Source organism: Pseudomonas sp. F01002, from assembly GCF_004402115.1.
Lineage (GTDB): Bacteria > Pseudomonadota > Gammaproteobacteria > Pseudomonadales > Pseudomonadaceae > Aquipseudomonas > Aquipseudomonas frigoris.
In genome coordinates this window covers 210,111-264,656 of record NZ_SOPU01000018.1, presented here as the reverse complement: position 1 = coordinate 264,656, position 54,546 = coordinate 210,111, and the positions used below count along the sequence as shown (strand labels likewise).

Here is a 54,546-nt window from a genome sequence, read left to right as displayed (position 1 = left end):
GCCGGCCAACTATCTGGAAGACCACCGGTACGACCCGGCCCGTCAACTGGAAGATGCTGACTGGAGCGACAACTCGAACCACAACCTGCACGAAGCGCTTGAAGTGCTGGACGACCGCAGTCGTGACATCCTCTACCAGCGCTGGCTGGCAGAAGAAAAAGCCACGCTGCACGACCTGGCGCAGAAGTACAACGTGTCGGCCGAGCGTATTCGTCAGCTCGAGAAGAGCGCGATGAACAAGCTCAAGTTGTCGATTGCCGCCTAACCGCAGCTCCGGCATAAAAAAACGCCCCGATCATTGATCGGGGCGTTTTTGTTTGTACCCAACATATAACCCATGTGGGAGCGGGCTTGCTCGCGAAAGGGGTGTGTCATCCAGCAATGATGTTGACTGACACGACGCCTTCGCGAGCAAGCCCGCTCCCACAGGGGATTTGCGGCGTTACTGTGCCCAAGGCGCCCGCCGCGAATCATTGAGCCCTGCAAGGTAGCTGTCGCCACCGAGCTGACTCATCTGCTGTCGAATCCATCCCGCTCGCCGTGCGACGTAGTTAGTTGGATGACTGGCACTCCACACTCGCGGGTTAGGCAACACCGCCGCCAGCAAACTGGCCTGCTGCCGGGACAGCGAGCGAGCGCCGACGCCAAAGTGATGCCTGGCTGCTGCTTCCGCGCCAAACACCCCGTCATCCCACTCGACGCTGTTCAGATACACCTCAAGAATTCGCTGCTTGGGCCAGAACACTTCGATCAGCCCGGTAAACCAGGCTTCCAGGCCTTTGCGTAGCCAGCTGCGGCCGGACCACAGAAACAGATTCTTCGAGACCTGCTGACTCAGGGTGCTGGCGCCGCGAATCGTTCCGCCGAGTTCGTTGTGGGTCAGTGCGGCCTGGATCGCGCCAAAGTCAAAACCCCAATGCTCCGGGAATTTCTGATCCTCGCCGGCAATCACCGCGACTTTCAGGTCGTCAGAGATTTCATCCCAGGGTTTCCAGGTGCGTTGCAGGTCGATGGGCTCGCCGTCGAACCAGGATTCGACCTTGCGCTCGACCATCAACGCGGTTCCCGGTGGCGGTACCACGCGAAAGATCAGCACCAGCAATACGCTGCCACCCGCGAACCAGAGCAGGGCCTTCGTGAATCGTCGCAAAAATAAACGCAGCATAGAGATGGCTTGGCCGAACCCGTTGAGCGGGCCATTATACAGACCCTGTGGATCGAGTCTGACTGGAGTTCTTCATGCTGCGTGGCTTTCTGATGCTGGTCGCTTTCTTCGGCTTCACCGGCGTTGCCCTTGGCGCGTTTGCCGCCCATGGCTTGAAAAGCCGCCTGACGCCCGAGTACCTGGCGATTTTCCACACCGGCGTGACCTACCAATTGGTGCACACGTTGGCCTTGCTGGGCGTTGCACTGCTGGCCACGCAGATTCCCGGTCGCCTGATCACGTGGGCGGGTGCATCATTTGTCATCGGCATACTGCTGTTTTCCGGCAGTCTGTACCTGTTGACCATAACCGGCGTCAGCAAGCTCGGGATCATCACCCCCTTCGGCGGCCTGGCGTTTCTGGTCGGCTGGTTCTGCCTGGGGCTTGCCGCCTGGCGGTTGAGCTGACCCTGTAGGAGCTGCCGCAGGCTGCGATCTTTTGATCTTGCTCTTTTAAATATCGAAAGATCGCAGCCTTCGGCAGCTCCTACAGAATCTAGTTACAAGACGAATGGCTTGGGTCGCCAAGACTGATCGGGCTAGAATGCCAGCCCCTAAAAATGATGGCGGCTTCCGGCATGCGCATTCAGTTGAACGGCGAATCCCTTGAACTGCCCGACGGTGAAACCGTTGCGGCCCTGCTGACCCGTCTGGAGCTGACCGGACGCCGGGTGGCGGTCGAACTCAATCTGGATATCGTCCCGCGCAGCCAGCACGCAGAAACCACGCTGAACGACGGCGATTCCGTCGAAGTGGTGCACGCTATCGGCGGCGGCTAGTCGTCCGGCCCTTATGGGCACAGAATTCTGCAAGAACCTCACCCCTACAGAGGATTTCCCATGAGCATCGTTCGTAGCGACAAGCCCTTCGTCCTGGCCGGTCGTACTTACCAGTCACGTTTGCTGGTAGGTACCGGCAAGTACCGCGACATGGAAGAAACCCGCCTGGCCATCGAAGCCTCGGGTGCCGAGATCGTCACCTTCGCCGTGCGCCGCACCAACCTCGGCCAGAACCCGGGCGAACCGAACCTGCTCGAAGTCCTGTCGCCGGATCGCTACACCTTTCTGCCTAACACCGCCGGTTGCTTCGACGCTACCGAGGCTGTGCGCACCTGCCGCCTGGCCCGTGAGCTGCTCGGTGGCCACAACCTGGTGAAGCTGGAAGTGCTGGCGGACCAGAAAACCCTGTTCCCCAACGTGATCGAAACCCTCAAGGCCGCCGAAGTGCTGGTCAAGGAAGGTTTTGACGTGATGGTCTACACCAGCGATGACCCGATCATTGCCCGTCAACTGGCGGAAATCGGCTGCATCGCGGTGATGCCGCTGGCCGGCCTGATCGGCACGGGCCTGGGGATCTGCAACCCGTACAACCTGCAGATCATCCTCGAAGAAGCCAAGATCCCGGTGTTGGTGGATGCCGGTGTCGGTACCGCCTCCGATGCAACCATCGCCATGGAACTGGGTTGCGAAGCGGTGCTGATGAACTCGGCTATCGCCCATGCCCAGCAGCCGATCATGATGGCTGAAGCCATGAAACACGCCATCGTGGCAGGTCGCTTGGCCTACCTCGCCGGCCGCATGCCGAAAAAACTCTATGCCAGCGCCTCCTCGCCGCTGGATGGTCTGATCAAGTAAGAGCCATTGATGACTGAATCAAACGAAACGCCTATCCAGCCGGAAGAAGGCGAAGAGCGCCAACACCGCCGCATCAAGAGTTTTGTGATGCGCGCCGGGCGCATGACCGAAGGCCAGCAAAAAGGTCTGGAACAGGGCACGCCGCTGTTCGTGTTGCCTCTGGCCGATGCGCCGGTGGACTTCGATCAGGTGTTCGGTCGTTCGGCACCGCGCTCGCTGGAAATCGGTTTCGGCATGGGCCATTCGCTGCTGGAAATGGCCGCAGCCTCTCCAGAGCAGGATTTCATCGGCGTGGAAGTGCACCGTCCGGGTGTGGGAGCGCTGCTCAATGGCGTGCTGACTCAGGGCCTGACCAACCTGCGGGTCTACGATTGCGATGCGATTGAAGTGCTCAACCGCTGCGTGGCCGACAACAGCCTCGATCGCCTGATGCTGTTTTTCCCGGACCCATGGCACAAGAGCCGCCACCACAAGCGCCGTATCGTTCAGGCGTCGTTCGCTGAACTGGTGCGCAGCAAGTTGAAGGTCGGCGGTGTGCTGCACATGGCCACCGATTGGGAACCGTACGCCGAGTACATGCTGGAAGTGATGAACGTTGCGCCGGGTTATCGCAACCTGGCCGAAGACGGCAAATGCGTCCCGCGCCCGACCGAGCGCCCGATCACCAAGTTCGAACGCCGCGGCGAACGTCTTGGGCATGGCGTGTGGGATCTGAAGTTCGAGAAACAGTCCTAAACCGTACGCAATACCCAATGTGGGAGCGGGCTTGCTCGCGAAGGCGTCGTGTCAGTCGACATTTAAGTTGAATGACACACCGCTTTCGCGAGCAAGTCGAATCGTCGCACCGCCGCTCCCACATTTGTTTTGTGTTGTGCCAGGGGGTTAGCGGCGGTCTGCGACGACGCCAATCAACACCAGCACCACCAACAACACCGGCGCCAGGCTGTAGTTGTTGAACTGGCTCAGGCCTTTGATGATCCACGGCGTGGCGTAGATCAGCGCGACGCCGCTGCCGATCATGCACAGCAGGGCCATCAGCGGGACGCGCAAGGCGCCGGCGATGCTGCCCAGGCGTTGGTCGACCCAGCCTTTGATATCGGCGCCAAACAACACCAGCAGGCAGCCCACCAGTGCCAGAGCGATTTCAGACAGGTTGCTACGGCTCCAGCGGGACGCGGTGGCGAGCAGGTCGAGTATCAAATCCATTCGTTTTCCCTTAAGGCTGAAATCAGCTCAGAAATGTCTGCAGCAAGTCATTGAGAAACAGTTGTCCGCGCTCGGTGGCCGCCAGACGTGACGGTTCGACCTGCAACAAGCCACTTTGTTCGGCGACCCGGCGGCCTTCGGCGAGGCTTTCCAGGCTCATCCCGGTGCGTTCCGGGTACAGTCGCGATTCCACACCCTCGGTCAGACGCAAGGCGTTCATCAGGAACTCGAACGGCAGTTCTTCATTGGTCAGGGTTTTCTCCCCAGCCTTGAAGCTTTTGGCCGGGTTGAGGTAGTCCTTCGGCAGGCGGGTCTTCCAGGTACGGACGATGCGCCCGTCCGGGTGGCTGAGCTTGCCGTGAGCCCCGGCACCTATACCGATGAAGTCGCCGAAACTCCAGTAATTGAGGTTATGCCGCGCCGGACGGCCGGGCTGGGCATACGCCGAGACTTCGTATTGCGCGTAACCGTGCTCGGCCAACAGCGCCTGACCGGCCTCCTGAATGTCCCACAACATGTCGTCTTCCGGCAGCGTTGGCGGCTGGTTCCAGAACACCGTGTTCGGTTCCAGGGTCAGCTGATACCAGGACAAGTGGGTCGGCTTCAGGGCGATGGCCTGGCGCAGATCGCTCAGGGCGTCGTCCAGGGACTGATCGGGCAAACCGTGCATCAGGTCCAGATTGAAGTTATCGAACCCGGCCTGACGGGCCATGCCGGCGGCACGTACCGCTTCGTCACCGTTGTGAATCCGCCCCAGGGCCTTGAGCTTCTCTTCCTGAAAGCTCTGGATGCCGATCGACAGGCGATTGATGCCCAGCGCCCGGTAGGCGACGAACTTCTCTTGCTCGAACGTCCCAGGATTGGCTTCCAGGGTAATTTCGATGTCGCTGGCGAACGGAATGCGCTGCTCGACGCCTTTGAGCAAACGGCCCAACGCCTCGGCGCTGAACAGGCTCGGCGTGCCGCCACCAAAGAAGATCGAACTCAGCTCACGGCCGTAAACCGCATGCAGGTCCTGATCGAGGTCGGCCAGCAGCGCGTCCACATATTCTTCTTCCGGCAACACCGGGCTGGCGGTGTGGGAATTGAAGTCGCAATAAGGACATTTGCGCACACACCACGGGATGTGGATGTACAGCGCCAGGGGCGGCAGCACAGGCAGGGCGGCCCGAGGCGATTGGGCGTCGCCGCCGAAGATCAGCGGCGACGCGGATGAGTCATGGATCATTTCAGGCCCAGACGCTGGCGCAGCAGATCCATTGCACGGGCGCGGTGGCTGATGAGGTTCTTGTCGCTCGGGCTCAGTTCGGCGCTGGAGCAGTCGCGTTCCGGCACCCAGAACAGCGGATCGTAACCAAAACCGTGTTCGCCGCTGGCTTGCGGCAGGATGCGGCCGTGCCACAGGCCTTCGCAAAGGATCGGCAACGGATCGTCGGCATGACGCACCAGCGCCAGCACACAGACGAACTGTGCACCGCGCTCGGCTTGCGGCACGTCCTTCAATACGTCGAGCAGTTTGGCGTTGTTCGCCGCATCGCCCTGACCATCGGCGTAACGCGCCGAGTAGATTCCCGGCGCACCGCCGAGGAAATCCACGGCCAACCCCGAATCGTCGGCCAGCGCTGGCAGGCCGGAGATGCGCGCGGCATTGCGGGCCTTGAGGATGGCGTTTTCGACGAACGACAAGCCGGTTTCTTCAGGTTCGACGCTGCTGAACTCGCCGATCGAGCGCAGTTGCACCGATTCGCCGAGCATGGCCTGAAGTTCCTTGAGTTTGCCGGCGTTGTGGCTGGCCAGTACGAGTTGCGTGAAGTTGATCATTCGCCGGGGAAGAGCTCTTGGTTGAAATTGATGGTGTTGATTTTATCGCCGTTCTGCACCTTGATGTCGAAGGTGCGGACTTCCTGTTGATCGACCGGGAACTGGGCGATGTAGTAGATCGCGCCTTGTTCAGTGATCTGTTTGAACTTCAACGGTACGGTCTGGCTGGTCAGGTCTTTCACCGATCCGCTGACTTCAGCGGTCAGTGGTTTGCCATCCTTGAGCACGGAGACGTTTATCACGCCCTGGTTCTTGCTTCGCGTCAGCCCGGCCGCTTTGGCAATGTCCGGTGTCAGAAAAGTGGAGTTGAAGGTGTTGTAGTGCACCGTTACATCGCCAAAGGTTTCTTTGCGCTCGCCTTTGATGACGTCGGCGGCCATGGCGGTGACGCTCAGGCAGGCAGTAAGTACAAACAGCGCTAGACGACCCATGTTCATTCTCCTCGAAGTGTCGTGACTCAGACCGCGACCTTGTGGTCTTGCAGCCCGGGGCTGCTGACGCGGTAAATACCGATTTCACCTAATAGATTAGGCCATAGCTTACTGGCCCACCCGTGGCGGTGCTGTTGATCCACGGCAAGCCGATCAATGACCCTGGCTTCACGTTCGCGACACAACGCTTCAAAGTCTTCGAAAGTGCAAAAGTGGATGTTCGGCGTGTTGTACCAGGTGTACGGCAGAAAATCGGACACCGGCATCCGGCCCTTGCTCGCCAGGTACCAGCGGCAGCGCCAGTGACCGAAATTGGGGAAGGTGATGATGCACTGGCGACCGACGCGCAGCATTTCGTCGAGGATCTTGTCCGGGTAGTGCACGGCCTGCAGCGCCTGGGTCATGACCACGACGTCGAAGCTGTTGCTGGCAAAGTTGCCCAGGCCCTTGTCCAGGTCCTGCTCAATCACGTTGATGCCCTTGGCCACGCATTCGGCGATGTTGTCCGGGTCGTTTTCCAGGCCATAGCCGGTCACTTGCTTGTTATCGCGCAACCAGGTCAGCAGCTCACCGTCGCCGCAGCCGAGGTCGAGTACGCGGCTACCGGCGGGGATCCATTCCTGGATGATTTCCAGATCAGCTCTCATGGCTTTCTCACAACGTAATGCGGTTCATGTAATTGCTGAATGCCTGCAAGTAGCGCGGGATCGGAATCAGGAAGGCGTCGTGGCCTTGCGGAGCGTCGATCTCGAGGTAGCAGACGTCTTTCTTGGCCGCCATCAGCGCGTCCACCAGTTCCCGCGAGCGGGCAGGGGAGAAGCGCCAGTCGGTGGTGAAAGACATTACGCAGAACTTGGACTGGGCGTTGGCGAAGGTTTTCGCCAGGTCATCGTCGAAGTTCGCCGCCGGATCGAAGTAGTCCAGTGCCTTGGTCATCAGCAGGTACGTGTTGGCGTCGAAACGTCCGGAGAACTCTTCGCCTTGATAACGCAGGTAGCTTTCGACCTGGAACTCGACGCTGTGGAAGTCGTAGTTGAGCTTTTCGCTCTTCAGGCCACGACCGAATTTCTCACCCATCGAGTCATCGGACAGGTACGTGATGTGCCCGACCATCCGCGCCAGCATCAAGCCACGCTTGGGGATCACGCCCGCTTCCTGGAACGAACCGCCGTGGAATTCGGGGTCGGTGAGGATCGCCTGACGTGCCACTTCGTTGAAGGCAATGTTCTGTGCCGACAGCTTGGGGGCCGAAGCGATGGCCAAGCAGTGACGAATGCGATCCGGGTAGGTGATGCTCCACTGCATCGCCTGCATGCCACCGAGACTGCCGCCAATCACGGCGGCCCATTGGCCGATGCCGATGCGGTCTGCCAGGCGCGCCTGGCTGTGAACCCAATCTTCCACGGTCAGCACCGGGAAGTCGGCGCCGAATGGCTTGCCGGTTTCCGGATTGATGCTGCTCGGGCCGGTAGAGCCGTTGCAACCGCCGAGGTTGTTGAGGCTGACTACGAAGAATTTGTTGGTGTCGATCGGCTTGCCGGGGCCGATGCAGCTATCCCACCAACCGGGTTTGCGGTCGTCGGGGCTGTGGAAGCCGGCAGCGTGATGATGACCGGACAAGGCGTGGCAGATCAGCACGGCGTTGCTCGCCGCGGCATTCAGCGTGCCGTAGGTTTCGTAGATCAGGTCATAAGCTGGGAGCGAACGGCCGCAGGCCAAGGCCAGGGGTTCGCTGAAGTGCGCCACTTGCGGCGTCACCAGACCAACAGAATCGGGGGGGAAGGCAGCTGGCATCGACCCTGCTCTCGTTGAAATGAGGCGTAAGTCTAAAGACCGCTGCCCCTAGCAGCAAGCAAAGGCCGGGGCTGATTTCATTCAGCTGGACCGAGGCGCGCCATTCGCGAGCAAGCCCGCTCCCACATTGGAATGCGTTCCCTTGTGGGAGCGGGCTTGCTTGCGAATGCAGCGCCTCGGTCTATCAGCTCTGTCGCACCAACCCCGGCAAATCCGGCAGCTTCTTCGGCGAGCAAATCCGCACCCGCTTCTGCCGATTCAACTCCCCGCTAATCAAACTCACCTGGCTCTTGGAAACCCCAAACGCCTTGGCCAAAAACGCCATCAAATACGCGTTGGCCTTGCCTTCAACCGGCGGCGCCGTCAGGCGAATCTTCAATCGATCCCCATGCAGCCCGCAGAAATCATCGCTGCGGGCCGCCGGTTGCAGGTGACATTCCAGAATCAGGTCGTCACCGTCCCAGCGAAAGTAGCTCACCGGGTCAGATCAGTAGACGCAGGATTTCCGGCATCATCGTCATGGCGGCGAGGTTGTTGATCACCAGCATGTCGATCAGCTTGAGCACCATGAACGCCAGGATCGGCGAAATATCCAGGCCGCCGAGGTTCGGCAGGATCTTGCGGAACGGTGCCAGGGCTGGCTCGCAGATCTGGTTCACCAGCTCGGCGCCAGGGTTATGGCTGCCCGGCGCGACCCAGGACAGGATCACGCTGATGATCAGGGCAAAGAAGAAAATCTTCAGGAACAGCGCGGTCACGCCGATCAGCGACCAGAGCAGCAATTGCAGCGGGTTACCGGTGGTGCCGTAAGTCAGCAGCAGAGTCAGGGCCATCAGTGCCAGCTGCACGAGGATCGCCAGCACCAGCGAGGACATGTCCAGGCCGAACATGCTCGGGATGATCCGGCGCAACGGCTTGAGCAGCGGCTGAGTGGCTTTCACGGCGAACTGGCAGAGCGGGTTGTAGAAGTTTGCGCGTACCAGTTGCAGCACAAAGCGCAGAAGCACGATCAGCAGGTACAGGCTGCCGAGGGTTTGCAGCACGTAGACCGCAGCAGTGTTCAATCCAATCATGTAAGGCTCCTTATTGACCCAATTGTTCGGCCATCTCGGCCGAGCGGTGCGCAGCGGCGCCAAGTGCTTTTTCTACCAGGGCTTCGAAGCCGCCGGCCTGGAACGACTTGATCGCCGCTTCCGTCGTGCCCGCAGGTGACGTCACGCGACGACGCAGTTCCGCAGCGTCGACGTCACTGGCCACGGCCATGTGAGCAGCGCCCAAAGCGGTTTGCAGGGTCAGTTGTGCAGCGATGTCTGCTGGCAGGCCGAGCTTCACGCCGGCGGCGGTCATGGCCTCGATGAGCAGGAAGAAGTACGCAGGGCCCGAGCCGGAAACGGCGGTGACCGCGTCCAGTTGCTGCTCTTCATCCAGCCACAGTGCGATGCCGACGGCGGACAGCAGTTCTTGCGCCTGTTGGCGTTGCTCGGTGTTCACTTCAGCCGTGGCGAACAAACCGCTCACGCCCTGGCGCAGCAGCGCCGGGGTGTTGGGCATGCAACGCACGATCGGTTGGGCGCCGAGCCAGTTGTTCATGCTGGCGCAGGTGATGCCGGCCGCAATCGAGACCACCAGTTGATTCGGCTGGAGGCTTGGGCGAAGTGCTTCGCAGACGGCTTTCATCGCTTGAGGTTTGACCGCCAGTACGACGACTTCGGCGCCCTGGATGGCTTCGGCGTTGTCGGCGAACACGTCGATACCGTGTTCAGCGTTCACGCGAGCGCGGCTTTCAGCGCCCGGATCGCTGGCGCGGATCTGCGCGGCGTCCAGACCTTTGGCGCGCAGGCCGCCGATCAGGCTGGCGGCCATGTTGCCGGCACCGATAAAGGCAATACGAGTCTTGCTCATGTCAGGTCCTTATAAAGAGAGGAGTCAGCCATATTTCAAGGCTGACCGTAGTCGCGGGCACCAAACAGGGCCGTACCGATACGGACCCAGGTGGCGCCCATGGCGATGGCCGACTCGAGGTCGTGGCTCATGCCCATGGAAAGTGTGTCGAGCGGCAGGTTTAGGCTGGCTTGCAGAAGCTGCACGGCAGCAAAAGCGGCATCCTGGGCGGCGCGATCTTCAGTCGGCTCGGGGATTGCCATCAACCCGCGCAGCTTGATGCGCGGCAGTTCGCTGATGGCATTGGCCAGGGCCGGCAGGTCGGCCGGGGTGCAGCCGGATTTGCTGGCTTCACCACTGACGTTGACCTGGATGCAGATGTTCAGAGGCGGCAAATCGGCAGGACGTTGTTCGGACAGGCGTTGTGCGATTTTCAAACGATCCACGGAATGCACCCAGGCGAAGTGCTCGGCGATAGCGCGAGTCTTGTTCGATTGAATGGGGCCAATGAAGTGCCAGATCAAGGGCAGGTCGGCCAATTCGAGCTGTTTGCTCAGGGCTTCCTGCAGGTAGTTCTCGCCAAAATCGCGTAGCCCCGCGGCATACGCTTCGCGCAGGGCTTCGGCGGGCTTGGTCTTGCTCACGGCCAGCAGCTGGACGCTGTCTTCGTCGCGCTTTGCGGCGACGGCAGCGGCGTGGATACGTGAACTAACCTGAGCGATGTTGTCTGCTATCGTGGACATCAAGAGGCGCCGGCGGTCTGAAGGTTCGCGGCATTCTACTGGAATTGAGGAACGCTATGGATATCACTGAGCTGCTGGCTTTCAGCGCGAAACAGGGCGCGTCCGACTTGCATCTGTCTGCCGGCCTGCCACCGATGATTCGGGTCGACGGCGATGTGCGGCGCATCAACCTGCCAGCCCTGGACCACAAGCAGGTGCAGGCGCTGATCTACGACATCATGAACGACACTCAGCGGGTGGACTTCGAGAAGCACCTGGAGACCGACTTTTCCTTTGACGTGCCCAGCGTGGCGCGTTTTCGGGTTAACGCGTTCAACCACAATCGTGGTGCTGGCGCGGTGTTCCGGACCATTCCGTCCAAAGTCCTGAGCATGGACGACCTCGGTATGGGGGAAGTGTTTCGCAAGATTACCGAAGCACCGCGGGGGCTGGTGCTGGTGACCGGGCCGACCGGTTCCGGCAAATCCACCACCCTGGCGGCGATGATCGATCACCTGAACACCCATCGTCACCACCACATCCTCACCATCGAAGACCCGATCGAGTTCGTCCACGAGTCGCGCAAATGTTTGATCAATCAGCGTGAAGTCCATCGCGATACACGCAGCTTCGCCACGGCTCTGCGCTCGGCCCTGCGGGAGGACCCGGACGTGATTCTGGTGGGGGAGATGCGGGATCTGGAGACCATTCGCCTGGCGTTGACCGCCGCCGAAACCGGTCATCTGGTGTTTGGCACGCTGCACACGACATCGGCGGCAAAAACCATCGACCGGGTGGTGGACGTGTTTCCGGGGGACGAGAAGTCGATGGTCCGTTCGATGCTGTCCGAGTCGTTACTGGCGGTGGTGTCGCAGACGTTGGTCAAGAAGATCGGCGGCGGGCGGATCGCGGCCCACGAAATCATGCTCGGCACGTCAGCGATCCGTAACCTGATCCGCGAAGACAAGGTGGCGCAGATGTACTCGTCGATTCAGACCGGGGGAAACCTGGGGATGCAGACGCTGGATATGTGCTTGAAGGAGCTGGTGACCAAGGGCTTGATCAGCCGCGAGCATGCGCGGGAGAAGGCGCGCACGCCGGATGGTTTTTGAGGCTTAAAGCAAAAGATCGTCCGAACGCGGCCCGAACCTGCGGCAGCTCCTACAGGGAAATGCATAGTCCCGTGTAGGAGCTGCCGCAGGTTCGGGCCGCGTTCGGACGATCTTTTGATCTTGCTTCAAATCAGCGTTGAACAACCTGTAGGGTGTTCTTCTCTTTCGGCGTAACCCGCTTGGCAACCACATAGTGGCTTTCCCAGAAGGGTTTTTTCAGCGTGTCGATGGTCACCGACTTGCCACGACGTGGTGCGTGGATGAAGCGGTCGTTGCCCAGGTAGATGGCAACGTGATTGACCTGACGGCTCTTGATGTTGAAGAAAATCAGGTCGCCAGGCTTCAGATCCTTGCGATCGACTTTCTCCCCATGACCGCTGGCCATGGCGTTGGAAGTGCGTGGCAGGTCAAACGTGGCGTCGTTGAACGCGTATTTCACCAGGCCACTGCAGTCGAACCCTTTACTTGGGCTGCTGCCGCCCCAACGGTAGGGTGTACCGAGGACGTTGACTGCGCGGCTCAGCACGTTGCTGCTTTCCTTGGCCGCCATTGGCGGTATCAGGCTGCTTTTGTTGCTGCTCAGCTGGGGAGCGCGTTTTACGGTCTGTTTGTTTTTGCTCGAAGGAGCAGAAACATGGGATTTTTGGGTGTAACCATTAACGTTAGGAAGACGTTGCTCACGATTGGTGGCGTGGGCGGCCAGTGGCATCAAAAGGCAAATGGTTAGCCATGTCTTGAAAAATGGACGCATTAGGCAAGGCTCATATAAGTTAGCGCGCAACTTTATAACAGCTTTTTTGGCCCTTCCGAGGCCGTTGGTCGATTCAACCTTGGGGTCAACGGAACCAAATAAGCGGAAAATGGACGCGATTGTCGAACAGACGTCAGGTGTTATAAGGCTTTGACGGGAGAGACAGTATCATTTGCCATACGTCGGCAACTCGTAAAAAAGTCACAAAGATTTAAAGAATATTTATCTATCGTGTGAATCGAGGTCCTTAATGAACACCTATCAACAGCCCGTTCCGCATCAAGACACGCACAGCAAAGTGATCGGTTACCTGCTGTGGATTTTCGGTTTTACCGGCGCTCACCGCTTCTATTACGGCAAGCCGGTGACGGGGACGATCTGGTTCTTCACCTTCGGTTTGTTGGGTATCGGTTGGCTGATCGACGTGTTTCTGATCCCTGCCATGGATCGTGAAGCTGACCTGCGTTTTACCGCCGGGCCTATCGAGTACAACGTTGCGTGGATTCTGCTGACGTTTCTTGGGGTGTTCGGCGTGCATCGGATGTATCAAGGGAAGTGGATCAGCGGATTGCTGTACCTGGTGACGGGCGGGTTGTTCTTTCTGGGGGTGCTGTATGACTTCTGGACGCTGAATGACCAGGTTTCCGTGCGTAACGCTCAGAATAGAGGCGCTTTCCAGTAAGCCATCGCGAGCAAGCTCGCTCCCACAGGGGATTTGTGAACGACACAGATCCAGTGTGGGAGCTTGCTCGCGATTGCCGCGACGCGGTCTTACGCCTGGTGGCTAATGCGTCCATCCACCAAGGTGTAACGTACCACGCCCGGCAGGCTGTGGCCAATGAACGGGCAGTTTTCGCCTTTGGACAGCCAGGTCTCACCGGCCACGGTCGAAGCCGACGGATCGAACAGCACGATGTCCGCAGGTCCACCTACCGCCAGTTTGCCCGCCGGCAGGCGCAATGCCTCGGCAGGTCCGGTACTCAAGCGCGCCAACAGCGTTGGCAGGTCCAGCAAACCGTCTTCCACCAGCGTCATCGCCAACGGCAGCAGCAGTTCAACGCTGCTGATGCCCGGCTCGGTGGCCCCGAACGGCGCCAGTTTGGCGTCCCGCTCGTGGGGTTGGTGATGACTGGAGATGGCCGAGACCACACCCGATTTCACCGCTTCACGCAGGCCATCGCGGTCGGCGCGGGTGCGCAGCGGCGGCTGGACGTGATAGAGGCTGCTGAAGTCGATCAGGGCTTCGTCGGTCAGGATCAGCTGGTACAGGGCGACATCAGCCGTCACCGGCAGGCCGCGAGCCTGGGCCTGAGCGATCAGGGCCACGCCGCGGGCGCTGGTGAGCTGGCTGAAGTGCGCGCGCACGCCACTTTGCTCGACCAGCAGCAGATCACGGGCCAGAGCCACGGTTTCGGCGGTTTCCGGAATGCCCGGCAAACCGAGGAAGCTGGCGGTCGGGCCTTCGTGAGCCAGGCCACCTTCTGCCAGGTCATGGTCCTGAGAGTTGAAAATCACCGTCAGGTCGAATGTTGCGGCGTATTCCAGTGCCCGGCACAGGGTGCGGGTATTGCGGAAGCTGTCCAGGCCATTGCCGAAGGCCACGCAACCGGCATCGCGCAGGGCAACGAGCTCGGCCAGCTGTTCGCCGTCCAGGCCTTTGCTCAGGGCGCCGATCGGGAAGACTTTGGTGTTGCCGGCCTCGCGGGCGCGGTCGAGGATCAGTTCGGCCACGGCCGAGGTGTCCAGCACCGGTTTGGTTTTCGGCGGGCAGCACAGGCTGGTGACGCCACCGGCCGCGGCGGCGCGGGTTTCGCTGACGATTGAACCTTTACGGCTGTAGCCCGGTTCGCGCAGGGCGACGTTCAGGTCAACCAGCCCAGGGGCGGCGATCAGACCTTTGGCGTCGAGGGTGTCGACGGCGACAAAACCGGCCGGGGCGGCGCCAAGGGCAATGATCTTGCAGGCTTCAATATGGATATCGGTAACTTGATCCAGGCCGCTGGCTGGATCGATGACGCGGGCGCCGAGAATGCTGAGCTTCACTGGGCGTTCTCCTGCTCGAATTGGCGCTGGGCAGTCTGCCCGCTCATGGCCATGGACAGCACGGCCATACGAATTGCGATGCCGTAGGTGACCTGGTTGAGGATCACCGAGTGCGGGCCGTCGGCCACCTCCGACTCAATCTCCACGCCGCGGTTGATCGGTCCCGGGTGCATGACGATGCAATCCGGTTTGGCTCCGGCCAGGCGCGCGGTGGTCAGACCGAACAGGCGGTAGAACTCGCCTTCGCTCGGCAACAGGCCGCCGGTCATGCGTTCACGTTGCAGGCGCAGCATGATCACTACGTCAACGTCTTTCAGGCCTTCGGTCATGTCGGTGTAAACCTTCACGCCGTATTGCTCGATGCCGATCGGCAGCAGGGTTTTCGGCGCGATGACGCGGATGTCCGGGCAGCCGAGGGTTTTCAGCGCGAGCATGTTCGAGCGTGCCACCCGCGAGTGCAGGATGTCGCCGACGATAGCCACCGAAAGGTTTTCGAAGCCGCCCTTGTGCCGACGGATGGTGAGCATGTCGAGCATGCCCTGGGTCGGGTGGGCGTGACGGCCGTCGCCGCCGTTGATGATCGCCACTTGCGGGCAGACATGTTCGGCGATGAAGTGCGCCGCGCCGGAATCACCGTGGCGCACGACGAACATGTCGGCGGCCATGGCTTCCAGGTTGCGCAGGGTGTCGAGCAGGGTTTCGCCCTTGCTTGCCGACGACGTGGACACGTTCAGGGTGATCACGTCCGCCGACAGCCGCTGGGCCGCCAGTTCGAAGGTGGTGCGGGTGCGGGTGGAGTTCTCGAAGAACACGTTGCACACGGTCTTGCCGCGCAGCAACGGGACTTTCTTCACCGCCCGGGCGCCGACTTCGAGGAACGAGTCGGCGGTGTCGAGGATTTCCGTCAGCAGCTCGCGGCGCAAACCGTCGAGCGAGAGGAAGTGGCGCAGCTGGCCCTGATCATTGAGCTGCAGCGGGCGCTTGGTTTCTAGAGGCGTCATCGCGAGGGGGACTCTCAATAGGGCGAATTAAAGGGCGAGGTCTTGCAGTTCGAGCTTGAGTTCCGGGCCGGACAGTTTCACCCGTTCGTGGGCTGCCAACGACAGTGTCGCACCGACCACATTCGGGCGGATCGGCAGCTCGCCGGCGTCCAGGTCCAGCAGGCACACCAATGTCACACTGGCCGGGCGGCCGTAGTCGAACAGCTCATTCAGGGCGGCGCGGATGGTCCGGCCGCTCATCAGCACATCGTCGATCAGCACCAGGTGCTGGCCTTCGATCTCGAACGGCAGAGCCGAAGGGCGCACTTGCGGGTGCAGGCCGTTCTGGCTGAAGTCGTCGCGGTAGAAGGAGACGTCCAGGGTGCCGAGGGGCGAATCGCTGCCCAGTTCATCGAGCAACGCCTGGGCGACCCAGACGCCACCGGTGCGAATGCCGATGTAGCGCGGTTCGCTGATGCCACGTTTGGCCAGATAGGCGTCAAGCCGGGTCGCCATCTGGCTGATCAGTTCAACGGGATTGGGCAGGCTCATGGTTGCTCCTTCTTGGGCCCGAGCCGGATTCTGCTGGAGAGGTGGCTCGGGTTGTCGCTAAGTAGAGACGCTTGTTGCGGCTCTTCAGGATTCGAACAATGCGGTATTTTCGTCGAGCCAGCCTTGCAGCAGCAGGGCGGCGGCGATGGCGTCCACCGGGTTGTCGCGGTAGCTGCCCTTTTGTCCACCACGATCACGCCGTTCACCCTTGGCTTCGAAGGTGGTCAGGCGCTCATCGTGGGTATAGAAGGGCAGGTTATAGCGGCCATTGAGGCGGCGGGCGAATTTTTCGGCGCGCAGGCACATGTCGCTCGGCGTGCCGTCCATGTTCAAGGGTAGGCCAACCACCACGGCATCGGGTTTCCACTCTTTAATCAGGGCTTCGACCTGATTCCAGTCGGGAATACCGTTTTGTGCCTTCAAGGTGCACAGCTCGCGGGCCTGGCCGGTAATCACCTGGCCGACCGCAACGCCGATCTGTTTGGTGCCGTAATCGAAACCCAAAATCAGGCGCAGGGCCATCAGGCGTGTCCCGCCTGGCTGGTCAGCAGGCTGAGATTGACGCCCAGGTGCTTGGCCGCTGCTTCCAGGCGCAGTTCGCTGCTGGTGTTGAACAAAATATCGGCATCGAACGGGCAGGTCAGCCAGGCGTTCTGGGCCAGTTCCGCTTCCAGCTGCCCGGCTTCCCAGCCAGCGTATCCGAGGGCGATCAGGCTTTTCGCCGGACCGACGCCGTCGGCGATGGCGAACAGCACATCCTGGGAGGTCGACAGGGCCAGTTTCTCATCAAGCTCGACGGTGGCCTGATAACTCTGCCCCGAGGGGTGCAGGACAAAACCGCGATCGGTCTGCACCGGACCGCCGATGAAGATCGGCACATGCTGGCAGAGCACCGGCGGTTCGATGTCGGGGCGCAGTTGCTCGAGGATATCGGCCAGGTTGAGGTCTTGCGGACGATTGACCACCAGGCCCATGGCACCATTGGCCGTGTGCTCGACGATGTAGGTCAAGGTGTGCGCAAAGTTCGGGTCGACCATGTGAGGCATGGCGATCAGGAATTGATGCTTGAGGTAGCTGGGGCTGACGTTCTTCATGAGCGCTAGTGTGGCGTTGGAGGGGCGAACTGACAAGCTGAGGATGCGCAGGAATTGCCCCAATTCGGCAGTCGACGCAGATCAAATGTGGGAGCGGGCTTGCTCGCGAAGGCGTCGTGTCAGTCGACATTAATGTTGAATGATTGACCGCATTCGCGAGCAAGCCCGCTCCCACAGGGGATTTGTGGGGTGTCAGTTACTGGAGAGTCTGTCCCCGCGGGCAAACTTCCAGGTCCGGATGATTTCCAGACGATCGATATCCGACAAATCCCCGGTAAACGGTGAAAACGGCGCCGCCAGTCGCACAATGCGCTGCGCTGCCTGATCCAGCAGCGGTTGTCCGGATGACTCCAGCACCAGCACTTCAAAGAGCGAGCCGTCACGGTTGATCGAAACCATCAGGCGCAAATTGCCGTAGATCTGCTTGCGCCGCGCTTCGTCGGGGTAATTCAGGTTGCCGATGCGCTCGACCTTCTTGCGCCACTCGTCCTTATACCAGGCGCCCTTGTCGCGCATGGTCGACGCGGCGCTCAGGCGATGGATACGCGGGCGCTTGGCATACAACTGTTGTTCGTTGGCCAGTTCCGCTTCCAGGCTGGCAATGTCGGTGGACAGCTGTTCACTGTCGAACGTCGGCGCGGCGACTGCGGGTTTGGTGACGGGCTTGGGTTCTTCGGTTTTGGTGGCGGCCTTTTTCGGCTTGGGCGCGACGGTCGTCACGGCTGCCTTCGGTGCGGCTTCCCGCACTTCAGGCTTGGCCGCCGGCGGTGGCGTGACTTTCTGCACCTTGTTGTCCTGGAAAGGCGCGACCTCGGTGGTCTTGGGAATTGCCTTTTTATCCAGGGTGCCGCTGCCTTGCTGATTCTCTTGAGCGAGGAAATCGGCTTTCTCAGGCTTCTTTTCGCTTTTGAAGGTGGCGAGGGTGATTTCCAGGGTTTTGCTGATTTGCTTGGGTTCGACCATCGTAAAGCCGACGCCCAACAGCAAGGCCAGGTGAATCAGCGCCGCGAGAAACAGGGTAAAACCGAGGCGATCAGCCGGGCGCACGCCACGATGGGCGAGTTCAGCGGGCAGATCGGACGGGAGCGTCATGACAAAAAAACCAACATCGCGTTTTTCACAGGCCGCGGATGATAACGCAATGTTGGTCGTTTCTTGGCTGTTCTATATCAACGGGCCTTGAGCTTCTGATCGATGGCATCCATCAGAAGGCCGCCGATGTCGGTGCCAAACGCGTTATCAATCTCGCGAATGCAGGTCGGGCTGGTGACGTTGATTTCCGTCAGATGCTCGCCGATCACGTCCAGACCGACGAACAACAGGCCTTTTTCGCGCAGGGTCGGGCCGACTTGTGCGGCGATCCAGCGATCTTTCTCGGTCAGCGGTCGGGCTTCGCCACGGCCACCGGCGGCGAGGTTGCCACGGGTTTCACCGGCGGCCGGAATTCGCGCCAGGCAGTAATCCACCGGTTCGCCGTCGATCATCAGGATGCGCTTGTCGCCATCGACGATCGCCGGCAGGTAACCCTGAATCATGATCTGCTGTTTGCCGTGCAGGGTCAGGGTTTCGAGGATCACCGACAGGTTCGGGTGGCCAGCGGTGTGACGGAAAATCGATGAACCGCCCATGCCGTCCAGCGGCTTGAGGATCACGTCGCCGTGGTGATCGGAGAATTCACGCAGTACGTCCGGGCGACGGCTGACGATGGTCGGCGGCGTGCACTGCGGGAACAGCGTGGCGAACAGCTTTTCATTGCAGTCACGCAGGCTTTGCGGCTTGTTGACCACCAGCACGCCAGCGCGTTCGGCTTGCTCCAGCAGGTAAGTGGAGTAGACGAATTCCATGTCGAACGGCGGATCCTTGCGCATCAGGATCACGTCCAGATCGCTCAGCAGCGCGTCGGTCTCGGCTTCGAGTTCGAACCATTTTTCCGGGTTGGCGAAGACTTTCAACGGACGCATCCGCGCCCGCGCTTCGCCTTCGGCCTGGTACAAATCGCCCTGTTCCATATAGAACAGTTCCCGGCCGCGCTTCTGTGCGGCCAGCAGCATGGCCAGCGAGCTATCCTTTTTATAGGAGATGCTGGCGATAGGATCCATGACAATCCCGACGCGAACGCTCATGGGTTTTTCCTCGAAATTGGGTGGGTCGCAGTGACCTGCAAAAGTGGCGTCAGAGTGGCGCTCAGTGTGTTCCCGGTCAAGGAAAAACCACCGCGCCGGTCCCCCGATAGATTGCATTTGGAGACTGTGCTAAAAAGGCTGCCATATCGTTCCGGCCCTTAAACATCAAGGGTTTCGAGCCTCCGGTTATCGGAAATGGACAATTTGATTCGCAAAGGCGACGGCAGAGCATTTATGGAACAGCATTCCAGCGCCTTGAAGGTCATGGTGATCGACGATTCGAAAACGATTCGCCGCACCGCCGAAACGCTGTTGAAGAACGTGGGTTGTGAAGTGATCACGGCCATCGATGGTTTCGATGCCCTGGCCAAGATTGCCGACAATCACCCCGGCATCATCTTTGTCGACATCATGATGCCGCGTCTGGATGGTTATCAGACCTGCGCTTTAATCAAGAACAACAGTGCGTTCAAGTCCACGCCAGTGATTATGCTGTCGTCCAAGGACGGGCTGTTCGACAAGGCCAAGGGGCGCATCGTCGGCTCCGACCAGTTTTTGACCAAGCCTTTCAGCAAGGAAGAACTGCTGAACGCGATCCAGGCCCATGTACCGGGCTTCGCCGCTGTTTTGCCGCAGTAGGACACGCACAGTGACGCTCGGCCAGCGGGCCCGGCGTCGACAAAAATGGGGAAGACCATGGCACGTATTCTGATCGTCGATGATTCGCCGACCGAAATGTACAAACTGACCGGCATGCTGGAAAAGCACGGTCATGAAGTGTTGAAAGCCGAAAACGGCGCCGACGGCGTGGCCCTGGCCCGTCAGGAAAAACCCGACGCCGTGCTGATGGACATCGTCATGCCTGGCCTCAATGGTTTCCAGGCAACCCGTCAGCTGACCAAAGACCCGGAAACCGGGCACATCCCGGTGATCATCATCACCACCAAGGATCAGGAAACCGACAAGGTCTGGGGCACGCGCCAGGGCGCCAAGGACTACCTGACCAAACCGGTCGACGAAGAGACGCTGATCAAGACCCTGAACAACGTGCTGGCCGGTTGATCGTCCGGCCATGACCGAGTCGCTGACGGCTTTCGAACTGCTGCTGCAGATCGACCAGCGTTGTCGTCTGCTGGCGGCGGACTTGCCGTCCCAGCCGACCCGACAAGACAGTTGGAGCGGCATCGGCTTCCGTCTGGGCGAGCACTGGTACGTCGCGCCCATGGGCGAAGTCAGCGAAGTGTTGCACGAGCCGCGGTTCACCCAGCTGCCGGGGGTCAGACCTTGGGTCAAGGGCGTGGCCAACCTGCGCGGGCGTCTGTTGCCGATCATCGACTTGTGCGGCTTCTTTTCTGGTAATGAGCCTGGGCATGAGCTGTCAGCCGTGCGCAAGCAGCGCCGGGTCTTGGTGGTCGAGCATAACGAGGTGTTTACCGGGTTGATGGTCGATGAGGTTTTCGGCTTGCAGCACTTTGCCCAGGACAGTCTGGAGCCGGTAGATAGCTTGAGCGGCGCGATTGCACCCTTCATCCAAGGCCAGTTTCAGCGCGAGCAGAACTGGCAGGTGTTCAGCCCGTTTGCGTTGGTGCAGTCACAAAGCTTTATGCACGTCGCGGTTTAATTGGCGCAACGCCGATCCAATGTGGGAGCGGGCTTGCTCGCGAAGGCGGTGGGTCAGTCAGAATCAATGTTGAATGAATGACCGCTTTCGCGAGCAAGCCCGCTCCCACAGGGGATCTATGGTGGGTTCTAAAGGTGCGTTAACAGGCGAGGACCGATGATAAAAGCAAAAACAGGCAAGCCAGAAGGGTCGCGCAGCCGGTCACAGATCATCGCGCTGTTCATTGCGCTGATCGTCTTCATCATGCTGCTGTTCGCCAACTTCGCGTACCTCAACACCCAGGCCACGTACGACAAACAGTACATCGGCCACGCCGGTGAGCTGCGCGTGTTGTCCCAGCGCATTGCCAAGAACGCCACCGAAGCGGCTGCCGGCAAGGCTGCGGCGTTCAAGCTGCTGAGCGATGCGCGCAATGACTTTGCCCAACGCTGGGGCTATCTGAAGAAAGGCGACCCAGCCACCGGCCTGCCGCCGGCGCCGTCCACCGTGCGCCCGGAAATGCGTGCCGTGCAACTGGACTGGGAACGCTTGCTGAAAAACACCGACGCGATCCTCTCCAGCGAACAGACTGTGCTGTCGCTGCATCAAGTTGCCGCGACCCTGGCTGAAACCGTGCCGCAGTTGCAGGTCGAGTACGAAAAAGTCGTCGAAACGCTCCTCCAGCGCGGTGCCCCGGCCGCGCAAGTGGCCATGGCCCAGCGCCAGTCGCTATTGGCTGAACGGATTCTCGGTGCGGTGAACACCGTGCTGTCCGGTGATGAAAACTCGCAGCAGGCCGCCGACGCCTTCGGTCGCGATGCGGCGCGATTCGGCCAGGTGCTCAATGGCATGCTCCAGGGCAATCCGTCACTGAAAGTCAGCCAGGTTGAAGACCGCGATGCTCGCGCGCGGTTGATCGAGATTTCCGAGCTGTTCGAATTCGTCTCGGGTTCGGTGGATGAAATCCTCGAAACCTCGCCGGAGCTGCTCAAGGTCCGCGAATCGGCGACCAATATTTTTACCCTGTCGCAGACCCTGCTCGAGGAAGCCTCGCACTTGGCCGGCGGTTTCGAAAACCTGGCCGGCGGGCGCAACACCGACGCCATTGGCGGCTACGTGCTGGGCCTGCTGGCACTGATGTCGATCATCCTCATTGGCCTGGTGATGGTTCGCGAAACCAATCGTCAGTTGCGCGAAACCGCCGAGAAAAATGAACGCAACCAGAACGCAATCATGCGCCTGCTCGACGAGATCGAAGACCTGGCGGACGGCGACCTGACCGTGACCGCCTCGGTGACCGAAGACTTCACCGGGACCATCGCCGACTCGATCAACTATTCCGTGGACCAATTGCGCGATCTGGTGGCGACCATCAACCTCACCGCTGGCCAGGTCGCTGCCGCCGTGCAGGAAACCCAGGCCACCGCCATGCACCTGGCGCAGGCTTCCGAGCATCAGGCGCAGCAGATTGCCGAAGCCTCCACCGCGATCAACGACATGGCCCAGTCCATCGATCAGGTCTCGGCCAACGCCGCCGAATCGTCGGCGGTGGCCGAACGCTCGGTGGAAATCGCCAACAAGGGCAATGAGGTGGTGCACAACACCATCCACGGCATGGACAATATTCGCGAGCAGATTCAGGACACCGCCAAACGCATCAAGCGCCTCGGCGAGTCCTCTCAGGAAATCGGCGACATTGTCAGCCTGATCGATGACATTGCCGACCAGACCAACATCCTTGCACTCAACGCGGCGATCCAGGCTTCCATGGCCGGTGATGCCGGGCGCGGTTTTGCGGTGGTCGCCGATGAAGTCCAGCGGCTGGCCGAGCGCTCGTCCGCCGCCACCCGGCAGATCGAAACCCTGGTGCGGGCGATTCAGACCGACACCAACGAAGCGGTGATTTCCATGGAGCAGACCACCACCGAAGTGGTGCGCGGCGCTCGTCTGGCGCAGGATGCCGGAGTGGCCCTGGAAGAAATCGAAGGCGTGTCGAAGACCCTCGCCGCGTTGATCCAGAGTATTTCCAACGCGGCGCAGCAACAGACGTCTTCGGCCGGTCAGATTTCCCTGACGATGAACGTGATCCAGCAGATCACCACGCAGACTTCGTCCGGCTCCACCGCCACCGCCGAGAGCATTGGCAACCTGGCGAAAATGGCCAGCCAGCTGCGGCGTTCGGTGTCCGGTTTCACCTTGCCGGCCGCCAAGGCGCAGGCTGCGGATAAAGTGTGATGCGCCTTGAGGCGCGCGAATTATGAGTGGAGTGGTTATGGGTGATCGGCACGACTATGTGGCCCTCGAGTGGGTCAAAGGCGAGATTGCCGAAACGCTGAAAGTGGCTCACCAGGCGATTGAAATGTTGCTTGATGACCCGCAGGCGACGCATGCCCTCAGTGAATGCCTGGCGTGCATCCATCAGGTTCACGGCAGTTTGCAGATGGTCGAGTTCTACGGCGCAGCGCTGCTCGCCGAAGAGATGGAACATCTGACCACGGCTTTGCAACAGAACCGCGTCAGTCATCGCGATGAGACGCTCCACCTGTTGCTGCAAGCCCTTGGGCAGCTGCCGATTTACCTCGACCGGGTGCAAGGTGCGCGCCGCGACCTGCCGCTGGTGGTGCTGCCGCTGATCAACGATCTGCGCAGCGCCCGTGGCGAAAGCCTGTTGTCGGAAACCAGCCTGTTCAGCCCGCAATTGCCGGACCTGCCGCCACTGGACGAAGAGTCGCTGGCGCTGCTGGAGCCGGCGGATTTACCAAATGTGCTGCGCAAGTTGCGGCAGATGTTGCAGATGGCCCTGGTCGGATTGCTGCGAGAGCAGGATGGCGAAACCAACCTCGATTATCTGACCAGAGTTTTTACGCGTCTCGAAGGCCTGTGCGGCAATGCGCCCCTGTGCCCGTTGTGGCAAGTGGCCTCGGCGCTGGTCGAAGGTATACGCAGCGGCTCGATTGCTAACAGTCCGGCGTTGCGCAGTCTGTTCAAGGAGGCCGACAAAGAACTGAAGCGCCTGCTCGAACAGGGCATGCCCGGAATCAATCAGCCAGCGCCGCTGGAGTTGCTCAAGAGTTTGCTGTTCTACATTGCCAAGGCCGAACATCCCACCGGGCAGATGCTGACCATGAAAGATCGCTACGGACTGGACGACGCGCTGCCTGACAGCGCAATGGTCGACGAAGAGCGCGCACGGCTGGCCGGTCCCGACCGCGATGCCATGCGCTCGGTGTTGGCCGCTTTGTGTGAAGAGCTGGTACGGGTCAAGGAACGTCTGGACCTGTTCGTGCGCAGTGACCGTCAACACATCTCTGACCTCGAAAGCCTGCTGGCGCCCCTGCGGCAAATCGCCGATACCCTGGCGGTGCTCGGTTTCGGCCAGCCACGCAAGGTCATCATCGATCAACTGGCGGTGGTGCTGAGCCTGGCCCAGGGCCAGCGTGAGCCCAACGACGCGATCCTGATGGACGTCGCCGGTGCCTTGCTCTACGTCGAAGCGACGCTGGCCGGCATGGTCGGCACCGTCGAGCCGGAAAGCCAGGAAGAAAGCCGCCTGCCGACCACCGACCTGACACAGATCCATCAGATCGTGATCAAGGAAGCGCGCATCTGCCTGCAACAGGCCAAGGACATGATCGTCGACTACATCGACGCCGACTGGGACCGCCAGCACTTGCAGCCATTGCCGGCCTTGCTGACCCAGGTGCGCGGTGCGCTGGCGATGATTCCGTTGAGCCGTGCGGCGAGCCTGATCGAAACGTGCAACCACTTCATCCGCGAGCACCTGCTGCTGGACCCGGATCATCCTGGCTGGCAGGAACTGGACAGCCTGGCCGACGTCATCACCAGCATCGAGTATTACCTGGAACGCCTCAGCGACGACCCCGAAGCGCCGGGCGAAAAGTTGCTCGACGTCGCGGAAAAAAGCCTGGCCGCGCTCGGCTTTTTCCCCAGCGAGCAGCAGGTGCCGGTGCTTGAAGATGTGCTCAGCCCGAGTGAAGCGCAGGTCATGCAGGATCTGCAGGAACTGGACGACCCCGAGACCGTCCAGTCACTGGCCGATGTATTGGCCAGCCCTGTGTCTTCCGTCAACCCGCCTGCCCTGACCACACCGGGAAGCCTGTTGCCGCCACCTGCCGGTGAAGAACCGGTGGACGATGAGCTGCGGGAAGTGTTCCTCGAAGAAACCGATGAAGTCCTGGAAATCCTCCGGGAGTACCTGCCGCGCTGGTCGGCCAATCCCGACGATAAATCAGCTTTGAGTGAATTGCGTCGGGCCTTTCATACGTTGAAAGGCAGTGGCCGGATGGTCCGCGCTTTGGTCCTGGGCGAACTGGCCTGGGCGGTGGAAAACCTGCTCAACCGCGTACTGGAACGCAGCGTTCCGCCGGGGCCGGCGGTGCAGCAACTGCTGGGCGATGCGCTGCATCTGCTGCCGGAACTGGTGGCCGAGTTTGCGGCCAATGCCCAGCGCCAGTGCAACGATGTCGACCAATTGGCCGCACGCGCCCACGCCTTGGCCAAGGGCGATGAATCGATACTCGATGAAGACGCACAAGACGTCGCAGCCCTCGATCCGCTGCTACTTGAGATCTTCCGCAACGAGGCCGAAACCCATTTGGGCAGCCTCAACCGTTTCCTCGATAAAGCCGCCGAGCACGTGCCATTGCAGGCCAGCGACGAGTTGCAGCGGGCGCTGCACACTCTCAAGGGCAGCGCCTCCATGGCTGGCGTATTGCCGATCGCCGAACTGGCAACACCGCTGGATCATCTGGCCCGGGAGTACAAGGCGCACCTGATCGCCCTGGACCTGGACGAAGTCGAACTGCTGCTCGACGCCGAAGGCTTGTTCCGTCTCGGGCTGCGACAGCTCAAAGCCGACCCACTGGCCGAGATTCCTGGCGCCCGCTCATTGATCGAGCGAACCCAGGCGTTGCTGGCCGAGCGTCTGGAAACGCTCCTGAGTGCCCCGAATACCGGGTTGCGCATCAAGCGTGATCCGCAACTGATCAACAACTTCCTCGCGCAAGGCATGGACATCCTGCTGGACGCCGAAAGCCTGTTGCAACGCTGGCAGCAACATCCCGGCGAGCGTCAGGAACTTAGCGCATTGCTGGACGAATTGACCACCCTCGGCGAAGGCGCGCACCTGGCTGATTTGCATCCGGTGGATGAACTCTGCGAAGCCCTGCTCGACCTCTACGGTGCGGTGGAAGAAAGCAGCCTGGCGGTCAGCGAGGCGTTTTTCGATGAGGCGCAAAGTGCCCACGAAGCGCTGATCAACATGCTCGACGAGCTGGCCGCCGGCCAGGAAGTCAGCCCGCAACCGGAACGCATCCGGGCCTTGCGCGGCTTGCTCGATGAGAGCCTGGATCCGTCGGCCATGGGCCTGATTCGCAGCGACGGTAGCCGCACCCTGAGCATTAGGGAACTGGGCAGTGCCACCGCCGAACTCGAACAGACCGCGACCCAGGTTGAGCTGGACGATGAGATCGTTTCGATCTTCCTCGAAGAGGCGGTGGATATCCTCGAAAGCGCCGGCCAGGCTTTGCAGCGCTGGCTGAGCGACCCGGACAACGCCGCGCCGTTGTTGTCATTGCAGCGAGATTTGCACACCCTCAAGGGTGGTGCGCGGATGGCCGAGGTCGAGCCGGTCGGTGAGCTGGCCCATGAACTGGAAAGCCTTTACGAAGGTCTGGTGGACCGCCGTTACGCCTACAGCGAAGCCTTGGCGCACTTGCTGCAACACAGTCATGACCGGCTCGCGCAGCTGCTTGATCAGTTGCAGAACCAACGGCCATTGGGCGATCCGGGTGAGGTGATCGAGGCCATTCGCGAGTTTCGCCAGGGCAACGCCAGCGCTGTTGAAACGGTCGAACCGGCACGGACCGAGGATTCACCGGGGCATGATCCGGAGCTGCTGGAGATCTTCCTCGAAGAAGGTTTCGACATCATCGAAAACTCCGGCGCGGCGCTGGTGCGCTGGCAGGCCGAGCCGTCGAATCGTCAGGAAGTGGAAACCTTGCTGCGTGACCTGCACACCCTCAAGGGTGGCGCGCGGATGGTGGAAATCGCGCCGATTGGCGACCTCGCCCATGAGCTGGAATTCCTCTACGAAGGCCTGTCCGCTGGCGTGTTGCAACCCACCGCGGCGTTGTTCGGCTTGTTGCAAAGCAGCCACGACCGACTGGCGCAGATGCTCGACGCGACCCGTGCCGGTCAGCCATTGCCGCCCGCCGATCAACTGATCGACGCGATCAAGAATTTCAGTCATCCGGCCGTGCCCGAAACACCGGCACTGGTCGTGGTGTCCGCAACGCCGAAAGTCGAGACGCCCGCACTGCAACCCGATGCCGGCGCGGACATGGTCAAGGTCTCGGCAGAACTGCTCGACGATCTGGTCAACCTGGCCGGCGAAACGTCAATCTTCCGTGGCCGGATCGAACAACAGGTCAACGATGCGCGGGTGACCCTGAGCGAGATGGAAACCACCATCGAGCGCATGCGCGACCAATTGCGCCGGCTCGATACCGAAACTCAGGGGCGGATTCTCAGCCGCCAGCAAGTCGAAGCCGAACGCCTGGGCTACGAAGAATTCGATCCGCTGGAAATGGACCGCCACTCGCAGTTGCAGCAACTGTCGCGCGCGCTGTTCGAATCCGCCTCCGACTTGCTCGACCTCAAGGAAACCCTCGACCGACGCAATCAGGACGCGGAAAACCTGCTGCAACAGCAGGGCCGCATCAACACCGAATTGCAGGAAGGCCTGATGCGTACGCGCATGGTGCCGTTCGAACGGATGCTGCCGCGCTTGAAGCGGATCGTCCGTCAGGTCTCCGGCGAGTTGGGGAAAGATGTGGAATTCATCGTCGGCAATGCCGAAGGCGAGATGGACCGCAATGTCCTCGAACGCATGGCCGCGCCGTTGGAACACATGCTGCGCAACGCCGTGGATCATGGCCTGGAATCCGCCGAGGTGCGTATCGCGGCGGGTAAACCGGCTCAGGGCCGTATCACGCTCGACCTGTCGCGAGAGGGCGGCGACATCATTTTCGACATCCGCGACGACGGTGCCGGCGTGCCGCTGGACGCGGTGCGGCGCAAGGCGATCAAACGCGGGTTACTGGCCCCGGACAGCGACATCAGCGACCGCGACGTGTTGCAATTCATCCTGCAACCGGGATTCTCCACCGCCGAGAAAATCACCCAGATTTCAGGGCGTGGCGTCGGCATGGACGTGGTGCATGAAGAGGTCCGGCAGCTCGGCGGCAGCATGAGCATCGACTCTGTGCCGGGGCAGGGCGTGCACTTCCGGATTCGACTGCCGTTTACCGTGTCGGTCAACCGGGCGCTGATGGTGCAGTGCTTTGATGATCAGTACGCGATCCCGCTGAACACCATCGACGGCATCGTTCGCGTGCTGCCCAACGAACTTGAAGGGCATTACCGGCTCGATCCGCCGACCTACAAATACGCCGGGCAACACTATGAACTGTGCTACCTCGGCGAACTGCTGAAAACCAGTCACCGCCCGAAACTGCTGGGCCAGAGCCTGCCGCTGCCGGTGTTGCTGGTGCAGTGCAACGAGCGGCACATCGCGGTGCAAGTCGACTCCATGGCCGGCACTCGCGAGATCGTGGTCAAAAGCCTCGGCCCGCAATTTGCGGCGGTGCAGGGTTTGTCCGGGGCCACGATTCTCGGCGATGGGCGGGTGGTGCTGATTCTCGATTTGCTGGCGCCGATCCGCGCGATGCAGGCGCGTGTGCCGCAGCAGTCAGCGACTCAGGAGGCAGAGGTCGAGCCGCATAAACCGCTGCTGGTGCTGGTGGTCGATGATTCGGTCACCGTGCGCAAGGTCACCAGCCGCCTGCTGGAACGCCACGGCATGAACGTGCTGACCGCCAAGGACGGTGTCGACGCCATGTTGTTGCTCGAAGACCACATGCCTGACCTGATGCTGCTGGACATCGAAATGCCGCGCATGGACGGTTTTGAAGTCGCGACCCAGGTACGCGCCGACGAACGTCTGCAGCACCTGCCGATCATCATGATCACCTCCCGCACCGGGCAGAAACACCGCGACCGCGCCATGGCCATCGGCGTCAACGATTACCTTGGCAAGCCGTACCAGGAATCGGTGCTGCTCGAAAGCATCGCCTTGTGGAGCAAAACCCATGCTTGAGCACCGCACCAGCAACCTCACCGGCCTGCTGCTGCCCTTGGCCGACCGCAACCTGATTTTGCCCAACGTCGCTGTTGCGGAGCTTATTGACTACCAACCCAGCGCCTTCGACCTCGACACGCCGCCGTGGTACCTCGGGCGGGTAACGTGGCGGAACCGGCAGATTCCGTTGCTGAGTTTCGAGTCGGCGTGCGGGCAGAAAATCGTCATCGGTGAGCGGGCGCGGATCGTCATCCTCAATGCGCTCGGTGGGCGGCCCGATTTGAAATTCATCGCCTTGTTGGTGCAGGGGATTCCGCGGTCTTACAAGCTTGATAGTCAGCTGAGTTATGTGGATGTGCCGTTGTGCTCGCTGGAACAGGCGGCGGTGCAGGTGGGGGAGCAAGTGGCCAAGGTGCCGGATTTGCTGGCGCTGGAGGAGTTGCTCGTAAGTGCTGGGTTGATCTGACTGGCCTCTTCGCGAGCAAGCCCGCTCCCACAGTTGATCGTCGGTGAACACAAAATATGTGTACGACTGGGACCCCCTGTGGGAGCGGGCTTGCCCGCGAAGGCGGCCTTCAATTCACCACAGCCCTGACTGCTAAGCGCTGGCCTGAGCCTTCATCTGCGCCGTCTCATGATGATCCAGCGCCCGCTCCACCAACAACTGCACCCCATCCGCCATGCGGCTGAGCGCCAAGGCTACAGAGCGGCGTGAGCCTTCCACATCGTCCGCCAGATCGGCCGCAATGGCGCTGATGGACAGCAGGTCTTCGGAGGCGTTGGCCAGAAGGGCTTCGGTGTCGATGTCGGGGGAGACGCTGAAGAGGTGGTGTTTGCGGCGCTTGCGCGGTTTTTCGTGGGGTGGGAAGTAGTAGGAAAAGACGCGGTCGGCGGCTTCCTTGAGTTTTTCAGCTTCGAGGGATGCTTCGGAACCGGTGTCGGTTTCCGGGGGATTGGGAGTTGGTTTGAACATAGTGAATCTCCGCTTATGGTTTGGAGCTGGCCCTTTCGGTTTCCGAACGAAGGGGTGGCAGCTGTACGCAGGCTGGAAACCCGGGAAACGGCAACCCGGTTGACCCGAAGGTCTCCCGCGCACAGCCGCCATAACGGAGTGCACACTTTAAAGGTGCGCAAGCATACGTCATGAGTGGCGCTTTCACGCCGTTTACTCGTCGGGGTTTCCAATCCCGGTCGCTGAATTGGCAGCGACACACAAACGATAAAGATCAACGCAAAACCGCACCAGTCGGCGGGTTCCGGCATTGCTGTAGGCAGCGACGCCAGACTGCGTAGCCTCTCACCGCTCCTGCGGACAAACTTTTAAACACAAAACCCCAGTCTGTCGGACCTTCCGACAAGCCCCCTCGCCACAAAGGTTTCTGCGCCAGGTTGAAGATTCCCAAAAAGGGAACGATCGGTCCTGTTTTGGGACTGATCGATCATTGCACTCCGGCATTTGAACCGGCGGGGATTGTTCTGGCCCCTTCGCGAGCAAGCCCGCTCCCACAGGGTTATGCATTCCAATGTGGGAGCGGGCTTGCTCGCGAAGAGGCCGGCACAGTCACCACACGTCTTCGCCAACCATTACGGTGACCGTAACGATCCGTCTTTCTGCTTGATTGATGCCCCCACCCAACGCTCCTAAGGTGACTCCCACGACAGCGAACCCGTGGAGTGGTCATGACAACAACAATATCCCCCGACTCGCGATGGACGCGGCGGCGCAGCGAAAAGCAGCGGCGTCTCGAGCTGGTACGGGGTTTAGCCGACGGTGTGGTCCTGCCCACCGACAAAATCGTTGCGGCGCTGGAGGCCTTGATCCTGCCCGGCGACCGTGTGGTGCTGGAGGGCAATAACCAGAAGCAGGCGGATTTCCTGTCCCGCTCCCTGGCCAAGGCTGATCCCGCGAAGCTGCATGACCTGCACATGATCATGCCCAGCGTCGGACGCTCCGAGCATCTGGACCTGTTTGAACGCGGCATCGCCCGCAAGCTCGACTTCTCTTTCGCCGGCACCCAGAGCCTGCGCATCAGCCAGTTGCTGGAAGATGGCCTGCTGGAAATCGGCGCGATCCATACCTACATCGAGCTCTATGCGCGGCTGGTGGTCGACCTGATTCCCAACGTCGTGCTCTCGGCCGGTTTCATGGCCGACCGCGCCGGCAACATCTACACCGGCCCCAGCACCGAAGACACCCCCGCATTGATCGAGCCGGCCGCCTTCAGCGACGGCATCGTCATCGTTCAGGTCAATCAGTTGGTGGACGACGTCAGCGAGTTGCCCCGCGTCGACATCCCGGCCTCTTGGGTCGACTTCGTGGTGGTAGCCGACAAGCCGTTCTACATCGAACCGCTGTTCACCCGCGACCCGCGCCACATCAAGCCAGTGCATGTGTTGATGGCGATGATGGCGATCCGCGGGATCTACGAAAAACACAACGTCCAGTCCCTGAACCACGGCATCGGTTTCAACACCGCTGCCATCGAATTGATCCTGCCGACCTACGGCGAATCCCTCGGCCTGAAGGGCAAGATCTGCCGCAACTGGACGCTCAATCCGCACCCAACCTTGATCCCTGCCATCGAAAGCGGTTGGGTCGAAAGCGTGCATTGCTTCGGCACCGAACTGGGCATGGAAAACTACATCGCAGCCCGGCCCGACGTGTTCTTCACCGGACGCGACGGCTCTCTGCGCTCCAACCGGATGTTCTGCCAACTGGCCGGGCAATACGCGGTGGACTTGTTCATCGGCGCCACCCTGCAAGTCGATGGTGACGGGCATTCCTCCACCGTGACGCGCGGCCGCCTGGCCGGTTTCGGCGGTGCGCCGAACATGGGCCATGACCCTCGTGGCCGTCGTCACGGCACCCCAGCCTGGCTCGACATGCGTCACGACGATGCGCCGGAAGCGCTGCTGGAGCGGGGCAAAAAACTCGTGGTGCAAATGGTCGAGACCTTCCAGGAGGGCGGCAAACCGACCTTCGTCGAAACCCTCGACGCGGTGGAAGTGGCGAGAAAAAGTGGCATGCCGCTGGCGCCGATCATGATCTACGGCGACGACGTCACCCACCTGCTGACCGAAGAAGGCATCGCCTATCTCTACAAAGCGCGTTCGCTGGAAGAACGTCAGGCGATGATCGCCGCTGTGGCCGGGGTGACCGTCATCGGCTTGCGCCACAACCCGAAAGACACCGCGCGCATGCGCCGCGAAGGCCTGATCGCCTTGCCCGAAGACCTCGGTATCCGCCGCACCGACGCCACCCGCGAACTGCTGGCGGCTAAAAGCGTGGCCGATCTGGTCGAGTGGTCCGGTGGCCTCTACAACCCGCCCGCCAAGTTCAGGAGCTGGTAATGCACGCATTTAACCTGCAACCGAAAACCCTGTCGTTGGCCGAGCGGCTGGCGGATATGGCTGTGGATGCGCTGATCGACGAAGCGGACCTGTCGCCGAAACCGGCGCTGGTCGACCGTCGTGGCAATGGCGCGCACACCGATTTGCACCTCGGGTTGATGCACGCTTCGGCGCTGTCCCTGTGGCCTGCGTTCAAGGAAATGGCGGAGGCCGCCATCGAGTTCGGCGAAGTCAGTTTGCCGCTGCGCGAAGCCATTGGCCTGATCGGTCGTGAAGGGGAGGAAGTGATGCTCGCCACCACGGGCGGGGTGAATACTCATCGCGGGGCTATCTGGGCCTTGGGTCTGTTGGTCGTGGCGGCTGCGCTGGAACCCGAATCCACGGCTGCAGGCTCGATCACTTTGCGTGCTGCACGTCTGGCCTTGCTCGACGACCGTTACGCGCCGCGTCCTCTGAGCCACGGCGCGCAAGTCGCCCAGCGTTATGGCGCACGCGGTGCCCGTGAAGAAGCTCAGCTCGGTTTTCCGGCGGTGATTCAACGCGCGCTGCCACAACTCAAACGCAGCCGCGCCGCCGGTCATGGCGAGCAGAACGCCCGGCTCGATGCCTTGCTGGCGATCATGACGAATCTGGCCGACACCTGCGTGCTCTACCGCGCGGGCGAACAAGGTCTGCGGACCATGCAACTCGGCGCCCAAGCCGTGCTCGATGCGGGCGGCAGTGCCAGCCTCGCCGGCCGCCGCCGTTTGCATGAGCTGGACCAACAACTCATCGCGTTGAATGCCTCGCCTGGCGGTGCTGCTGACTTACTCGCCGCCTGCTTGTTCATCGACCGCATCGAGTCGGCTGACGGCATCAACCAGGGAGCTTTCTGATGGAAACCTTATCTTTTGAATTCCCCGCCGGGCAGCCGCCACGCGGCCGGACGCTGGTGGGCTGTGTCGGCTCGGGCGATCTGGAAGTGCTGATAGAACCGGGTCAGACCGGCAAGCTCACGATCAAAGTGCAGACCTCGGTCAATGGCAGCGAACAACGCTGGCAGCATCTGTTTGCGCGGATGTTCGACGGTCAGACACCGCCTGCGATGGCCATCGATATCCACGATTTCGGCGCCACGCCGGGTGTGGTGCGCTTGCGTCTGGAACAAGGCTTTGAGGAGATCAGCCATGACTGATCTCCTTCACAAGCATAGCTTCGTCGAACTCGGCGCCCGGCAACGGGCGAAAGCCTTGCTCGACGCCGGCACCTTCCGCGAATTACTCGACCCCTTTCAACGCGTCATGTCGCCTTGGCTGTTGCGCCAGGGTGTGGTGCCGCAAGCGGATGACGGCGTAGTCATCGCCAAGGGCAGCATCGGCGGTTTACCGGTGGTGATCGCCGCCATCGAAGGCGCATTTCAGGGTGGCAGTCTCGGGGAAGTCGGCGGGGCGAAGATTGCCGGTGCGCTGGAACTGGCGGCCGAAGACAACCGCAACGGTGTTCCCACTCGCGCCGTGTTGCTGCTGGAGACCGGAGGCGTGCGTTTGCAGGAAGCCAACCTCGGGCTGGCGGCGATTGCCGATATTCATGCGGCGATTGTCGATCTGCGCCAATACCAGCCAGTGGTTGGCGTGGTGGCGGGCAGCGTGGGTTGCTTTGGCGGGATGTCGATTGCTGCCGGGTTGTGCAGTTATTTGCTGGTGACTCAGGAAGCGCGGCTTGGCCTGAACGGTCCGCAAGTGATCGAACAGGAAGCCGGGCTTGAGGAATACGACTCCCGTGATCGTCCCTTCATCTGGAGCCTGACCGGTGGCGAGCAACGTTTCGCCAGTGGTCTGGTGGATCGTTTTGTTGCTGACGACGTGGCGCAGGTTCAGCAGCAGGTCAGCCAATTGCTTAAGCAAGGTTTGCCGAAACAGCAACGCAGCCGTCAGTCCGAGTTGTACCTGCAACGGTTGGCCCGTCTGGACGCCGAGCCGCAAATCGAGCCGTCAACGGTTCGCGATCTGTATCAAGGAGAGCGCTCATGAGTTCGTATTCCCTGAGAGGCTTGAACTGGTTCAACGCCTTGCGTTCGGGCGCCAAACCGGTCGAAGGTTTGCCGGCTTCGTTGAAAGTCGCGGATGGTGTGTTGGGCGACCAACCTGTTCGGTTTATCGCGGTGGTGGCTGATCCCGACAACCGTTTCGTCCGCGCCCGCAATGGCGAGGTCGGTCTGCTGGAAGGTTGGGGGCTGGCCAAAGCCGTGGATGAGGTCATCGCAGCGGATCTGGATAAATCGCAGAAACGCGCCTTGATCGCCATCGTCGATGTTCCGAGTCAGGCCTACGGTCGGCGCGAAGAAGCGCTCGGCATTCATCAGGCCCTGGCCGGCGCGGCAGACAGCTATGCCCGCGCCCGACTGGCCGGCCATGCCGTGATCGGTTTGCTGGTGGGCAAGGCGATGTCCGGGGCGTTTCTGGCTCATGGGTATCAGGCCAATCGGCTGATTGCGCTGCGCGATCCGGGGGTGATGGTTCACGCGATGGGCAAGGCTTCGGCGGCGCGGGTGACGTTGCGCAGCGTCGAAGAACTCGAAGCCTTGGCTGCCAGCGTGCCGCCGATGGCGTACGACATCGACAGCTACGCGAGCCTTGGGTTGCTCTGGGAAACCTTGTCGGTGGAACAGATCGAGCAGCCGACGGCGGCGGATCTGACGCGGGTGACTGAATGCCTGAGCCAGGCGATTGGCGATGTTGCCACCAGTGGCCGAGACCTGAGTAACCGCTTGGGCGCGAGCAACCGTGCGGCGTCGAGTCAGGTTCGCCAATTGCTGAGAGAGCAGTGGTGAACACGCTTCTGGCCCACGACCTGCTCTGGGGGATGACCCCGGAGCAGTTGCCTGCGGATGCGCCTTCGTGGGTGATCGAGTCGATCAGTGCGGGTCAACCGGTGGTGGTTCGGCGTGCGTTGAGCGCGGCGGATCACGTCGCGGTCGGCGTGCGTGGGAGTTTGCGTGAACAGCGGTATGCAACGGTGATGTCGGTCGATGCGATCCAGCGTCAAGTACGGCCGGAAGCGCTTTGCCATGTCTCGATTGATCGGGATTTACCGGCTGTGCGCGCCCTCAATCAACTGCGGCCGATGCTCGATTCCTGTGAGTGGGTTTGGGGTGTCAGCGGCAGTGCCGGGTTTGAATTGGCCAGCGGTTTTCAGGCGTTGCATGAGGGCAGCGATCTCGACTTGATCCTGCGTACACCGCAGCCGTTGGATCGTGTGCAGGCGCAGGCACTGGTGAAGCTTCTTGATGCCTCGGTGTGCTTGGTGGACATGCAACTGCAAACGCCAAACGGCGCTGTCGCCCTGCGCGAATGGGCCGGTCCCTCGCAACGGGTCCTGCTAAAAAACGCCAGTGAAGCCTGTCTGGTCAGCAGTCCCTGGAACCTGCAGGAGCAAGCAGCGTGAGCAGTTTGCTGGTGTTCCCAGGCCAGGGCGCGCAGCAGCCGGGCATGCTCCATCGTTTGCCTCGGGAAACAGTGATCGAAGCGAGTGAAGTGCTTGGCGAAGATACATTGCTGCTGGATTCTGCCGAGGCGTTGAAGTCGACAAGGGCGGTTCAGCTTTGCTTGCTGATTGCCGGCGTCGCGGCTTCACGCCAGTTGTTAATGACGGCGGATTACGTGGCGGGATTGTCCATCGGCGCCTATCCGGCAGCGGTGGTCGCCGGCGCCTTGAGCTTCAGCGATGCGCTGCATCTGGTCAGCCTGCGCGGTGAGCTGATGCAACAGGCTTATCCACAAGGCTATGGCATGACCGCGATCATCGGTCTGGACCTGGCCACGGTGGAAGATTTGCTGGCGCAGGTTCACAGCGATGCAACATCGGTTTACCTGGCCAACATCAACGCCGATAACCAGGTGGTGATTGCCGGCAGCGATGGCGCGATGAAAGCGGTGGCCGCGTTGGCGAAAGGTCGCGGTGCAGGTCTGGCCAAACGTCTGGCCGTCAGCGTGCCGTCTCACTGTCCGCTGCTGGAAACACCTGCGAAAACCCTGGCCGAAGCCTTCGCCAACGTGCAGCTGAACACACCGACGCTGGGCTACCTGAGCGGCAGTCGCGCCCGGCCCATCATCAACACTGACGCCTTGCGCGACGACCTGGCGTTCAACATGTGCCGCGTGGTGGATTGGCGCGGCACGGTACAAAGCGCCTACGAGCGCGGCGTACGTCTACAGATCGAACTGCCGCCCGGTGCGGTGCTGACCGGGCTGGCGCGCCGGGTGTTCGAGCAGGGCACCGTGATTGCCTTCGACGGTGCGCGGCTCGATACCTTGCAGGCGCTGTTGCGTGAGGAGGGAAGCCGCCAACCCTAGAACGCCCCCAGGCTTCGAACAACAAAAACAACATTCGACGATGCACTTTGAGGACAACAACAATGATTATTTACGGTGTGGCACTGTTGGCGATTTGTACGCTGGCAGGGGTGATCGTAGGCGACATGCTCGGCGTGTTGCTGGGTGTGAAATCCAACGTTGGCGGCGTCGGGATCGCGATGATCCTGTTGATCTGCGCGCGGTTATGGATGCAAAAACGCGGCGGCATGACCAAGGATTGCGAGATGGGCGTCGGTTTCTGGGGCGCCATGTACATTCCGGTCGTGGTCGCGATGGCCGCGCAACAGAACGTCGTCACCGCCCTGCACGGCGGCCCGGTGGCGGTGCTGGCGGCGATCGGCTCGGTGGTGATCTGCGGTTGCACCATTGCCCTGATCAGCCGGACTCACAAAGGCGAACCGTTGCCCGATGAACCGGCGGAAATAACGCCGGTTGGCACTCCAGTAGGAGGTCGCTGATATGTGGGAATTCATTGAGAAGGGGCTGGCCAATAACAGTCTGATTACCGCGTTCGCGTTCGTCGGCGTGATCATGTGGGTGTCGGTGGTGTTGTCCAAGCGCCTGACGTTCGGACGGATTCACGGTTCGGCGATTGCCATCGTCATCGGGCTTGTTCTGGCCTGGGTCGGCGGCACGATGACTGGCGGGCAAAAAGGCCTGGCGGATCTGACGCTCTTTTCCGGCATCGGTCTGATGGGCGGCGCCATGCTGCGGGACTTTGCGATCGTCGCCACGGCGTTCGAAGTGCAAGCCACCGAAGCGAAAAAGGCCGGTTTGATCGGTGTGATTGCGCTGCTGTTGGGCACGATCCTGCCATTCACTGTCGGCGCAAGCATGGCCTGGGCGTTCGGCTATCGCGATGCGATCAGCATGACTACCATCGGCGCGGGTGCGGTGACCTACATCGTCGGGCCGGTGACCGGGGCGGCAATTGGTGCGAGTTCGGATGTGGTGGCGTTGTCGATTGCCACCGGGTTGATCAAGGCGATTTTTGTAATGGTCGGCACACCGATGGCGGCGCGCTGGATGGGGTTGGATAACCCGCGGTCGGCGATGGTGTTTGGTGGGTTGGCGGGTACTGTCAGTGGTGTGACGGCCGGGTTGGCGGCGACGGATCGGCGGTTGGTGCCTTATGGCGCGTTGACCGCGACGTTCCACACCGGGCTTGGGTGCTTGCTTGGGCCTTCGTTGTTGTACTTCATTGTTCGCGGGATTGTGGGGTAGGGCTTTGGTTCTTTGTTGAATGTGCTGGCCCCTTCGCGAGCAAGCCCGCTCCCACAGGAGAATGCATTCCAATGTGGGAGCGGGCTTGCTCGCGAAGGGGGCGACGCGGTCTCAAGCCTGGCGATTGGCGTACATCCGACACTCAGCCAACAACGCCAGCAAATTCGGATCCCGCTCCTTGGCCTTCAAGAACACCACCCCAATGTGCTGCTGCAACCGATACTTTTCCTGCAACGGAATCAGCTTCACCCGGTTTTCATACACCGCTGCAATCCGCCCCGGCAGCAACGCATAACCCACGCCCGAGCTGACCATGCTCAGCAGGGTGAAGATGTCGTTGACCTGCATCGCCACCTTCGGTTCGAACCCTGCCTGCTTGAACACCCGATTACCGTCCTGGTGCGTGGCAAAGCCTTGGGTCAGCGTAATGAATGTCTCATCGCGGACTTCGGCAAGGTCGACTTCGGTCCGTTGAGCAAACTTTGAGTCCGCCGGTGTGGCGAGAAAGATGTCGTCGGAAAACAGCGGAATCTGCTCGCAGTCCGGGTCGTTGACGCTCTCGTCCAGCGACACCAGGATCGCGTCGACTTCCATGTTCTTGAGCTTGTACAGCAGGTCGAAGTTCGAGCCGAGGATCAGGTCGATGTTGAGTTCGCTGCGGCGGATTTTCAGGCCCATGATCAGCTGCGGCACCGTCTTCACCGTCAGCGAATACAGCGAGCCGAGCTTGAAACGCTCGGCGGAGAACCCGGCGGCTTCGCGGGTCAGGCGCACGGTTTCGACCACGTCCTGAATCAGCTTCTGCGCCCGTTCTTCCAGCACATAAGCGCTTTCCAGCGGCGTGAGATTGCGGCCTTCGTGCTTGAACAGCGGACAGCGCAGGGCGCTCTCCAGGGAATGGATCGCCCGGTGCACGCTGACGTTGCTGGTCTGCAATTCGGCGGCAGCCCGGGCCAGATTGCCGGTGCGCATGAAGGCCAGGAACACCTCGAGTTTTTTCAGGGTCAACTCTTCATCGATCAGCATGATGCAGACTCTTATTCGAATGGCTCGATTGTGCACGTATGCGATCTTTTGTAGCAGCTGTCGAGTGAAACGAGGCTGCGATTTTTCAAGATCAAAAGATCGCAGCCTCGTTTCACTCGACAGCTCCTACAGTTTGCGCGATGTTGCAGTGAATTTTGAGGTGAGCAACACATGTATCACGGGGAAAGATTGAACGCCTGGACGCATCTGGTCGGGGCGGTGGCAGCGGTTGTCGGGGTGGTGTGGATGCTGGTGATTGCCGGCATGGACGGAAGTCCGTGGAAGATCGTCAGCGTGGCGATTTACGGGTTTACCTTGCTGGTGCTTTACAGCGCGTCGACCGTTTATCACAGCGTGCGTGGGCGCAAGAAAGCGATCATGCAGAAGGTCGATCACTTTTCGATCTATCTGCTGATTGCCGGCAGCTACACGCCTTTTTGTCTGGTGACATTGCGCGGGCCGTGGGGCTGGACGCTGTTCGGGATTGTCTGGGGATTGGCGCTGATCGGCATCCTGCAAGAGATCAAGCCGCGTTCGGAGGCGCGGATTCTGTCGATCGTGATCTACGCGGTGATGGGCTGGATCGTGCTGGTGGCGGTCAAGCCGTTATTGGCGGCGTTGGGCAGTACAGGTTTCGCCTGGCTGGCGTCGGGCGGCGTGCTGTACACCGTGGGCATTATCTTTTTTGCGCTGGATAGTCGTTTACGCCATGCCCACGGGATCTGGCACCTGTTCGTGATTGCCGGGAGTTTGCTGCACTTCGTGGCGATTCTGTTTTATGTCTTGTAGATCGCACTGCAGCTATTTGAAAAACCTGTGGGAGCGGGCTTGCTCGCGAAAGCGTCAGGTCAGCCGACATCATCGCTGACTGATCCACCGCATTCGCGAGCAAGCTCGCTCCCACAGGGACACAGGCGATCCAGTTGCGCTTGCGCCCGTCGGCTGAACACCTGCAACAGGTCGCTCAAGGTATGGGGTGGCGGTTCGTCGGCGCGGGTCACCGCGTACAGGGTAATCGGTAAGGCTGGCGCCAGAGGTCGAATCGCCGTGGCGGCGGGGGACGCACCGAGTGCGGTAAACGGATCGATCACCGCCAATCCGGCACCTGACTCAACCATCGCCCGCGCCAGCGAGTAGGTCTGCACGGCGATGCGAACCCGTGGCGGCGGATCGACCGCCTCAAGGTAGCTGTCGAGTCTGGCCGCCAGCGGGTCGGCGCTGGACAGGCCGATCAGCGGCGCTCCGGCCAATTCGCTCAACGGCAACGGTTGGCTCAAGGCGTCGTCGGCCCAATAACCCAACGGCGCCAGTGCCACCAAAACCCCGCAGGCCAGGGCTTGCGCCTTCAGGCCCGGATGATCCGGCGGCTGCAAGGTCAGCGCGACATCCACTTCGCGCATCAACAAATTCTGCATCAGCTCACGGCTGTGGGCGCTGGACAGTTCGCAGACGATGTCCGGGTAGCGTTGCGTCCACTCGTTGATGGCCGGCGGCAGCAGCGACAGGGCCAGCGCCGGGATCGCGCCGATCCGTACGCTGTGCCCCGGCTCGCGCCGCAGGCTCTGGGCCAGACGTCGCACGCCTTGCAGGCTTTCGGTGACCTTGTCGACTTCGCGCTCAAGTTCCAGCGCTTCGGGCGTTGCCTGCAATTTGCCGCGCACCCGCAGGAACAACGGAAAGCCCAGTTGCTGTTCGGCGTGTTGCAGCACTTTGCTTACCGCCGGCTGCGACACGTGCAGCAACTGCGCGGCGCCACTGACCGAACCGGTCTGGCGAATGGCCTGGAAAATCTCGATGTGTCGCAGTCGCATGGCAAGTCCATAACCTTTGTTTATGGGTCAGGCATCTTTATGCATTGTTCAACGGCTGTCACCTGGTCCTAACCTGAAGCCTGTTCCAACAACGGTTAAGGACAGACATGGCTCAGCGGGTTTGCATTATCGGTGGCGGCGTCATCGGGCTGACGACGGCTTACGCACTGGTTCGCGACGGCATCGACGTGACGCTGATCGAGGCCCGGGACTCGCTGGGCAGCGAGACCAGTTTCGCCAACGGCGGCCAGTTGTCCTACCGCTACGTCGCACCGCTGGCCGATGCCGGCGTACCGTTGCAGGCGCTTGGCTGGATGCTGCGCGGTGACTCGCCGTTGAAGCTGCGCCCGCGCCTGGACCCGGCGCAGTGGCGCTGGATGGCGTCCTTCCTGGCGGCTTGCCGTCGTTCGGTGAATCAGCGCAACGGCGCGCACCTGCTGCGTCTGGCGCTGCTGAGCCAGGCCACGCTGCAAGGCTGGCGCGAAGAAGACCGTCTCGACGGTTTCGACTGGCGGCGCAACGGCAAACTGGTGACGTTTCGTGAAGCCGCGAGTTTTGAACATGCGCGCCATGGCCTGGCCGATCCGCAACAGCAGCATGTGCTGTCGCGGGCCGAATGCGCCCAACTGGAGCCTGCACTCGCCGAGGCGCCGTTTGTGGGCGCGATTTATACCCCCGACGAGGAGGTCGCCGACTGCCATGCTTTCTGTCAGCAACTGTTGGCTCGACTCCAGGCGTCGGGGCGTTGCGAGTTTTTGCTCGGTCGCAAGGTCACCGGCATTCGCCACGCGGACGGTGCGGTGCAGGCCGTAGAAATGGGTTCGCAGGTGCTGCCGGTCGAACAACTGGTGATTGCCGCCGGACATCGCAGTCCGGCGCTGGCATTGCCGGGCATGAACCTGCCGCTGTATCCGCTCAAGGGCTACAGCCTGACCTTGCCCATCCGCGCCGAACATCGCGCGCCGGAGCTGAGCATCACCGATTACAACCGCAAGATCGTTTACGCCCGCATCGGTGAACAACTGCGCGTGGCGGCGATGGTCGATATTGTCGGTTTCGACCCGGCACTCGACCCCAAACGTCTGGCGCTGATCAAGCGCCAGGCACAGGAAACCTTGCCGAATGCTGGGGATTACGCCGCCGCCATCGAATGGGCCGGCATGCGCCCGGCCACCCCCAGCGGCGTGCCGTTGATCGGGGCCACGGTGTATCGCAACCTGTGGCTCAACCTCGGCCATGGCGCCCTGGGTTTTACCCTGGCCTGTGGCAGCGCCCGGTTGCTCAGCGAGTTGATCGCCCGGCGCACACCTTCAATCGAAATGCAGGGCCTCGCCCCCCGCGTCGCCTGACTTGAAAAGGAAAAACCGATGAACATCAACCGAATCAACAGCAACAGCCGCCTCTCTGGCGCGGTGACCTTTGGCGATCTGGTGTTTCTCTCGGGACAGGTTCCGGGTGACAGCACCGACGTCACCGGCCAAACCGCCGAAGTGCTGGCGAAAATCGATGCGTTGCTGGCCGAGGCTGGCAGCGACAAGGATCATCTGCTCAACGCGACCATTTACCTGAACGACATTGGCCGCGACTTTGCCGCCATGAACGAGGTCTGGTCGCAGTGGCTGTCACCGGGCAACGCACCGACCCGCACCACTGTGCAGGCGCTACTGGCCCGGCCAGAGGTGCTGGTGGAAATCACCGTGATCGCCGCCCGCCGCTAATCGCCTTACCCACAACGGAGAATAACAATGCAAAAAATCACGTTGATCGGCTGCACCCTCGGCCTGCTGCTCGCCAGTCAGGTCCAGGCCAACGAAGCGCCGCTGACCGGCACGCTGAACAAGGTCGCCAATGCCAAGAGCATCACGCTGGGTTATCGCGACGCGTCGGTGCCGTTCTCTTACGTGGGTGATCACACGGGGCAGCCGATGGGCTATTCGGTGGACCTGGCGAGCAAGATTGTCGAGCGCATCAAGCAAAAGCTTGAGCTGCCGGATCTGCAGGTGAAGTACAACCTGGTGACCTCACAAACGCGCATTCCGCTGGTGCAGAACGGCACGGTCGACCTTGAGTGCGGCTCCACCGGCGTGACGGCCGAGCGTATGCAGCAAGTGGCGTTTTCCTACGGGTTCATCTACGTGAAGGGTCAGTTGCTCACGGCGAAGGACAGCGGCATCAAGAGTTTCGCCGACTTGCGTGGCAAGAACGTCGTGACCACCGCGGGCACCACCAACGAGCGGTTTCTGAAGAGCTACAACGTCGATAACAAGATCGATATGTTCGTGATCAGCGCCAAGGACCACGGCGAAGCCTTCCAGATGTTGCAGTCAGGTCGGGCGGCGGCGTTCTATATGGATGACGCGCTGCTTTACGGCGAACGCGCCAAGGCCCGCGATCCGCATAACTGGGTGGTGGTGGGTGAGGAGCAGTCGCGGGAAATCTACAGCTGTATGGTGCGCAAGGATGATCCGCAGTTTCTTGAGTTGGTGAACTCGACACTCGCCGATCTGTACAGCTCGGGAGAGATCAACGGCATCTACCAGCGCTGGTTCCAGCAGCCGATTCCGCCCAAAGGCCTGAACCTGGAATTTCCGATGACCAGCGAACTGAAAGCAATCATCGCCAAACCGGTGAGTGACCCGGTGCAATAGTTTCTGAACGATCAGATTCTGTTTTATGTCTTGTAGACCGCGTCGCGGGCCTTCGCGAGCAAGCCCGCTCCCACATTTGATCTCTGAACGACACAGATCAAGTGTGGGAGCGGGCTTGCTCGCGAAGAGGTCCTAGAAGTCGCCCCAAAGCTGTTGGGCAACCGCCAACGCTACCACCGGCGCGGTTTCGGTGCGCAACACGCGAGGGCCGAGGCGGGCGGCGTGAAAATCGCCAGCCTTGGCCTGCTCGACTTCAGCGTCGGACAACCCGCCTTCCGGGCCGATCAAAAACGCCAGCGTCGCCGGTTTCGCATGGCTCACCAATGGTTCGGCCACCGGATGCAGTACCAGTTTCAATTCGGCCTCCGTCTGCTTCAACCAATCCGCCAACAGCAGCGGCGGATGAATCACCGGCACCCGTGAGCGTCCGCATTGCTCGCACGCGCTGATCGCAACCTGGCGCCAGTGCATCAGGCGTTTGTCGGCGCGCTCATCCTTCAGCCGAACTTCACAGCGGTCGCTAAAAATCGGGGTGATTTCAGTGACGCCCAACTCGGTGGCTTTCTGAATCGCCCAATCCATCCGCTCGCCACGGGACAAGCCCTGGCCGAGATGGATCTGCAAGGGCGACTCGACCTGCCCGGCGAAGCTTTCATCGATCTGCACGACGACGCGCTTCTTGCCGACCTCCACCAGCGTGGCGCGAAACTCATGGCCCGAACCGTCGAACAGTTGCAGCGCATCACCCTCGGCCATGCGCAACACGCGGCTGATGTAATGGGCCTGGGCCTCGGGCAACTCGTGTTCGCCGGTGCTCAAGGGGGCGTCGATAAAGAAACGGGACAGTCTCATCGGGGGTCTCTGTAAAATGTGTGCAGGTTTTGGCGGCCCTATCGCGAGCAAGCTCGCTCCCACAGGTGTACGCGGTCAACTGTGGGAGCTTCGGTGAAATCAATCAGCCCGGATCTCGGAAGCCCGGGTGGAAGTCTTTCGGCACCGAAACACTGACGCTATCGCGAGTCGCGATGTCGATGCCTTCGCTGGCCACTTCAGCCAGAAAGTCGATCTGCTCCGGTGTAATCACATACGGCGGCAGAAAGTACACCACGCTGCCCAACGGACGAAGTAAAGCACCACGCTCCAGCGCATGCTGGAACACTTTCAAGCCGCGACGTTCCTGCCACGGATAAGCTTCCTTGGTGGCCTTGTCCTTGACCATCTCGATGGCCAGTACCATGCCGGTCTGACGCACTTCCGAAACGTTCGGGTGATCGGCCAGGTGCGCAGTGGCGCTGGCCATGCGCTGAGACAGGGCCTTGTTGTTCTCGATGACGTTGTCTTCTTCGAAGATATCCAACGTCGCCAATGCCGCCGCGCACGCCAGCGGATTGCCGGTGTAGCTGTGGGAATGCAGGAAGGCGCGCAGGGTCGGGTAGTCGTCGTAGAAAGCGCTGTAGACATCTTCGGTGGTCACGCAGGCCGCCAACGGCAGGTAACCGCCGGTCAGGGCCTTGGACAGGCACAGGAAGTCCGGGCGGATGCCGGCCTGTTCGCAGGCGAACATCGTCCCGGTGCGGCCGAAGCCGACGGCGATTTCGTCGTGGATCAGGTGCACGCCATAGCGGTCGCAGGCTTCGCGCAGCAGTTTCAGATAAACCGGGTGGTACATGCGCATGCCGCCGGCGCCCTGGATCAGCGGCTCGACGATGACTGCAGCGACGGTGTCGTGGTTCTCGGCCAGGGTCTGTTCCATGGCGGCGAACATGTTGCGCGAATGTTCTTCCCAGCTCATGCCTTCCGGGCGCAGGTAGCAATCGGGGCTCGGCACCTTGATGGTGTCCAGCAGCAGGGCCTTGTAGGTTTCGGTGAACAGCGGCACGTCGCCCACCGACATCGCCGCCATGGTCTCGCCGTGGTAGCTGTTGGTCAGGGTGACGAAGCGCTTTTTGTTTGGCTGGCCGCGGTTGAGCCAATAGTGAAAGCTCATTTTCAGCGCGACTTCGATGCAGGACGAACCGTTATCGGCGTAGAAGCATCGGGTCAGGCCTTCCGGCGTCATCTTCACCAGGCGCTCGGACAACTCGATGACCGGCTGATGACTGAAACCAGCGAGGATCACGTGTTCCAGCTGATCGACCTGGTCCTTGATGCGCTGGTTGATCCGCGGGTTGGCGTGACCAAACACGTTGACCCACCAGGAGCTGACGGCGTCGAGGTAACGTTTGCCTTCGAAGTCTTCCAGCCAAACGCCTTCACCGCGTTTGATCGGGATCAGCGGCAGCTGTTCGTGGTCTTTCATCTGGGTGCAAGGATGCCACAACACCGCGAGATCGCGTTGCATCCACTGATTATTCAGGCCCATTTTCAGTCTCCTCGAGGCGGCTCGCGACGTGCGCGGGCAAACAATCGCGCAAGCCTATGCAATGCGTGACGTGGGGACAACCCATTGTGTGGATTGAGCTACTTTGTATAGGTGGATAGACGTCGCTGGCGGCCTTTTGATGGCTGACGTATTCTTCGCGGTTCTTTGAGTCGTCTGACTCGCAAAACCGCTATTTCCTACGTGTATTTCCGGAGTTCGCTGAATGTCTGCTGGTTGGCTGCGCGCCTGTGCGCTGGTGATGTTGGGGCTGTTCAGCGTGTCTGCGCTGGCCAAGGATAAAACGGCGATCGTGATCGGCGGAGGGCTGTCTGGCCTCACCGCGGCTTACGAACTGCAAAACAAGGGCTGGCAGGTGACCCTGCTGGAAGCCAAACCGAGCATGGGCGGTCGCTCCGGCATGGCCACCAGTGAGTGGATCGGCAACGACAAGACCCAACCGGTCCTGAACAAGTACGTATCGACCTTCAAGCTGAGCACCACGCCGGCCCCAGAGTTCGTGCGGACCCCGGGCTATCTGATTGACGGTGAGTATTTCACCGCCGCCGATCTGGCCACCAAGCAGCCGGCCACCAGCGACGCGCTCAAGCGCTACGAAAAGACCCTTGACGTTCTGGCGCGCTCGATCGAAGACCCGCAGAACCCGGCGGCCAACAGCACGCTGTTCGCGCTGGACCAGATCAACGTGGCCAACTGGCTCGACCGTCTGAATCTGCCGGCCACGGCTCGTCAGTTGGTGAATCAGCAGATTCGTACCCGTTATGACGAACCATCGCGCCTGTCGCTGTTGTACTTCGCACAGCAAAGCCGCGTTTACCGTGGCGTTGCCGACCGTGACCTGCGTGCTTCGCGTCTGCTCGGTGGCAGCCCGGTGCTGGCACAGGCCTTCGTCAAACAACTGAAAACCATCAAGACCAGCTCCCCGGTCTCGGCCATCACCCAGGAAAAGGACGGCGTAACCGTCAAAGTCGGCAGCGTTGGCTATCAGGCTGACTACGTCGTCGTGGCCGTGCCATTGCGCGCCCTGAACAAGATCCAGATGACTCCGTCGCTGGATGCCCAGCACATGGGCGCGATCAAGGGCACCAACTACGGTTGGCGCGACCAGATCATGCTGAAATTCAAGACGCCAGTGTGGGAAAGCAAGGCGCGGATGACCGGCGAGATCTACAGCAACGCCGGTCTGGGCATGTTGTGGGTTGAGCCGGCGCTGAAGGGCGGCGCCAACGTGGTGATCAACCTGTCCGGCGACAACGCGCGCGTGATGCAGGCTTTCGGCGACAAGCAGATGGTCGATCAGGTGTTGATCCGTCTGCACGCCTTTTATCCACAGGCGCGCGGTTCGTTCACCGGTTACGAAATCCGCCGCTACAGCACCGACCCATCGATGGGCGGCGCTTACCTGGCGTTCGGTCCTGGCCAGATCAGCAAGTACTGGCGTCTGTGGGAGCGTCCGATTCAGCGTGTAGCCTTTGCTGGCGAACACACTGACACCTTGTACCCGGGCACGCTGGAAGGTGCATTGCGCACCGGTCAGCGGGCAGCCAGTCAGGTAGAAGACCTGGCGGCCGGCAAGTCGTTTGAACCGGCGAAAGTTGTTCCGGCAGCGACCGTTGCGGCGGCCGGCGCGGTGGCAGCGAAGAAAGGCAACTTCTTCACCAACCTGTTCATTGGTTCTGACGACAAACCGGCACCGGTCAAGGCGCCAGAGCCAGTGGCTCCGGTTGCTCCGGCACCGGCTCCAACACCTGAGCCGGCCCCAGCGCCAGCACCGGTCGAAGCGCCGAAACCAGCGGCACCGGTGAAAGCTGAACCGGCCAAAAAAGCCCCGGCCAAAAAGCCTGCTGCCAAAACCGAGGCCAAAAAGGCTCCGGCAAAAGCGCCGGCGAAGAAAGCTGAATCGGCTAAGAAACCAGCGGCCAAGCCCGCTGCGACTCCGGCGACGGATACCAAAGCGCAGTAAGCTTTGGGACTAAAAAACGCGGCAGAAATGCCGCGTTTTTTTATGTCCTGAAGAAAACCAATATCAAGAATCGAATAAATCTTGGGGCGCAGGTGTTCCTTAGTTGGACTTCATTTTTTCTTACACATTGGTCTTTAATCTTTCCTTAACTCACCTATTTCAGACTCTTGATCGTATTTCTCGATATTTCAAAGCGAAATTTTCCGCTTTAACTCGATAGATAACTCGATAGTCTTGTTCGCAGTTCTCACAGGATTTGGGCAATGCAGCTACGTAATTCTTCTTCGCGCTACGGTTGGGTCAGCATCTTTATGCACTGGGGCGTGGCGCTGGCGGTCTTCGGTCTGTTTGCGTTGGGCTTGTGGATGGTCGGTCTCGACTACTACAGTACCTGGCGCAAAGACGCGCCCGACTTGCACAAGAGCATTGGCCTGGTGTTGTTAGCTGTCATGGTTCTACGGGTGCTGTGGCGTTTCATCAGTCCGCCGCCGCCAGTACTGGAAAGCTATAACCGCATGACGCGCATTGGCGCCAAGTTCGGGCACTCGTTCCTGTATCTCAGTCTGTTTGCTGTGATGATTGCCGGTTACCTGATTTCCACCGCAGAAGGTGTCGGGATTCCGGTGTTTGGCCTGTTTGAAGTTCCTGCACTGGTGTCCGGACTACCGGACCAGGCAGACACCGCCGGTGTGATTCATCTGTATCTGGCGTGGATGCTGGTAATTTTTTCCGGCCTCCATGCGTTGGCAGCACTGAAACACCACTTTATCGATCGTGATGCGACCCTCACTCGAATGCTGGGGCGCAAAGCTTGACGTTCAACCTCGACTCCAAAGGAATAGAAAGCATGTTGAAAAAGACTCTCGCCGCTCTGGCAATCGGTTCTGCTCTGCTGTCCGCCAACGTGATGGCGGCCGACTACGTCGTCGACAAAGAAGGCCAGCACGCCTTCGTTGACTTCAAGATCAGCCACCTGGGCTATAGCTTCATCACCGGTACCTTCAAGGATATCGATGGCAAGTTCAGCTTCGACGCTGCCAAGCCAGAAGACAGCAAGATCGAGTTCAACGTGAACACCGCCAGCGTGTTCACCAACCATGCCGAGCGCGATAAGCACATCGCCAGCGGTGATTTCCTGAATGTGAGCAAGTTCGCCAAAGCCACGTTCGTTTCCACCAGCGTCAAATCCACCGGCAAAAACGCCGCGGGTAAAGACACTGCGGACGTGACCGGTGACCTGACCCTGCTGGGCGTGACCAAGCCAGTCGTGGTCAAGGCCACTTTCCTGGGTGAAGGCAAGGACCCATGGGGCGGCTACCGTGCCGGCTTCGAAGGCACTACCAGCATCAAGCGTTCCGATTTCGGCAAGCAGAAAGACCTGGGCCCACAGTCCGACGCGGTCGAGTTGTACGTGACGTTTGAAGGTGTCAAAGCGAAATAACTTTCGCCGCTAAAACAAAAACGCCCCCGATCTTGCGATCGGGGGCGTTTTTTATTACCTGGCGCAATACGCACAGGCGATGAGATCAAGTGTGGGAGCGGGCTTGCTCGCGAAAGCGGTGGGTCAGTCGCCATCAATGTTGAATGTTCAACCGCTTTCGCGAGCAAGCCCGCTCCCACATTTGTTCTTTGGTGAATCCGGTATTTGCGCCTGACTTCAGGGCCGCTACGCAGAAAACAAAAATGCCCCTGATCTCGCGATCATGGGCATTTTTTATTGCAGTGATAACTCAGCGATTGCGGGTCAGCAACGCTGGTTTCTCGCCGCGCGGACGGCCTGGCAGTTGATCAAGTTGCTCAGGAGTCGGGAAACGATCGGTTTTCGACTCCTTGTGAATGATCTTCGGTGCCGGGCCGCGCGGGTTTTGCACGGCTGGCTCCGAACGCGGCTGGTCGTCGGTGCGGGCAGGGCGGCGGTTGCGGGACTCTTCGCGACGGGCCTGGCCGTCACGTGGAGCACCGTTGCGTGGGCCGCTGCGCTTGGCCGGCGGAGTGCCGGTGGTGGCGCCATCGCTGCTGCGAGGGCCGCTTTGACGACCCTGAGGCTTGCCGCCGCCGGTGCGCGGAGCACCTGCACCAGCTGTCGTGCCTTGTGCCGGAGCACTCGGACGGCGGCCACGGCCCTGAGCCGGTTTGGCTTGAGGAACGTAATCGACGCGGTTACCGAAGTTATCGATATCGTCGTCCAGGAACTCGTCCGGAGCACGGTCTGCGGCAGCAGCGCGTGGTGCTGGACGTTGTTGCTCGCGAGCCGGAGTGCCTTCGCGTGGCTTGTGTTCACGCGCCGGGCGATCGCCACGGCCAGTGGCTGCAGGTTTTTCCTTGCCGCCCTTGTCCTTGCCCTTGTCTTTACGACCGCCGCCACCACCAGTGCCGTTCGGACCGTCGCCGCGCGGGCCACGTGGGTTGCGCGGGTTACGCACATCCGGACGCTCGCGGACTTCAGGCTTCTCGGCTTCTACAGCGCTGGAGTCGAAGCCCATCAGGTTGCCGTCGGCAATCTTCTGCTTGGTCATGCGCTCGATGCTTTTCAGCAACTTCTCTTCGTCCGGGGCAACCAGCGAGATCGCCTCGCCCGAACGACCGGCACGGCCAGTACGGCCGATACGGTGAACGTAGTCTTCGTCGACGTTTGGCAATTCGAAGTTGACCACGTGTGGCAACTGATCGATGTCCAGGCCGCGAGCGGCGATGTCGGTGGCGACCAGGATGCGCACTTCGCCGGCCTTGAAGTCGGCCAAGGCTTTGGTGCGAGCGTTCTGGCTCTTGTTACCGTGGATCGCAACGGCGCTGAGGCCGTGTTTGTCCAGGTACTCGGCCAGACGGTTGGCGCCGTGCTTGGTGCGGGTGAACACCAGCACCTGTTCCCAGGCGCCAGCGGTGATCAGGTGCGCCAGCAACGAGCGCTTGTGGCTGGCAGCCAGGCGGAATACGCGCTGTTCGATACGCTCGACCGTGGTGTTCGGCGGCGTGACTTCGATGCGTTCCGGGTTGTGCAGCAGCTTGCCGGCGAGGTCGGTGATGTCTTTGGAGAAAGTCGCCGAGAACAGCAGGTTTTGACGTTTGCTCGGCAGACGAGCCAGGACCTTTTTCACGTCATGGACGAAGCCCATGTCGAGCATGCGGTCGGCTTCGTCCAGCACGAGGATTTCCACGTGGGACAAATCGACGCTGCCTTGGCCGGCGAGGTCGAGCAGGCGGCCAGGGCAGGCCACCAGCACGTCAACACCGCGGGACATGGCCTGAACCTGCGGGTTCATGCCGACGCCGCCGAAGATGCAGGCGCTGACGAACTTCAGGTCACGGGCATAGACCTTGAAGCTCTCGTGTACTTGAGCCGCGAGTTCGCGGGTTGGGGTCAGGACCAGTACGCGCGGTTGGCGCGGGCCGTGACGCTGGGATTTGTCCGGGTGACCGTTGGGGAACAACCGCTCCAGAATCGGAAGGGCGAAGCCGCCGGTTTTACCAGTACCTGTCTGAGCCGCGACCATCAGGTCGCGACCTTGCAACACGGCGGGAATGGCCCGCTGTTGCACCGGAGTAGGCTCGGTATAGCCCGCTGCCTCGATGGCGCGGACTAAAGCCTCGGAGAGACCGAGGGAAGCAAAGGACATGAGTAATCCTGTTTTAGTTAGGGCTTGGCCCAATGGGAGTCTTGCCTGGCGCGAATGGCGTTTAAGAGGAACGCAATCCCGTCCGGTCCTGCTGGGCCAAGAAGGCTCATCTGGAGTGCTCGCGCGGGCTGAAAAGCTGCGCTGTAGCGGGGTCGAGATGCCTTGAACAAGTCCGAGCGTCCGGGCGTGAGCCTGGCGGGAAGGCCGGAGTATAACAGAGCAATCACTGCGCGCCGCTTTCCTGCTGCTCAACGGTTTTTCCGTTGGCGGCGGTGGCTCTGGTGGTTTTTACCTCGGCCGCCGGGTCGGCGCCATAACGGGCGCTCAGTTCAGCGTACGCGGGCTCGCGCTTGAAGCGTCTGAGTTCGGCGCCGAAGCGCTGCACCAACAAGTCCATGCCGGCGTTGCGGCGTACTGCCAGGAACTGGCTCTGGTGGCTGATGACGGTCGGGTTCTCGGTAATCTTGTCGCGGATGCCCAATTCATCGAGCAAGTGCTGACCGACCCTGCGATCAGTGATCAGTAGGTCGATCCGCCCGCGCACCAGTTTGCCGAAGTTGGCTTCATGGGTCGGCGCCGGTTCGCGAGTGAACAGGGTCGATTCGCTGAAGTCCTGGCTGTACAGATAGCCCGGGGAAGTGCCGATGGTCAGCCCTTTCAGGTCGGCCAGGGTGCGAAAAGGGAGGGGCCGCTCATTGGCGTAGAACATTACGAACTCCACTTCCGAGAGCGGCTCGCCGGGGTAGAGCAGGGTGGCGTCGCGCTCATCGCTGTGGAAGATGTCCAGCGCGCCGTCTGCCTGGCCCGTTTCGAGCATCGACAGGCAGCGTTTCCACGGCAGGAACTGCCATTCCACTTCGATGCCCAGGCGTTTGAAGACGATGGCGGTGGTTTCGTAGTCCAGTCCCAGGGACTTGCCGTTTTCCTCATACACGTACGGCGCCCAGGGTTCGGTGACAATGCGCAGCTTCTCGCCCCGAGCGGCGAAGCTCAGGCAAGTACAAAGCAGAATTGTCAGCAACTGGGCAATAACGGGCATGGCCTGAGGTTAGTACTCTCAGGGCCTAATGAGAAGCTCTGGCGAGCATGTTTAGCGTTGTCCTTGAGATAGATTGCGCGCAGGCCTCTATTTATCGGGCGAATTGAGCAAGTGGTCGTGGATAGCTTTGCGTCGACCGCCCAGGATCAGTCGTACCAATGCCCTGTCGAACCAGCGTTCGAGCAAGTGCTGAGTGACCGGCTTGCCGAGGCGCTCTTCCTGGTTTTGCAGCGCCTTGTCCCACCACACCGGCCCACAGGCCTTGTCGAACTCATTGTGGTGTTCATAGCAGCCATAGAGGATCTCGCGGATGAACTGACGCAGATGTTTGGGCAGTGCCAGGGTGATGAGTTTGTAGAGCATTCGCTGGGCCCGTGGCGGTCGTGGCAGGTGAGCTGACACGCGGCGAGTATCGTCCAATGCTGCCTGACTGGTCGGGTTCTTGGCGTGTTTGACGACCCAGGCTTTAACCTTGGCCCTGAACAACTGCTTGCGGCTCCAGTAGTGATGGATCAGGTCCGGACACTTATTGATCTGCATCGTGCGATAGGCCGCGACCGACAGGCAGAACTCCTCAAGGGTATAAGCCCCCTGTGCCATGGGAAACAATTCGTCGATCAAGGCAATGGAGTGATCGAGCACCTGCGCGTCCTGCTGGTGCAACCCGATCACGCCGGAATTGAGCAGCATCATCTGATCGTCAGCCAGGCCTTTGTTCAAAAGCGTATTCGACAGCGCACTGTAGAGCACGTTCTCCTTATTGGTGCCGTATTGGGTGTAGTAGTCGTTGCACAGCAGAGTGCCGGGTTGCACGCGATTGAACAGTTCGACGGGTGAACAATGGAAGAACGTGTCAGTGTCGATCAGCAATGCGACTTCCGACTCCTCAAGCACCTTGCGCAACGCCACATGCTTGGCTCGAAAGTGATAGCCATGGGGTTCGTTCCAGCGGCGACGGGTAGGCTCGTCGAGGGGGCGCACTCGTACCGGCAGGTGCTCGTAGGGCTGCGGGTTGTCACTGAAAACCTGGATGTCGAGCTCTGAGTGGGGCGTTTCACGCAGCCAGGCCAAGGCACTGGCGATGCTGAACACGGCTTCCTGGTGGTACGTCTGGGAGCCGAAAACCAGATAAACCAGTTGAGGGCGTGGTGACGAGGACTCAGTCATCATTGAGAACAACATTCCATGGGTCTTTTGAATATAAAAGACCCTCAGAAGAGGGCCTTGGGATGAGGCGTGGAGTCTATCAGCGCGGTAGCTTCAGATTGTTCCACACGGCCAGGCTCGCTTCGGCCTGGTTCAGGGTATAGAAATGCAAACCCGGTGCTCCGCCCTGCAACAAACGTTCACACATTTCAGTAATAACCTGTTCACCGAAACGCTGAATGCTTGAGGTGTCGTCGCCGTAGGCTTCCAGCTGCTTGCGGATCCAGCGCGGGATTTCCGCACCGCAGGCATCGGAGAAGCGCGCCAGCTTGCTGTAGTTGGTGATCGGCATGATCCCCGGAACGATAGGGATATTCACGCCCATCGCCCGTACACGCTCGACGAAGTAGAAGTAGCTGTCGGCGTTGAAGAAGTACTGGGTGATCGCACTGTTGGCGCCAGCGTTGGCCTTGCGCACGAAGTTGGTCAGATCGTCTTCGAAATTGCGCGCTTGCGGGTGCATTTCCGGGTAGGCGGCGACTTCGATGTGGAAATGATCGCCGGTTTCTTCACGAATGAATTCAACCAGGTCATTGGCGTGGCGCATTTCACCACTGGCCATGCCCATGCCGGAAGGCAGGTCACCGCGCAGGGCGACGATACGGGTGATACCGGCTGCCTTGTATTGGGTCAGCAGGCCGCGCAAGTCGTCCTTGCTGTCGCCAACGCAGGACAAATGCGGTGCGGCAGGGACTTTGACTTCGCTTTCGAGCTGCAACACGGTGTTGAGGGTGCGATCACGGGTCGAACCACCAGCGCCGTAGGTGCAGGAGAAGAAGTCAGGATTGTAGGTCGCCAGATGACGGGCAGTAGCGATCAGTTTT

57 protein-coding genes and 1 pseudogene (1 of these 58 cut by a window edge) are annotated in these 54,546 nt (G+C 60.7%); 29 read left to right on the top strand and 29 right to left on the bottom strand.

Annotated elements, in window-relative coordinates:
• Window positions 1-265, top strand: partial view of an RNA polymerase sigma factor RpoH gene (gene rpoH / locus E3W21_RS15015; protein ID WP_007897890.1) — the end only. Its footprint begins 590 nt before the window's first position; only the last 265 of its 855 coding nucleotides appear in the window; its start codon lies off the left edge, out of view; its stop codon occupies window positions 263-265.
• 75 nt (window positions 266-340) lie between these two features.
• Here rpoH and E3W21_RS31770 read toward each other — a convergent pair.
• Window positions 341-427, bottom strand: a pseudogene (locus E3W21_RS31770) (DUF4381 domain-containing protein); the annotation flags it as partial.
• A 15-nt stretch (window positions 428-442) separates the two neighbouring features.
• On the bottom strand, window positions 443-1,165 hold the full coding sequence (gene mtgA, locus E3W21_RS15005) for a monofunctional biosynthetic peptidoglycan transglycosylase (protein WP_134420684.1): 723 nt from the start codon (window positions 1,163-1,165) through the stop codon (window positions 443-445).
• Between the two features lie 74 nt (window positions 1,166-1,239).
• Between mtgA and E3W21_RS15000 the strand changes: the two genes are divergently transcribed.
• The 4 genes from E3W21_RS15000 (at window position 1,240) to trmB (ending at window position 3,572) form a co-directional block, all read left to right on the top strand.
• Window positions 1,240-1,611, top strand: coding sequence for a DUF423 domain-containing protein (locus E3W21_RS15000; RefSeq protein ID WP_129440332.1), 372 nt, complete (start codon window positions 1,240-1,242; stop codon window positions 1,609-1,611).
• 170 nt (window positions 1,612-1,781) lie between these two features.
• The gene (thiS, locus tag E3W21_RS14995) at window positions 1,782-1,982 is read left to right on the top strand and encodes a sulfur carrier protein ThiS (protein ID WP_007897898.1); all 201 of its coding nucleotides are present in this window, start codon (window positions 1,782-1,784) and stop codon (window positions 1,980-1,982) included.
• Between the two features lie 60 nt (window positions 1,983-2,042).
• The gene (locus E3W21_RS14990; protein ID WP_007897902.1) at window positions 2,043-2,837 is read left to right on the top strand and encodes a thiazole synthase; all 795 of its coding nucleotides are present in this window, start codon (window positions 2,043-2,045) and stop codon (window positions 2,835-2,837) included.
• A gap of 9 nt (window positions 2,838-2,846) precedes the next feature.
• Complete coding sequence (trmB, locus tag E3W21_RS14985) at window positions 2,847-3,572, top strand: tRNA (guanosine(46)-N7)-methyltransferase TrmB (protein WP_046053677.1); 726 nt, start codon at window positions 2,847-2,849, stop codon at window positions 3,570-3,572.
• A 147-nt stretch (window positions 3,573-3,719) separates the two neighbouring features.
• Here the strand turns inward: trmB and E3W21_RS14975 are convergent, their stop codons facing one another.
• The 10 genes from E3W21_RS14975 to E3W21_RS14930 form a co-directional block, all read right to left on the bottom strand.
• Window positions 3,720-4,043, bottom strand: coding sequence for a DUF3392 domain-containing protein (locus tag E3W21_RS14975; protein ID WP_046045220.1), 324 nt, complete (start codon window positions 4,041-4,043; stop codon window positions 3,720-3,722).
• A gap of 22 nt (window positions 4,044-4,065) precedes the next feature.
• The gene (hemW, locus tag E3W21_RS14970; protein ID WP_134420682.1) at window positions 4,066-5,271 is read right to left on the bottom strand and encodes a radical SAM family heme chaperone HemW; all 1,206 of its coding nucleotides are present in this window, start codon (window positions 5,269-5,271) and stop codon (window positions 4,066-4,068) included.
• Window positions 5,268-5,864: an RdgB/HAM1 family non-canonical purine NTP pyrophosphatase gene (gene rdgB / locus E3W21_RS14965; RefSeq protein ID WP_134420680.1), complete on the bottom strand. Its 597-nt coding sequence runs from the start codon at window positions 5,862-5,864 to the stop codon at window positions 5,268-5,270. The genes hemW and rdgB overlap by 4 nt, the downstream gene beginning before the upstream one ends.
• Window positions 5,861-6,295: a DUF4426 domain-containing protein gene (locus E3W21_RS14960; RefSeq protein ID WP_008152635.1), complete on the bottom strand. Its 435-nt coding sequence runs from the start codon at window positions 6,293-6,295 to the stop codon at window positions 5,861-5,863. The genes rdgB and E3W21_RS14960 overlap by 4 nt, the downstream gene beginning before the upstream one ends.
• A 26-nt stretch (window positions 6,296-6,321) precedes the next feature.
• Window positions 6,322-6,942 carry a methionine biosynthesis protein MetW gene (gene metW, locus E3W21_RS14955; protein ID WP_008152632.1) on the bottom strand — a complete coding sequence of 207 codons (621 nt, stop codon included), beginning with the start codon at window positions 6,940-6,942 and terminating at the stop codon, window positions 6,322-6,324.
• A 7-nt stretch (window positions 6,943-6,949) separates the two neighbouring features.
• Window positions 6,950-8,089, bottom strand: a complete 1,140-nt coding sequence (locus E3W21_RS14950) for a homoserine O-acetyltransferase (RefSeq protein ID WP_134420678.1) — start codon at window positions 8,087-8,089, stop codon at window positions 6,950-6,952.
• Between the two features lie 184 nt (window positions 8,090-8,273).
• Window positions 8,274-8,567 carry a DUF167 domain-containing protein gene (locus E3W21_RS14945; protein WP_134420676.1) on the bottom strand — a complete coding sequence of 98 codons (294 nt, stop codon included), beginning with the start codon at window positions 8,565-8,567 and terminating at the stop codon, window positions 8,274-8,276.
• 4 nt (window positions 8,568-8,571) lie between these two features.
• Window positions 8,572-9,162 carry a YggT family protein gene (locus tag E3W21_RS14940; RefSeq protein ID WP_129440346.1) on the bottom strand — a complete coding sequence of 197 codons (591 nt, stop codon included), beginning with the start codon at window positions 9,160-9,162 and terminating at the stop codon, window positions 8,572-8,574.
• A gap of 10 nt (window positions 9,163-9,172) precedes the next feature.
• Window positions 9,173-9,991, bottom strand: a complete 819-nt coding sequence (gene proC / locus E3W21_RS14935) for a pyrroline-5-carboxylate reductase (RefSeq protein ID WP_129440348.1) — start codon at window positions 9,989-9,991, stop codon at window positions 9,173-9,175.
• 35 nt (window positions 9,992-10,026) lie between these two features.
• Window positions 10,027-10,713 carry a YggS family pyridoxal phosphate-dependent enzyme gene (locus E3W21_RS14930; RefSeq protein WP_129440350.1) on the bottom strand — a complete coding sequence of 229 codons (687 nt, stop codon included), beginning with the start codon at window positions 10,711-10,713 and terminating at the stop codon, window positions 10,027-10,029.
• Window positions 10,714-10,769: 56 nt separating this feature from the next.
• On the opposite strand from E3W21_RS14930, the gene E3W21_RS14925 reads away from it, so the two are divergent.
• Window positions 10,770-11,804 carry a type IV pilus twitching motility protein PilT gene (locus E3W21_RS14925; protein ID WP_129440352.1) on the top strand — a complete coding sequence of 345 codons (1,035 nt, stop codon included), beginning with the start codon at window positions 10,770-10,772 and terminating at the stop codon, window positions 11,802-11,804.
• A 130-nt stretch (window positions 11,805-11,934) separates the two neighbouring features.
• Here the strand turns inward: E3W21_RS14925 and E3W21_RS14920 are convergent, their stop codons facing one another.
• Complete coding sequence (locus E3W21_RS14920; protein WP_134420674.1) at window positions 11,935-12,555, bottom strand: C40 family peptidase; 621 nt, start codon at window positions 12,553-12,555, stop codon at window positions 11,935-11,937.
• A 250-nt stretch (window positions 12,556-12,805) separates the two neighbouring features.
• On the opposite strand from E3W21_RS14920, the gene E3W21_RS14915 reads away from it, so the two are divergent.
• Window positions 12,806-13,237 carry a TM2 domain-containing protein gene (locus tag E3W21_RS14915; protein ID WP_134420672.1) on the top strand — a complete coding sequence of 144 codons (432 nt, stop codon included), beginning with the start codon at window positions 12,806-12,808 and terminating at the stop codon, window positions 13,235-13,237.
• An 89-nt stretch (window positions 13,238-13,326) separates the two neighbouring features.
• On the opposite strand, the gene E3W21_RS14910 is transcribed toward E3W21_RS14915, so the two are convergent.
• From E3W21_RS14910 to gshB, 7 genes are all read right to left on the bottom strand, one after another.
• Entirely contained in the window at window positions 13,327-14,598 is a 1,272-nt protein-coding gene (locus E3W21_RS14910) for a dihydroorotase (protein ID WP_134420670.1), read from the bottom strand.
• A complete protein-coding gene (locus E3W21_RS14905; protein ID WP_134420668.1) occupies window positions 14,595-15,599 on the bottom strand; it encodes an aspartate carbamoyltransferase catalytic subunit in 1,005 nt (334 codons plus the stop codon). The genes E3W21_RS14910 and E3W21_RS14905 overlap by 4 nt, the downstream gene beginning before the upstream one ends.
• Window positions 15,600-15,626: 27 nt before the next feature.
• Entirely contained in the window at window positions 15,627-16,130 is a 504-nt protein-coding gene (gene pyrR, locus E3W21_RS14900; protein WP_033060467.1) for a bifunctional pyr operon transcriptional regulator/uracil phosphoribosyltransferase PyrR, read from the bottom strand.
• An 84-nt stretch (window positions 16,131-16,214) separates the two neighbouring features.
• Complete coding sequence (gene ruvX / locus E3W21_RS14895; RefSeq protein WP_005792259.1) at window positions 16,215-16,652, bottom strand: Holliday junction resolvase RuvX; 438 nt, start codon at window positions 16,650-16,652, stop codon at window positions 16,215-16,217.
• Window positions 16,652-17,224, bottom strand: coding sequence for a YqgE/AlgH family protein (locus E3W21_RS14890; protein WP_046045231.1), 573 nt, complete (start codon window positions 17,222-17,224; stop codon window positions 16,652-16,654). Before E3W21_RS14890 ends, ruvX begins: the two co-directional genes overlap by 1 nt.
• Before the next feature lie 192 nt (window positions 17,225-17,416).
• Window positions 17,417-18,316, bottom strand: coding sequence for an energy transducer TonB (locus tag E3W21_RS14880; RefSeq protein ID WP_129440360.1), 900 nt, complete (start codon window positions 18,314-18,316; stop codon window positions 17,417-17,419).
• A 77-nt stretch (window positions 18,317-18,393) separates the two neighbouring features.
• The gene (gene gshB / locus E3W21_RS14875; RefSeq protein ID WP_134420666.1) at window positions 18,394-19,347 is read right to left on the bottom strand and encodes a glutathione synthase; all 954 of its coding nucleotides are present in this window, start codon (window positions 19,345-19,347) and stop codon (window positions 18,394-18,396) included.
• Window positions 19,348-19,581: 234 nt separating this feature from the next.
• Here gshB and pilG point away from each other — a divergent pair, with 234 nt between their 5' ends.
• From pilG to E3W21_RS14845, 6 genes are all read left to right on the top strand, one after another.
• On the top strand, window positions 19,582-19,986 hold the full coding sequence (pilG, locus tag E3W21_RS14870; RefSeq protein WP_008152601.1) for a twitching motility response regulator PilG: 405 nt from the start codon (window positions 19,582-19,584) through the stop codon (window positions 19,984-19,986).
• A gap of 57 nt (window positions 19,987-20,043) precedes the next feature.
• Entirely contained in the window at window positions 20,044-20,409 is a 366-nt protein-coding gene (gene pilH / locus E3W21_RS14865; protein WP_008068134.1) for a twitching motility response regulator PilH, read from the top strand.
• A gap of 10 nt (window positions 20,410-20,419) precedes the next feature.
• Window positions 20,420-20,968: a chemotaxis protein CheW gene (locus E3W21_RS14860; RefSeq protein WP_129440362.1), complete on the top strand. Its 549-nt coding sequence runs from the start codon at window positions 20,420-20,422 to the stop codon at window positions 20,966-20,968.
• A gap of 156 nt (window positions 20,969-21,124) precedes the next feature.
• Window positions 21,125-23,182, top strand: coding sequence for a methyl-accepting chemotaxis protein (locus E3W21_RS14855; RefSeq protein ID WP_134420664.1), 2,058 nt, complete (start codon window positions 21,125-21,127; stop codon window positions 23,180-23,182).
• Between the two features lie 37 nt (window positions 23,183-23,219).
• Window positions 23,220-29,126, top strand: a complete 5,907-nt coding sequence (locus E3W21_RS14850; protein ID WP_134421234.1) for an Hpt domain-containing protein — start codon at window positions 23,220-23,222, stop codon at window positions 29,124-29,126.
• A complete protein-coding gene (locus E3W21_RS14845) occupies window positions 29,119-29,574 on the top strand; it encodes a chemotaxis protein CheW (RefSeq protein WP_134420662.1) in 456 nt (151 codons plus the stop codon). The genes E3W21_RS14850 and E3W21_RS14845 overlap by 8 nt, the downstream gene beginning before the upstream one ends.
• Before the next feature lie 132 nt (window positions 29,575-29,706).
• On the opposite strand, the gene E3W21_RS14840 is transcribed toward E3W21_RS14845, so the two are convergent.
• Complete coding sequence (locus E3W21_RS14840; protein WP_134420660.1) at window positions 29,707-30,081, bottom strand: DUF6124 family protein; 375 nt, start codon at window positions 30,079-30,081, stop codon at window positions 29,707-29,709.
• Between the two features lie 707 nt (window positions 30,082-30,788).
• Here E3W21_RS14840 and mdcA point away from each other — a divergent pair.
• The 9 genes from mdcA (at window position 30,789) to madM (ending at window position 38,035) form a co-directional block, all read left to right on the top strand.
• On the top strand, window positions 30,789-32,459 hold the full coding sequence (mdcA, locus tag E3W21_RS14835; RefSeq protein ID WP_134420658.1) for a malonate decarboxylase subunit alpha: 1,671 nt from the start codon (window positions 30,789-30,791) through the stop codon (window positions 32,457-32,459).
• A complete protein-coding gene (locus E3W21_RS14830) occupies window positions 32,459-33,334 on the top strand; it encodes a triphosphoribosyl-dephospho-CoA synthase (RefSeq protein WP_134420656.1) in 876 nt (291 codons plus the stop codon). Before mdcA ends, E3W21_RS14830 begins: the two co-directional genes overlap by 1 nt.
• Window positions 33,334-33,633: a malonate decarboxylase subunit delta gene (locus E3W21_RS14825; RefSeq protein WP_134420654.1), complete on the top strand. Its 300-nt coding sequence runs from the start codon at window positions 33,334-33,336 to the stop codon at window positions 33,631-33,633. Before E3W21_RS14830 ends, E3W21_RS14825 begins: the two co-directional genes overlap by 1 nt.
• Window positions 33,626-34,468, top strand: a complete 843-nt coding sequence (locus E3W21_RS14820; RefSeq protein ID WP_134420652.1) for a biotin-independent malonate decarboxylase subunit beta — start codon at window positions 33,626-33,628, stop codon at window positions 34,466-34,468. Before E3W21_RS14825 ends, E3W21_RS14820 begins: the two co-directional genes overlap by 8 nt.
• A complete protein-coding gene (gene mdcE / locus E3W21_RS14815) occupies window positions 34,465-35,268 on the top strand; it encodes a biotin-independent malonate decarboxylase subunit gamma (protein WP_134420650.1) in 804 nt (267 codons plus the stop codon). The genes E3W21_RS14820 and mdcE overlap by 4 nt, the downstream gene beginning before the upstream one ends.
• Window positions 35,262-35,882, top strand: coding sequence for a malonate decarboxylase holo-ACP synthase (locus E3W21_RS14810; RefSeq protein ID WP_134420648.1), 621 nt, complete (start codon window positions 35,262-35,264; stop codon window positions 35,880-35,882). Before mdcE ends, E3W21_RS14810 begins: the two co-directional genes overlap by 7 nt.
• A complete protein-coding gene (mdcH, locus tag E3W21_RS14805; RefSeq protein ID WP_134420646.1) occupies window positions 35,879-36,790 on the top strand; it encodes a malonate decarboxylase subunit epsilon in 912 nt (303 codons plus the stop codon). Before E3W21_RS14810 ends, mdcH begins: the two co-directional genes overlap by 4 nt.
• Before the next feature lie 62 nt (window positions 36,791-36,852).
• Complete coding sequence (gene madL, locus E3W21_RS14800) at window positions 36,853-37,269, top strand: malonate transporter subunit MadL (protein WP_046045246.1); 417 nt, start codon at window positions 36,853-36,855, stop codon at window positions 37,267-37,269.
• A 1-nt stretch (window position 37,270) separates the two neighbouring features.
• Window positions 37,271-38,035, top strand: a complete 765-nt coding sequence (gene madM / locus E3W21_RS14795; RefSeq protein WP_134420644.1) for a malonate transporter subunit MadM — start codon at window positions 37,271-37,273, stop codon at window positions 38,033-38,035.
• Window positions 38,036-38,146: 111 nt separating this feature from the next.
• Here the strand turns inward: madM and E3W21_RS14790 are convergent, their stop codons facing one another.
• A complete protein-coding gene (locus tag E3W21_RS14790; protein WP_008033325.1) occupies window positions 38,147-39,061 on the bottom strand; it encodes a LysR substrate-binding domain-containing protein in 915 nt (304 codons plus the stop codon).
• Between the two features lie 171 nt (window positions 39,062-39,232).
• Here E3W21_RS14790 and E3W21_RS14785 point away from each other — a divergent pair, with 171 nt between their 5' ends.
• Window positions 39,233-39,850 (top strand): hemolysin III family protein, encoded by a 618-nt coding sequence (locus tag E3W21_RS14785; protein ID WP_095127102.1) that lies wholly within the window; start codon window positions 39,233-39,235, stop codon window positions 39,848-39,850.
• Between the two features lie 59 nt (window positions 39,851-39,909).
• On the opposite strand, the gene E3W21_RS14780 is transcribed toward E3W21_RS14785, so the two are convergent.
• The gene (locus E3W21_RS14780; protein WP_134420642.1) at window positions 39,910-40,872 is read right to left on the bottom strand and encodes a LysR family transcriptional regulator; all 963 of its coding nucleotides are present in this window, start codon (window positions 40,870-40,872) and stop codon (window positions 39,910-39,912) included.
• A gap of 107 nt (window positions 40,873-40,979) precedes the next feature.
• Here E3W21_RS14780 and E3W21_RS14775 point away from each other — a divergent pair, with 107 nt between their 5' ends.
• The 3 genes from E3W21_RS14775 to E3W21_RS14765 are packed head-to-tail and all read left to right on the top strand — an operon-like array spanning window position 40,980 to window position 43,520.
• Entirely contained in the window at window positions 40,980-42,221 is a 1,242-nt protein-coding gene (locus E3W21_RS14775; RefSeq protein ID WP_134420640.1) for a D-amino acid dehydrogenase, read from the top strand.
• A gap of 18 nt (window positions 42,222-42,239) precedes the next feature.
• Complete coding sequence (locus tag E3W21_RS14770) at window positions 42,240-42,590, top strand: RidA family protein (RefSeq protein ID WP_134420638.1); 351 nt, start codon at window positions 42,240-42,242, stop codon at window positions 42,588-42,590.
• Between the two features lie 27 nt (window positions 42,591-42,617).
• Window positions 42,618-43,520 carry a transporter substrate-binding domain-containing protein gene (locus E3W21_RS14765; RefSeq protein WP_129440391.1) on the top strand — a complete coding sequence of 301 codons (903 nt, stop codon included), beginning with the start codon at window positions 42,618-42,620 and terminating at the stop codon, window positions 43,518-43,520.
• A 132-nt stretch (window positions 43,521-43,652) separates the two neighbouring features.
• On the opposite strand, the gene E3W21_RS14760 is transcribed toward E3W21_RS14765, so the two are convergent.
• Together E3W21_RS14760 and E3W21_RS14755 are read right to left on the bottom strand one after the other, a co-directional pair.
• Complete coding sequence (locus E3W21_RS14760; RefSeq protein ID WP_134420636.1) at window positions 43,653-44,372, bottom strand: 16S rRNA (uracil(1498)-N(3))-methyltransferase; 720 nt, start codon at window positions 44,370-44,372, stop codon at window positions 43,653-43,655.
• A 103-nt stretch (window positions 44,373-44,475) separates the two neighbouring features.
• Window positions 44,476-45,882 (bottom strand): adenosylmethionine--8-amino-7-oxononanoate transaminase, encoded by a 1,407-nt coding sequence (locus tag E3W21_RS14755; protein ID WP_046045254.1) that lies wholly within the window; start codon window positions 45,880-45,882, stop codon window positions 44,476-44,478.
• A gap of 223 nt (window positions 45,883-46,105) precedes the next feature.
• On the opposite strand from E3W21_RS14755, the gene E3W21_RS14750 reads away from it, so the two are divergent.
• The 3 genes from E3W21_RS14750 (at window position 46,106) to E3W21_RS14740 (ending at window position 49,304) form a co-directional block, all read left to right on the top strand.
• On the top strand, window positions 46,106-47,863 hold the full coding sequence (locus E3W21_RS14750) for a flavin monoamine oxidase family protein (RefSeq protein ID WP_134420634.1): 1,758 nt from the start codon (window positions 46,106-46,108) through the stop codon (window positions 47,861-47,863).
• Window positions 47,864-48,126: 263 nt separating this feature from the next.
• Window positions 48,127-48,678 (top strand): cytochrome b, encoded by a 552-nt coding sequence (locus E3W21_RS14745; RefSeq protein ID WP_129440399.1) that lies wholly within the window; start codon window positions 48,127-48,129, stop codon window positions 48,676-48,678.
• A 32-nt stretch (window positions 48,679-48,710) separates the two neighbouring features.
• Window positions 48,711-49,304: a YceI family protein gene (locus tag E3W21_RS14740; RefSeq protein ID WP_129440401.1), complete on the top strand. Its 594-nt coding sequence runs from the start codon at window positions 48,711-48,713 to the stop codon at window positions 49,302-49,304.
• A 289-nt stretch (window positions 49,305-49,593) separates the two neighbouring features.
• On the opposite strand, the gene E3W21_RS14735 is transcribed toward E3W21_RS14740, so the two are convergent.
• The 4 genes from E3W21_RS14735 to metF all read right to left on the bottom strand — a co-directional run.
• Window positions 49,594-51,477, bottom strand: a complete 1,884-nt coding sequence (locus tag E3W21_RS14735) for a DEAD/DEAH box helicase (RefSeq protein WP_129440403.1) — start codon at window positions 51,475-51,477, stop codon at window positions 49,594-49,596.
• A 223-nt stretch (window positions 51,478-51,700) separates the two neighbouring features.
• Complete coding sequence (locus E3W21_RS14730; protein WP_134420632.1) at window positions 51,701-52,516, bottom strand: ABC transporter substrate-binding protein; 816 nt, start codon at window positions 52,514-52,516, stop codon at window positions 51,701-51,703.
• Between the two features lie 87 nt (window positions 52,517-52,603).
• The gene (locus E3W21_RS14725) at window positions 52,604-53,686 is read right to left on the bottom strand and encodes a hypothetical protein (protein WP_134420630.1); all 1,083 of its coding nucleotides are present in this window, start codon (window positions 53,684-53,686) and stop codon (window positions 52,604-52,606) included.
• A gap of 76 nt (window positions 53,687-53,762) precedes the next feature.
• Window positions 53,763-54,546 (bottom strand): methylenetetrahydrofolate reductase [NAD(P)H] (metF, locus tag E3W21_RS14720; RefSeq protein WP_256661561.1); only part of this gene is annotated, 784 nt, incomplete at its 5' end.

Excerpts from the sequence above, each read along its gene's own strand:
- E3W21_RS14860 (WP_129440362.1), top strand. The coding sequence starts at position 20,420 with ATGACCGAGTCGCTGACGGCTTTCGAACTGCTGCTGCAGATCGACCAG.
- E3W21_RS14940 (WP_129440346.1), bottom strand. The coding sequence starts at position 9,162 with ATGATTGGATTGAACACTGCTGCGGTCTACGTGCTGCAAACCCTCGGC.
- E3W21_RS14770 (WP_134420638.1), top strand. The coding sequence starts at position 42,240 with ATGAACATCAACCGAATCAACAGCAACAGCCGCCTCTCTGGCGCGGTG.
- E3W21_RS14930 (WP_129440350.1), bottom strand. The coding sequence starts at position 10,713 with ATGTCCACGATAGCAGACAACATCGCTCAGGTTAGTTCACGTATCCAC.
- E3W21_RS14850 (WP_134421234.1), top strand. The coding sequence starts at position 23,220 with ATGGGTGATCGGCACGACTATGTGGCCCTCGAGTGGGTCAAAGGCGAG.
- E3W21_RS14960 (WP_008152635.1), bottom strand. The coding sequence starts at position 6,295 with ATGGGTCGTCTAGCGCTGTTTGTACTTACTGCCTGCCTGAGCGTCACC.
- E3W21_RS14750 (WP_134420634.1), top strand. The coding sequence starts at position 46,106 with ATGTCTGCTGGTTGGCTGCGCGCCTGTGCGCTGGTGATGTTGGGGCTG.
- pilH (WP_008068134.1), top strand. The coding sequence starts at position 20,044 with ATGGCACGTATTCTGATCGTCGATGATTCGCCGACCGAAATGTACAAA.
- proC (WP_129440348.1), bottom strand. The coding sequence starts at position 9,991 with ATGAGCAAGACTCGTATTGCCTTTATCGGTGCCGGCAACATGGCCGCC.
- E3W21_RS14775 (WP_134420640.1), top strand. The coding sequence starts at position 40,980 with ATGGCTCAGCGGGTTTGCATTATCGGTGGCGGCGTCATCGGGCTGACG.
- E3W21_RS14730 (WP_134420632.1), bottom strand. The coding sequence starts at position 52,516 with ATGCCCGTTATTGCCCAGTTGCTGACAATTCTGCTTTGTACTTGCCTG.
- ruvX (WP_005792259.1), bottom strand. The coding sequence starts at position 16,652 with ATGGCCCTGCGCCTGATTTTGGGTTTCGATTACGGCACCAAACAGATC.
- pilG (WP_008152601.1), top strand. The coding sequence starts at position 19,582 with ATGGAACAGCATTCCAGCGCCTTGAAGGTCATGGTGATCGACGATTCG.
- E3W21_RS14920 (WP_134420674.1), bottom strand. The coding sequence starts at position 12,555 with ATGCGTCCATTTTTCAAGACATGGCTAACCATTTGCCTTTTGATGCCA.
- E3W21_RS14855 (WP_134420664.1), top strand. The coding sequence starts at position 21,125 with ATGATAAAAGCAAAAACAGGCAAGCCAGAAGGGTCGCGCAGCCGGTCA.
- E3W21_RS14755 (WP_046045254.1), bottom strand. The coding sequence starts at position 45,882 with ATGGGCCTGAATAATCAGTGGATGCAACGCGATCTCGCGGTGTTGTGG.
- thiS (WP_007897898.1), top strand. The coding sequence starts at position 1,782 with ATGCGCATTCAGTTGAACGGCGAATCCCTTGAACTGCCCGACGGTGAA.
- trmB (WP_046053677.1), top strand. The coding sequence starts at position 2,847 with ATGACTGAATCAAACGAAACGCCTATCCAGCCGGAAGAAGGCGAAGAG.
- E3W21_RS14790 (WP_008033325.1), bottom strand. The coding sequence starts at position 39,061 with ATGCTGATCGATGAAGAGTTGACCCTGAAAAAACTCGAGGTGTTCCTG.
- gshB (WP_134420666.1), bottom strand. The coding sequence starts at position 19,347 with ATGAGCGTTCGCGTCGGGATTGTCATGGATCCTATCGCCAGCATCTCC.
- hemW (WP_134420682.1), bottom strand. The coding sequence starts at position 5,271 with ATGATCCATGACTCATCCGCGTCGCCGCTGATCTTCGGCGGCGACGCC.
- E3W21_RS14735 (WP_129440403.1), bottom strand. The coding sequence starts at position 51,477 with ATGTCCTTTGCTTCCCTCGGTCTCTCCGAGGCTTTAGTCCGCGCCATC.
- E3W21_RS14925 (WP_129440352.1), top strand. The coding sequence starts at position 10,770 with ATGGATATCACTGAGCTGCTGGCTTTCAGCGCGAAACAGGGCGCGTCC.
- E3W21_RS14785 (WP_095127102.1), top strand. The coding sequence starts at position 39,233 with ATGTATCACGGGGAAAGATTGAACGCCTGGACGCATCTGGTCGGGGCG.
- mdcA (WP_134420658.1), top strand. The coding sequence starts at position 30,789 with ATGACAACAACAATATCCCCCGACTCGCGATGGACGCGGCGGCGCAGC.
- E3W21_RS14950 (WP_134420678.1), bottom strand. The coding sequence starts at position 8,089 with ATGCCAGCTGCCTTCCCCCCCGATTCTGTTGGTCTGGTGACGCCGCAA.
- madL (WP_046045246.1), top strand. The coding sequence starts at position 36,853 with ATGATTATTTACGGTGTGGCACTGTTGGCGATTTGTACGCTGGCAGGG.
- E3W21_RS14825 (WP_134420654.1), top strand. The coding sequence starts at position 33,334 with ATGGAAACCTTATCTTTTGAATTCCCCGCCGGGCAGCCGCCACGCGGC.
- E3W21_RS14915 (WP_134420672.1), top strand. The coding sequence starts at position 12,806 with ATGAACACCTATCAACAGCCCGTTCCGCATCAAGACACGCACAGCAAA.
- E3W21_RS14820 (WP_134420652.1), top strand. The coding sequence starts at position 33,626 with ATGACTGATCTCCTTCACAAGCATAGCTTCGTCGAACTCGGCGCCCGG.
- E3W21_RS14890 (WP_046045231.1), bottom strand. The coding sequence starts at position 17,224 with ATGAAGAACGTCAGCCCCAGCTACCTCAAGCATCAATTCCTGATCGCC.
- madM (WP_134420644.1), top strand. The coding sequence starts at position 37,271 with ATGTGGGAATTCATTGAGAAGGGGCTGGCCAATAACAGTCTGATTACC.
- E3W21_RS14740 (WP_129440401.1), top strand. The coding sequence starts at position 48,711 with ATGTTGAAAAAGACTCTCGCCGCTCTGGCAATCGGTTCTGCTCTGCTG.
- E3W21_RS14745 (WP_129440399.1), top strand. The coding sequence starts at position 48,127 with ATGCAGCTACGTAATTCTTCTTCGCGCTACGGTTGGGTCAGCATCTTT.
- E3W21_RS14780 (WP_134420642.1), bottom strand. The coding sequence starts at position 40,872 with ATGCGACTGCGACACATCGAGATTTTCCAGGCCATTCGCCAGACCGGT.
- E3W21_RS14845 (WP_134420662.1), top strand. The coding sequence starts at position 29,119 with ATGCTTGAGCACCGCACCAGCAACCTCACCGGCCTGCTGCTGCCCTTG.
- E3W21_RS14840 (WP_134420660.1), bottom strand. The coding sequence starts at position 30,081 with ATGTTCAAACCAACTCCCAATCCCCCGGAAACCGACACCGGTTCCGAA.
- E3W21_RS14725 (WP_134420630.1), bottom strand. The coding sequence starts at position 53,686 with ATGATGACTGAGTCCTCGTCACCACGCCCTCAACTGGTTTATCTGGTT.
- E3W21_RS14975 (WP_046045220.1), bottom strand. The coding sequence starts at position 4,043 with ATGGATTTGATACTCGACCTGCTCGCCACCGCGTCCCGCTGGAGCCGT.
- E3W21_RS15000 (WP_129440332.1), top strand. The coding sequence starts at position 1,240 with ATGCTGCGTGGCTTTCTGATGCTGGTCGCTTTCTTCGGCTTCACCGGC.
- E3W21_RS14830 (WP_134420656.1), top strand. The coding sequence starts at position 32,459 with ATGCACGCATTTAACCTGCAACCGAAAACCCTGTCGTTGGCCGAGCGG.
- pyrR (WP_033060467.1), bottom strand. The coding sequence starts at position 16,130 with ATGAGCCTGCCCAATCCCGTTGAACTGATCAGCCAGATGGCGACCCGG.
- E3W21_RS14990 (WP_007897902.1), top strand. The coding sequence starts at position 2,043 with ATGAGCATCGTTCGTAGCGACAAGCCCTTCGTCCTGGCCGGTCGTACT.
- E3W21_RS14760 (WP_134420636.1), bottom strand. The coding sequence starts at position 44,372 with ATGAGACTGTCCCGTTTCTTTATCGACGCCCCCTTGAGCACCGGCGAA.
- E3W21_RS14765 (WP_129440391.1), top strand. The coding sequence starts at position 42,618 with ATGCAAAAAATCACGTTGATCGGCTGCACCCTCGGCCTGCTGCTCGCC.
- mdcE (WP_134420650.1), top strand. The coding sequence starts at position 34,465 with ATGAGTTCGTATTCCCTGAGAGGCTTGAACTGGTTCAACGCCTTGCGT.
- rdgB (WP_134420680.1), bottom strand. The coding sequence starts at position 5,864 with ATGATCAACTTCACGCAACTCGTACTGGCCAGCCACAACGCCGGCAAA.
- metW (WP_008152632.1), bottom strand. The coding sequence starts at position 6,942 with ATGAGAGCTGATCTGGAAATCATCCAGGAATGGATCCCCGCCGGTAGC.
- mtgA (WP_134420684.1), bottom strand. The coding sequence starts at position 1,165 with ATGCTGCGTTTATTTTTGCGACGATTCACGAAGGCCCTGCTCTGGTTC.
- E3W21_RS14905 (WP_134420668.1), bottom strand. The coding sequence starts at position 15,599 with ATGACGCCTCTAGAAACCAAGCGCCCGCTGCAGCTCAATGATCAGGGC.
- E3W21_RS14880 (WP_129440360.1), bottom strand. The coding sequence starts at position 18,316 with ATGACGCTCCCGTCCGATCTGCCCGCTGAACTCGCCCATCGTGGCGTG.